Source organism: Rathayibacter sp. AY2B3, assembly GCF_002931755.1.
GTDB lineage: Bacteria > Actinomycetota > Actinomycetes > Actinomycetales > Microbacteriaceae > Rathayibacter.
In genome coordinates, this window is record NZ_PSUG01000002.1 from 111,388 (window position 1) to 164,228 (window position 52,841).

Here is a 52,841-nt window from a genome sequence, read left to right on the forward strand (position 1 = left end):
TGTCGGACACCGAGTACCCGCAGGCGGCGGTCGCGGCGCTCGAGAGCATCTCGGCGTCGACCGGCCTCATCTTCCCCACGGACCGCCTGCGCGAGAGCGGGCGGGACTTCCTCGGCAAGGTCGACGAGCAGGTCGGCGGCAACGACGAGCTGCGGAAGCTGGTCTCGGCCCTGGAGGCCCGTCACGACACCTACATGGAGGGGACGAGCCTCCGCTCGCCGCTCACCGACGAGGACGGCTTCGTGCCCAGCGCCGACGCGATCGCCGCCGAGCTCGAGAAGTTCCTCGCGATCCGCCGCCCGGGCGAGGAGCCCACCGCCCCCTGAGCGGCCGTAGGATCGGACGAGTGCGTGATCGTCGAGCCTGGTTCGTCTTCGGTGCCGGAGCGTTCGCCTACCTCGTCGCGGTCCTGGACCGCACGACGCTGGGCGTCGCGGGAGTGGACGCCGCGGAGCGGTTCGGAGTGGCGGCCGCCGTCCTCTCGTCGCTCGCCGTCGTCCAGCTGATCGTCTACGCCGGGATGCAGATCCCGGTCGGGATCCTCATCGACCGGTTCGGCCCGCGGACCCTGATCCTCTCGGGCACGGCCCTGATGATGGCGGGTCAGATCGTGGTCGCGATCGCACCGAGCATCGGCGTCGCGATCGTCGGGCGGATCCTGCTGGGAGCGGGGGACGCCGCGATCTTCACCTCCGTCATCCGCCTCACAGTCACCTGGTTCAGCGGACCGATCGTGCCGCAGCTCTCGCAGTGGATCGGCAACATCGGCCAGGTGGGCCAGATCCTCTCCGCACTCCCGTTCGCGGCGATCCTCCACACGTTCGGCTGGGAGCCCGCGTTCCTCAGCGCCGCCGCCCTCGGGGCCGTGTCCTTCCTCGGCGTGCTCCTCCTGGTCGCCGACGTCCCGCCGCGCACCGAGCCGATCACCGTGGTGCCGCCGACGCTCCGGGCGACGATCGCGCAGCTCGGAGTGAGCCTGCGCCGGCCCGGCACGCAGCTCGGATTCTGGTCGCACTTCGTCACGCAGTCCTCCGGGACGGTCTTCACCCTGCTCTGGGGCTACCCCTTCCTCGTCTACGCGATCGGACTGCCTCCGACCGTCGCCGCGCCGACCCTCACGATCGTCGTCATCGCGGGGATCGTCGTCGGGCCGGTGCTCGGCGTCCTGACCGCGCGCCACCCCATGCGCCGCAGCAACCTCGTGCTCGGGATCGTCTCGGCGATGGCGGCCGCCTGGACCGTCGTGCTGCTCTGGCCCGGCGTCCCGCCGTACTGGCTCGTCGTTCTGCTCCTGATCGTGGTCGGAGCGGGCGGCCCCGGCTCCATGATCGGATTCGACTTCGCCCGCACGTTCAACCCCTCGCGGAGCCTCGGCGCGGCCAACGGAGTCGTCAACGTGGGCGGGTTCCTGGCCAGCTTCACGATGATGTTCGCGATCGGCCTGATCCTCGACGCGCTGGCCGGTCCCGGCGCCTCCTCGGAGCAGACCTACTCGCTCGAGCACTTCCGCCTGGCGTGGTGCGTGCAGTACGTGGTGGTCGGCGCCGGAGTCGTCGGACTCGTCGTCGCGCGCCGCCGGACCCGCCGCCGCCTGGCCGAGGACGAGGGAATAACAGTGGCCCCCCTCTGGGTTGCACTGAGTGACCGGATGCGCCGCGGCCGCGCGGGGCGCTGACGGTCGTCCCCGTCGATCCGCCCTTCTGCAGACGCGATGTCCCAGCCGAGCGGCCCGGATCCCGTCGGATCGAGCCCCACTCGCACCGCACCGCACGGCTGCACTACTCAGACGTGCAATAATTGTCAATAGGACCCGTTCGGGTCGAGGAGCACCAGGCCCACGTCGGGCGTGCGACGTCCTCGACTTGACATGGGTCCTCGTAATGCCCACCGACGGACGACGCCCTCCCGCGCCGCCCGCCCCCGGGACGCAACGGATGGAGAGGTGCCGCCATGGCCACCAGAGCTACCAAGACCGCAACGCTCGACGCCGTCGACGACGACGTGACGACGACCACCAAGAAGCCCGCGACGCGCAAGCCCGCGGCGAAGGCCACGGCGGCCAAGACCACCGCGGCCAAGACGACCCGCTCGCGCGCCACGACCAAGGCCGCCGCTCCCGCCGACACCGAGGAGGAGCCGACCGACGCCGTCGAGCCCGACGAGGCCGCGGAGGACGAGGAGACCGAGGTCGTCGCCGAGGACACCGAGACCGACGCGAAGGACGACGCGGAGACGCCGGAGGCCCCGGCCGCCGCTGCCGTCGCCGCTCCGGCCGAGCCGCTCCCGAGCGGCGCGCTCGTGCTGTCCTTCGGCGGGGAGGACGACGAGGTCCCGGTCTACTCGACCGCGATCACCGGCGCCACCGCCGACCCGGTCAAGGACTACCTCAAGCAGATCGGCAAGGTCGCGCTCCTGAACGCGGCCGAGGAGGTCGAGCTCGCGATGCGCATCGAGGCCGGCCTGTTCGCCGAGGACAAGCTCGCCAACTCGACCGACCTCAGCCCGGAGCTCGTCCGCGAGCTGCGCTGGGTCGCGAAGGACGGCCAGCGTGCGAAGAGCCACCTGCTCGGAGCGAACCTCCGCCTCGTCGTCAGCCTCGCCAAGCGCTACACCGGTCGCGGGATGCAGTTCCTCGATCTCATCCAGGAGGGCAACCTGGGCCTCATCCGTGCGGTCGAGAAGTTCGACTACACCAAGGGCTTCAAGTTCTCGACCTACGCGACGTGGTGGATCCGCCAGGCGATCACCCGTGCGATGGCCGACCAGGCGCGCACCATCCGCATCCCGGTGCACATGGTCGAGGTCATCAACAAGCTGGCCCGCGTGCAGCGCCAGATGCTGCAGGACCTGGGCCGCGAGCCCACGCCCGAGGAGCTCTCGCGCGAGCTCGACATGACCCCCGAGAAGGTCATCGAGGTGCAGAAGTACGGGCGCGAGCCGATCTCGCTGCACACGCCCCTCGGCGAGGACGGCGACAGCGAGTTCGGCGACCTCATCGAGGACACCGAGGCGGTCGTCCCGGCCGACGCCGTGGGCTTCACCATGCTGCAGAAGCAGCTGGAGTCGCTGCTCGACTCGCTCTCGGAGCGCGAGGCCGGCGTGATCCGCATGCGCTTCGGCCTCGGCGACGGCATGCCGAAGACACTGGATCAGATCGGCGACACCTTCGGCGTGACGCGCGAGCGCATCCGTCAGATCGAGTCCAAGACGATGGCCAAGCTCCGCCACCCGTCCCGCTCGCAGTCGCTCCGCGACTACCTCGAGTAGGCCGGTGATCCGCTACGCGCCGGCGGTCCTCCTCGGGAGGGCCGCCCGGTTCGCCGCGCGGGTCCGGAAGCCCGGCGGGGGATCCGCCGTGCCCGGACTCGTGGTGAACCGCGTCGCGCCGGGGTTCCTGCCCGCGGTGCTCGACGGGTTCCGGGATGGCCTCGTGGTCGTCACGGGATCGGCGGGCAAGTCGACCACGACCAAGATGCTGGTCGCGGTCCTCCGCGCGCACGGGCTCCGGGTCTTCACCAATCCCTCGACGGCCAACATCGCGCAGGGGCTGACGTCCGCGCTGCTGGAACGGGCCGACCTCCGCGGACGGATCGACGCGGACATCGCCGTTCTCGAGATGGACGAGGGTCACGGCGCGCGCCTCGCGCCCCGGATGCACCCCCGCGTCGTCCTTCTGACGAACGTCGTGGTCGACCAGATCGACCGCTTCTTCGATCCGGCGATGGTCGCCCGGATGCTCGGCACCATCGCCTCCCGCGCGACCGGTCCCGTCGTGCTGAACGCCGACGACCGCCACGTCGCCGACCTCGCGACCACCCTTCCCGACGAGCGGATCCGCTGGTACGGCGTCTCCTCCTCCGTCCGCGAGTCCGCGTCCGGTGGCCTGGGCTACGCCGCGGAGGCGGAGGCCGGAGCCGACCGCGCCACCACCGTCGTCGAGAGCACGACGGGAGCGGCCGCGCGCATCGTCAGCGACGGCGACCCGCTCGAGGTCCGGCTCCCCGCACGGGGCGTCCACTACGCGGTCGACGCCGCGGCCGCCGTCTCCACGGCCCGCGCCGTACTCGCCGAGCGTTTCGACCCGGCTCTCGCCGCCTCCGCGCTCTCGAGCATCGACCCCGTCTTCGGGCGGGGCGAGATCGTCACGGTGCGCGGCCAGGAGGTCGAGTTCGTCCTGGTCCAGAACCCGGCGAGCTACCGTCTGAACATCGCGGAGATCCCCGAGGGGACCGATCAGATCATGCTGGCGATCGGCTCCGACGTCCGAGACCCCTCCTACTTCTGGCCCGTGGACACCTCCGTGCTCGGGCATGTCAGGGTCGTCTCGGGGTCGAAGGCGCACGAGGCGGCGCTGCACCTGCGCTACGACGGCGTGCGCGTCGATTCCGTCGACGAGGACCTGGGTCGCGCGCTCGACGCGTTCCTCGCTCTGCCGACCCCCGCCTCCGGCCGGAAGACCATCGTCTTCTCGGCCGATTCGATGCGCCGCACGCGTGCGCACCTGCAGCTCGTCACCAACCGCGAGGAGACCGCGTGACCACCCTCCGCATCGCCGTGCTCGCTCCCGATGTCCTGGACAGCAACGGCGACGCGGCGAACGCCCGGGTCCTCGCGGCTCGGGCGCGCTGGTCGGGCGTCGAGGCGGAGGTCGTGCCGCTGGCGACCGCCTCCGACGCCGAGGTCCGTCCGGACGTCCTGGTCGCCGGAACCGGAGCGGACGAGGACCTCCCGGGCGTCCTGGCGCTCCTCCACGAGATCGCGCCGACGCTGCGCGCCTGGGTCGATCGGGGCACCCAGGTGATCGCTGTCGGAGCCGGTTGGGAGATGCTGGCCGGCGCGATCAGCACGGCCGCGGGCGGTGCCCGGGGGATCGGACTGTTCCCCGGCGACTCGGTCACGGGCGAGCGCGCGACCGACGACCTCGTCGTCGAGACTCCGGGCGGCGTCCTCATCGGCTTCGAGAACCACGAGCGCCGGATGACCGGGGTCGCGCCCGAGCACGCGCTCGGCCGAGTGCTGCACGGCACCGGCGACGGTGCCGGCCTCGAGGGCTACGCAGTGGGGGGCCTTCTCGGCACGCACCTGCACGGCCCCGTCCTCGCGAAGAACCCCTCGCTCGCGGATGCGATCCTGCGGCGCGCCCTCGGCGACGCCTACTCCCCGTCGGACGAGCGGTTCCGCCTGGTCGATGAAACGGCACGAGCCGCTCGCGAAGTGATCGCGAAGCGGCTCGGTGTCGGTCGGTAGGGCGCTGACGCGCCGTCCGGGCTGATCGGGGACGCGCTAGGGGCGCTGCTCCTCGAAGAGCCGGGCGGACTCGTCGTGCCAGCTCTGGGCGATGCTGGAGAGCTTCTCCTGGTACTTCTTCCCGTGGTGTGCGCAGAACAGCAGTTCTCCGTTGTTCACGACCACTCGGATGTACGCCTGCGCACCGCAGCTGTCGCAGCGGTCGGCGGCGGAGAGCTGGTGGGCACCGGCGAGCTCGTCCACGCCGTTCTGGGTTGCTGTGGTCGACATGACTTGGCCTCCTGCACTCGGTCTTCGATCTCTGCTTAGTGGAACCCATCCAAGCACGCGATTGTTTCCGCACGGAGTCGATCGGTCGGCATTTCGCTCTGCGCGTAGGGGCCCCGCGCCGAGCGGCCATCGTGCTGTCGCCGGGTGCCGCGCCACCGCGGCCGGAGCGGTTCCCGAAAGTAGACTGGGCGGATGGCCTCCACCGACTACAACGCCCGTCACCTCTCCGTCCTCGAGGGTCTCGAGGCGGTCCGGAAGCGGCCCGGCATGTACATCGGGTCGACCGACTCGCGCGGCCTCATGCACTGCCTCTGGGAGGTCATCGACAACTCCGTCGACGAGGCGCTGGCCGGGCACGGGACCGAGATCAGCGTGCTCCTGCACGCCGACGGCAGCGTCGAGGTGCGCGACCGCGCCCGCGGGATCCCGGTGGACATCGAGCCGAAGACGGGGCTCTCCGGAGTCGAGGTCGTGTTCACGAAGCTGCACGCGGGCGGCAAGTTCGGCTCGGGGTCCTACGCGGCGTCCGGCGGTCTGCACGGCGTCGGCGCCTCCGTGGTCAATGCGCTCTCGGAGCGCCTGGACGTCGAGGTCGACCGCAACGGCCGCACCTACCGGATGTCGTTCCACCGGGGGGAGCCCGGTCGCTTCGCGGACGGGGGCGAGCCCACGCCCGACGCTCCGTTCACGCCGTTCGAGAACGGGTCGGAGCTGACCGTCGTCGGCAAGGTCGCCAAGGGCGTCACCGGCACGCGCGTGCGCTACTGGGCCGACCGGCAGATCTTCACGAAGGGCGCGTCGTTCCAGACGGACGACCTCGTGACGCGCGCCCGGCAGACCGCGTTCCTCGTCCCCGGCCTGACGATCGACATCGTCGACGACCGCGCGGACGAGCGCCGCGCCGAGATGTTCCGCTACGACGGCGGCATCTCGGAGTTCGTCGAGTTCCTCGCCCCCGACGCGCCCGTGACCGAGGTGCTGCGCCTCACCGGCTCGGGCACCTTCACCGAGACCGTGCCGGTGCTGACCCCCGGCGGCGCGATGGTGCCCACCGAGGTGGAGCGCACCTGCGAGGTCGACATCGCCCTGCGCTGGGGAACCGGCTACGAGACGGTGATGCGCAGCTTCGTGAACATCATCTCGACGCCCAAGGGCGGCACGCACCAGACCGGCTTCGAGCAGGGCCTGCTGAAGCTGCTCCGCTCGCAGGTGGAGGCGAACGCCCGCCGCCTCAAGGTCGGCTCGGACAAGCTCGAGAAGGACGACGTGCTCGCCGGGCTCAGCGCCGTGCTGACGGTGCGGCTCCCGGAGCCGCAGTTCGAGGGCCAGACGAAGGAGGTGCTGGGCACGCCCGCGGTGCGCGCGATCATCGCCTCCACCATCGCCTCGACGCTGGGCGCCGTGTTCTCCTCGACGCGCCGCGAGGACAAGGCGCAGACCTCGCAGCTCCTCGAGAAGGTCGTCGCCGAGATGAAGTCGCGGATCTCGGCCCGTGCGCACAAGGAGACGCAGCGCCGCAAGAACGCGCTGGAGTCCTCCTCGCTGCCGGCGAAGCTGGTCGACTGCCGCAGCAGCGACGTCGAGAACAGCGAGCTCTTCATCGTCGAGGGCGACTCCGCCCTCGGCACCGCCAAGCTCGCCCGCAACAGCGAGTACCAGGCCCTGCTGCCGATCCGCGGGAAGATCCTCAACACGCAGAAGGCGAGCATCGCCGACATGCTCTCGAACGCCGAGTGCGCCTCGATGATCCAGGTGATCGGAGCAGGCTCCGGCCGCTCCTTCGACCTCTCGGCCGCGCGCTACGGGAAGATCATCCTGATGAGCGACGCCGACGTCGACGGCGCCCACATCCGCACCCTGCTGCTCACCCTCTTCTTCCGCTACATGCGGCCGCTCGTCGAGGCGGGGCGCGTCTTCGCCGCCGTGCCTCCGCTGCACCGGCTCGTGGTGATGAACGCGGGGAAGAAGCCGAACGAGACGATCTACACCTACTCCGAGAAGGAGCTGCAGAGCGTGCTCGCGGCCCTCGGCAAGGCGGGCCGCCGCTACCAGGACCCGATCCAGCGCTACAAGGGGCTCGGCGAGATGGACGCGGACCAGCTGGCCACGACGACCATGGACCGCTCGCGCCGCACCCTCCGCCGGGTGCGGGTCGCCGACGCCGAGAACGCGGGCCGGGTGTTCGAGCTGCTGATGGGCAACGACGTGGCACCCCGCAAGGAGTTCATCGTCCGCGGGTCGGAGTCGCTGTCGCGCGACCGCATCGACGTCTGAGACGCGGGGCTCAGAACACCTCGGGCGCCGCTCCGATCGTCGCGATCGGCGCCGCGAGCGCCACTCCGGAGCCGTCGCGCTTCATCCCCGAGTCGGGCAGCGCGGCGACCGAGCCGTCGGCCTCGAGGGCGTGCGCGGGACCGGGGCCGACCCAGGCCACCCCGAGGGCCGTCTCGCCCTTCAGGAAGCGCTGCGCACGGACTCCGCCGGTGGCCCGGCCCTTGGCGGGGAACTCCGAGAACGGCGAGACCTTCGCACTGCCGGTGTCGGTCCCCGAGAGGGCCCAGCTGTCGACGGCGACCGTCGCCACGACGGCCTCGTCCCGGTCCTCGGCGGCGACGACGGCGAAGTGCACGACGTCGTCGGTCTCGGCGAGCTTCACCCCGGCCATCCCCGCGGCCGTCCTGCCCTGAGGGCGGACGGCGGACGCGGAGAAGCGCAGCAGCTGGGCCTCGCCGGTGACGAAGACCAGCTCGTCCTGCTCCGCCGACGCGGCCGCGCCCACGACCGCGTCCTCGGGCTTCAGGGCGATGAGCTCGATGTCCGGGCGGTTGGGCAGCTCGCCCGGCGCGACGCGCTTGACGACGCCCTGCTGGGTGCCGAGGGCGATCGGCCGCTCGTCGTCGAGAGCGACGAGCGCGAGCACCCGCTCGTCCTTCGCCAGGTGCGGGAGGTAGTCGCTCATCCGCACGCCCGCCCCCAGCTGCACCGAGGAGGAGGGGACGGCGGGAACGTCGACCGGCGAGAAGCGGAGGAGCCGGCCGGCGCTGGTGACCGCGCCGATCTCCGTCCGGCTGGTCGTGTCGAGCACACTGAGCACGGCGTCGTGCTTCGAGCGGCGCGTAGCGCGCTCGGGGTGGGGAGCGGCCTCGGGGTCGCGGTCGACCCGGACCATGCGGCCGGTGGTGCTCAGCAGGACCCGGCAGGGCACGTCCGCGATCTCGAGGACCGCGGAGGCCTTCCGCCCGGTGGTGGCGACGGAGGGGCGCGCCTCGGTGAGCAGGGTGCGCCGCGGGGTCCCGAGGCGCTGGGCGACCTCGTCGAGCTCGTCCGAGACCAGCTCGTCGATCCGGGAGCGGCTGGCGAGGAGGGCCTCGAGCTCGGCGATCTCGGCGAGGAGGGTGTCGCGCTCGGTCTCGAGCTCGATGCGCGAGAACTTCGTGAGACGGCGGAGCTGGAGCTCGAGGATGTAGTCGGCCTGCAGGGTGCTGAGGTCGAAGACCTCGATTAGCCGGGCCCGCGCCGCCGCGGTGTCGTCGCTCCCGCGGATCAGCTGGATGACCTCGTCGATGTCGAGGATCGCGATGAGCAGGCCCTCGACCAGGTGCAGGCGCTCCTGGCGCTTGCGCAGGCGGTAGCGGGTCCGCCGGGTGACGACCTGCACCCGGTGGCCGATGTAGACCTGCAGCAGCTCCTTCAGGCCGAGGGTGCGCGGGCCGCCGTCGACCAGCGCGACGTTGTTGATCGAGAACGCGTCCTCGAGGGGCGTGTAGCGGTAGAGCTGCTCGAGGACGGCCTCCGGGCTGAAGCCGGTCTTGATCCCGATGACGAGCCGGAGGCCGTTGTCGCGGTCGGTGAGGTCGGTGACGTCCGAGATGCCGCTGAGCTTCTTGTTCTGGACGCCGTCCTTGATCTTGTCGATGACCTTCTCGGCGCCGACGAGGTAGGGCAGCTCGGTGACGACCAGGCCGGACTTGCGCGCCGTGATGCTCTCGACCGAGACGCGGGCGCGGGTCTTGAAGCCGCCCCGCCCGGTCGCGTAGGCGTCGCGCACGCCGGCGAGGCCGACGATCGTGCCACCGCTCGGGAAGTCGGGGCCCGGGACGAACGACATCAGGTCGTCCAGGGACGCGTCGGGGTGGGCGATCAGGTGCCGGGCCGCCCCGACCACCTCGACGAGGTTGTGGGGCGCCATGTTCGTCGCCATGCCGACGGCGATGCCGCTGGCGCCGTTGACCAGCAGGTTCGGGAACGCGGAGGGGAGGACCTCGGGCTGGTCGTGCGAGTTGTCGTAGTTCGGGACGAAGTCGACGACGTCCTCGCCGAGGTGCTCGGTCATGGCCGTGGCGGCCGGGGCGAGGCGGGCCTCGGTGTAGCGGGACGCGGCCGGGCCGTCGTCGAGGGAGCCGAAGTTGCCGTGCCCGTCGACGAGGGCGACCCTCATCGTGAACGGCTGGGCGAGGCGCACGAGGGAGTCGTAGATCGAGGCGTCGCCGTGCGGGTGCAGCTTGCCCATCACCTCGCCGACCACGCGGGCCGACTTCACGTGGCCGTGATCGGGCCGCAGCCCCATCTCGCTCATCATGTAGAGGATCCGACGCTGCACCGGCTTGAGGCCGTCGCGGGCGTCGGGCAGGGCCCGCGAGTAGATGACGGAGTACGCGTACTCGAGGAAGGACCCCTCCATCTCGGCCGAGACGTCGACGTCCTCGATGCGCTCGGTGAGCGAGGATCCGGAGGAGGGGGCTGCAGCGTTCATGACTCGATTCGGTGGCGGGCGCGGGACGGCGGCGGGGGACTGCACCGCCCTGCGGCGCCCGGCGGGACGGGCGGAGCGGGGACGGCGCCTCGCGGACGGGACCGGCCCTCCCGTGCACGCGGACGCTCCGCTGCTCCGGCCCGGCGGGGACGGCGGCGCTGTGCGAAACTGGGCGCGATGACCCACATGCTACCGCCAGCCCCCGACGGGCGGCGGAGCCTCGCCGACGTCCTGCCGGGCGCTCTCGACGCGCTCCTCGGCCGCCCGGGCCTGTTCGGCTCGCCCCGCGTCGAGCGGATCGTGGTCGTCCTCGTCGACGGACTGGGAGCCGCGAACCTCCGCCAGCGCGCGGGACACTCGCGCACGCTCGCTCCGGCCCTCAACCGCGGCACCACGCTCGTCTCGGGCTTCCCGACGACCACCGCTGCGGCCCTCGCGAGCCTGACGACGGGCCTGCGCCCGGGCGGGCACGGGATGGTCGGCTACCGCGTGCTCGACCGCGCGTCCGACCGCCTGGTCAACCAGCTCTCCGGCTGGGACGAGGGCATGGTGCCCGAGACGTGGCAGCCCCACCCCACGCTCTTCGAGCAGGCCTCGGCCGCCGGTGTCCGGGCCGGAGTGATCGGCCCCGCGCGGTACGCCCGCTCCGGTCTCACTCGGGCGATCCTGCGCGGCGCCGAGTACCACTCCGCCGGCGGCGTCGCCGAGCGCTTCACGGCCGCGCGCGCCCTGCTCGACGAGGGCGGCCGCCAGCTCGTGTACCTCTACGTCCCCGAGCTCGACCAGGCGGCGCACGCGCGCGGCTGGGAGTCGCCGGAGTGGACGGCGGCGCTCGAGCTCCTCGACGGCGAGATCGGCGGAGCGGTCCGCGGGCTCTCCGCCCGGGAGAGCGTGCTGGTCACCGCCGACCACGGCATCGTGGACGTCCCGGCGTCCTCGCACGTGCTCGTCGAGCGGGGACCGCTGCTCGAGGGCGTCCGGCACCTCGGTGGAGAGCCCCGCTGCCTGCAGCTGCACCTCGAGCCGGGCGTGGACCCCGACCAGGTGGCGCGGCGCTGGATCGAGGCGGAAGGCGCGCGCGCCTGGATCGCGACGCGCGACGAGGTGGCCGCGAGCGGCTGGTTCGGCGAGGTCTCGCCGGCGGCGGCCGAGCGGATGGGCGACGTCTTCATCGCGGCACGGAGGACCATCGCGTACTACGCGGCGGACGACTCCTCCGGCCGCTCGATGATCGGGCAGCACGGGTCGCTCACGCCGGAGGAGACGCAGGTTCCGCTCCTGCGCTTCGGCGCGCTGGGCTGAGCCGCGGCCGAGGGTCCGTTTCCGACCGCACGATCCGCCTCGGCGGAGCCGCGCGCCCGCGGAGGGTCAGTCGTCGCTGCGCGCCCCGAAGACGATCTCGTCCCAGCTCGGCATCGACGCCCGTCCCCGGCGGAGGCTCCCGCGCACACCCGACGGCTGCTCGGGGACCGGGGGAGCGGTGCGCGGCGGCTCCGGCGCCTTCTCGACCGGAGGAGCGGCCTCGGCCTCGGGCTCCGGCTCCTCGCGGACGCGGAGGCTCGAGGCGTGGTCGCGCTCGCCCCGGCGTCGCCGCAGGGCGTCGAGCAGGTCGGCGGTGTCGTTGAGGTTGCGCTCGCGCTGCTCCGTCGTGCTGGTGACGGGGCGGGGGAGCGTGGAGATCGGCCGCGGGGAATCGGAGAGGGCCGGCTGCGGCTCCGTGTCGGAGGGGCGGACGGCGGCCGGACGGGCGTGCGGCATCGCGGCGGGGCGGCCGGCCGTGGGGTGGTCGGCCCGGGCGGAGCGGGTCGGCGCCTCCGCGGACTCCGGGTCGAAGCGCGTGGCGAGCTCGTCGACAGCGGCGGGGATGACGGCGCGCAGGCGCGGGATGAGGGTCGGCCGGATCTCGCCCTGCTGCGAGAGCGTGATCGCCTCGGAGGTCAGCGGCGACAGCAGTGCCTTCCGCGGGTCGAAGCGCCATCGGGCGTCGTGGTCGATCTCGTCCGAGCGGAAGAGGAGCTTGACGACCCAGCCCTCCTCCTCCTTCCAGCTCGACCACTGCTCGCCCTCGGCGCCGAGGGACGCGAGGCGGTCGCGGATGACGTCGCCGAACGGCGTGCCCTCCTCGAGGGGATCGGGGTCGGTGGTCGTGTAGACGCGCACGGCGAGAGCCGAGGCGACGATGTGCTCGCGCTCGGCCGTGACGGGTCCCTCGAAGCGCTGGACGTAGCCCAGGTCGGCGCCCGTGAGCTCGGCGACCTCCTCGGCGGAGAGCCCGGAGCGGATGTGCGCCTGGATCTCGCGGGGGGAGACGCGCTTCTCGCGCGGCGGGAGGGTGTGGACCCGGGGCCGCAGCTGGCTCTGCAGCGTCTCGTCGATGCGGACCGAGAAGCGCTCGCCGCCCTCGGACACGAGGACGAGCGATCCGCCCTCGACGCCGATCACCTTCAGTTCCATCATCGTGGGGACCCTCCTTCTGGACGCGGACCGGGCAAGGATGCCACGCGCCCGGGCGATCGGCCGGGAATACCCCGGGCGGGTCGAAAGTTGGTGCGGAAGGAGGCGGGGCGAGCGGGTGTCAAGAGCCGTTCGAGGTGGTTTGCGAATCGATGCGTCGTGATGCACACTGACCCCGCCGATTTGTTGAACAGCAGAAATAAGAAGTGGATGGGAATGGCTACGGACTACGACGCCCCCCGCAAGACCGATGACGACTCCGAGTCGATCGAGGCCCTGAAGGAGCGAGTCCCCGACAAGATGTCCGGAGTCGTCGACGTCGATGACGCCGACAACCCGGGCGGATTCGAACTGCCCGGTGCCGATCTGTCCGACCTCGATCTGGACGTCGTGGTCCTTCCGCCCCAGGCGGACGAGTTCACGTGCGTGAGCTGCTTCCTCGTGAAGCACCGCTCGCAGATCGACCACGAGGAGAAGCTCGGACCGATCTGCCTGGAGTGCGCCGCTTAAGCGCCTCCCGGCCCCGAAGGACGACCGCTCCGTCGCCGTGATCCCCGGATCGCGGCGACGATGTCGTCCGGGCGGCGGGTCGAGACCAGCCAGTACGGCGTCGGGTCGGCCGGATCCTCGATCGGGACCCGCACCACGTCCTTCACCCAGCCGCGGATGACCAGGTAGGCCCGCGCGTCCAGGCGCGTCCCCCGCTCGGCGAACGCCTGGTCCCCCGTGTAGGAGGACGGCTCGCCCACGAGGTCGAGCGGGATGTGAGCGCGGCCGGCGCGCAGCTCCCCCTCCGCCACCTCGATCACGGGGGAGAGGGCGAGCAGCGACAGCACGCAGCCCGCGTACAGCACGACCGCGACGATCACCCCCACCGCGAAGTCGATGGGCGCGAACACCAGGATGCTGGCGGGGATCACGAGGGCGGTGGCGACGAAGAGCCAGGGCGCGGGCCACAGCCTCTCTCGGTAGGACGGCATGACCCTATTGGATCAGACGTTTGGTCTACCCTCGTCACGTGCCTGCAACCGTCGACGTCCCGATCACCGCGGACCGGCTCCCCTCCTACGCCCGTCCGGGCGACGCGGGAGCCGATCTCCACTCGACGGAGGACGTGGTGCTCGCTCCTGGCGAGCGCGCCTCCGTCGGCACCGGAGTGGCCGTCGCCCTCCCGGACGGCCACGCCGGCTTCGTCGTCCCCCGCAGCGGGCTCGCCTTCGCGCACGGCATCACCGTCGTCAACGCCCCCGGCACGATCGACGCGGGCTACCGCGGCGAGATCCGGGTGGCGCTGCTGAACACCGACAGCCGCGAGACGTACCGCGTCTCGGCGGGGGACCGGATCGCGCAGCTCGTGATCGTCCCCGTCGTCCAGGCGAGGTTCACGGCCGTCGACGAGCTTCCCGAGTCGGTCCGCGGTACGGGCGGCTTCGGATCCACCGGGTACGCCGCCGGCGCCCAGGAGACCAGAATCCACGAGGAGAGCGCATGAGCGACATCCAGCCCACGGCCGGCGAGGCCGCCGAGCCGGTCCAGCAGGACTACGAGAAGTCGGCGCCGGAGGACCGCGCGGAGGCCGGGCCCCTGGACGAGCGCGAGGCCAACCCGGTCCGCCCCTACATCGACCTCGGCGGAGTGAAGGTGCTTCCCCGCGAGGGCATGCACATCCGCCTCGAGGTCGAGGAGGGGACCAAGCGCGTCATCGCCGTCGGCCTCGACTACGCCGGATCGACGCTGCAGGTGCAGCCCTTCTCCGCGCCGCGCTCCTCGGGGCTCTGGCACGAGATCCGCGGACAGATCGCCGAGCAGATCGGCCGTCAGGGCGGATCGACGACGGAGCGCGACGGCGTCTTCGGTCCGGAGCTCGTCGCCGAGCTCCCGATCGCCGGCGGCCAGACCCGCGTCGCCCGGTTCGTCGGCGTCGACGGTCCGCGCTGGTTCCTCCGCGGCGTGATCGCCGGAGCCGGAGCCGTCGACGAGGAGGCCGCGGCCTCGGTCGAGGAGCTCTTCCGCAGCATCGTCGTGGTCCGCGGCAGCGGCCCGATGCCTCCGCGCGACCTGATCCCGCTGAAGGTGCCGACCGGCAGCCAGACCCAGCAGAGCGCGAGCTGACCGGCATGGAGCCGGTGCGGCCCGAGGACCCGGCCCGCCCGGAGGAGCCGGTCCGGCCCGAGGTGGGCGACGCGATCGCGCAGGCCGCCCGCCGCTCGGGCCTCGGCGCGGTCGCCGACGGCGAGCCGTTCGACGGGAAGGCGCTGGTGCGCACGATGGGCGGCGTCCGCGGGATCCTCGAGGCCGTCGTGCCCGGCATCGCCTTCGTCCTGCTCTACACGGTCACCTCGGAGCTGGTGCTCTCACTGGTCGCGTCCGTCGGGCTCGCCGTGGCGTTCACCGTGGCGCGGGTGCTCGGCCGGACACCCGTGATCCAGGCCGTCGGCGGACTGCTCGCCGTGGTGGTCTCGGCCGCGTTGGCGCTGTTCACCGGGCGGGGTGTCGACAACTTCGCCCTGGGGCTGCTCACCAACCTCGTCTACGGGCTCGTCTTCCTGATCTCCGTCCTCGTGCGCTGGCCCCTGATCGGCGTCGCCGCCGGCTTCCTGATGGGGGACGGCACCTCCTGGCGGTCCGATCGGCGCAAGCGCCGCCTCTTCGGGGCCCTGACCCTCGCGTGGGCGGGGCTCTTCCTCCTGCGCCTGGCCGTGCAGTACCCGCTGTTCCTCGCCGAGGACACCACGGCGCTGGGCATCTGGAAGCTGGCGCTGGGCCTGCCCTTGTACGCGCCGCTGCTGGTGCTCACCGTGCTCGCCGTCCGGGCCGAGTACCGCGGGGCCGGCGAGCGCGCCGATGCGGGCGATGCTCCGGATCGGGCATAGAATTGTCTCGACGTCGAGATAAATAGCGCTCGCCTCCCCGCACCGTCGCGGCGAGGTCGACCGGGCGCCTCGGCGTCGAGGAGTTAGGTCCTCCTTGGTGGCAGGCCGCTGTGCGCGGTCGTCAAGATGAGGACGGAGAGCGGCTCCGCCCGTCGGCGGACGCTGCAGTCAGCGAAGGAGAGGGCGACGTGTCCGCGGTAGACAGCTTTGGATCGAAAGACACCTTGAAGGTCGGCTCGACCGACTACGAGGTGTTCCGCATCGACCGGGTCCCCGGTCACGAGAAGCTCCCGTTCAGCCTCAAGGTGCTGCTCGAGAACCTCCTCCGCACGGAGGACGGCGCGAACATCACCGCCGACCACATCCGCGCCCTCGGCGAGTGGGTCCCGGAGTCGGAGCCCGACACCGAGATCCAGTTCACGCCGGCCCGCGTGGTCATGCAGGACTTCACCGGCGTGCCCTGCATCGTCGACCTCGCCACCATGCGCGAGGCCGTCGCGGCCCTGGGCGGCGACGCGAACCGGATCAACCCGCTCGCGCCCGCCGAGATGGTCATCGACCACTCCGTCATCGCCGACCTCTTCGGCACCGAGGACGCGCTCGAGCGCAACGTCGAGCTCGAGTACGAGCGCAACGGCGAGCGGTACCAGTTCCTCCGCTGGGGCCAGACCGCCTTCGACGACTTCAAGGTCGTCCCGCCCGGAACCGGCATCGTGCACCAGGTCAACATCGAGTACCTGGCCCGCGTCACCATGACCCGCGAGGTGGGCGGCGCGCTGCGCGCCTACCCCGACACCTGCGTCGGCACCGACTCGCACACGACGATGGTCAACGGCCTCGGCGTGCTCGGCTGGGGCGTCGGCGGCATCGAGGCCGAGGCCGCGATGCTCGGCCAGCCCGTCTCGATGCTCATCCCGAAGGTCGTCGGCTTCAAGCTCACCGGCTCGATCCCGACCGGCGTGACCGCGACGGACGTCGTGCTCACCATCACGCAGATGCTGCGCAAGCACGGCGTGGTCGGCAAGTTCGTCGAGTTCTACGGGGCCGGCGTCGCCGCGGTGCCGCTCGCGAACCGCGCCACCATCGGCAACATGAGCCCCGAGTTCGGCTCCACCGCCGCGATGTTCCCCATCGACGACGTGACTCTCGACTACCTGCGCCTCACCGGCCGCAGCGACGAGCAGATCGCCCTCGTCGAGCAGTACTCCAAGCTGCAGAAGCTCTGGCACGACCCCGCGGTCGAGCCGGTCTTCAGCGAGTACCTCGAGCTCGACCTCGGCACGGTCGTCCCCTCGATCGCCGGCCCGAAGCGCCCGCAGGACCGGATCGAGCTCTCGTCCGCCAAGACGCAGTTCGAGTCGGACCTGACCAACTACGCGGACGTCTCGCACGACATCGTCGACCTGACCATCGCGGAGTCGTTCCCCGCCTCCGACCCCGGAGAGCTGCAGCCGCAGGACGAGCACAGCAGCCACGAGCACACCCACCGCTCGCACGCGCCGTCGACCGCCTCCAAGCCGACCACGGTCGAGCTCGGCGAGGGCGGGACCTTCACCATCGACCACGGCGCCGTCGCGATCGCGGCGATCACCTCGTGCACCAACACGTCGAACCCCTCCGTCATGCTCGCTGCCGGCCTGCTGGCCCGCAACGCGGCGCAGAAGGGCCTGAAGGCCAAGCCGTGGGTCAAGACCACGCTGGCGCCCGGGTCGAAGGTCGTCACCGACTACTACGAGAAGGCCGGCCTGACCGAGTCGCTCGAGGCGCTGGGCTTCTACACCGTCGGCTACGGCTGCACGACCTGCATCGGCAACTCCGGCCCGCTGCTCGAGGAGATTTCGGCCGCGGTGCAGGACAACGACCTCGCCGTGACCGCCGTGCTCTCGGGCAACCGCAACTTCGAGGGCCGCATCAACCCGGACGTGAAGATGAACTACCTGGCGAGCCCCCCGCTCGTCATCGCCTACGCGCTCGCCGGCTCGATGAACTTCGACTTCGAGGTCGACGCGCTCGGCACCGACTCCGACGGCAACGACGTGTTCCTCAAGGACATCTGGCCCGACGCGGCCGAGGTGCAGGCGACGATCGACTCGTCGATCGACAAGTCGATGTTCGACACGCAGTACGCGGGCGTGTTCGACGGCGACGAGCGCTGGCGCGCGCTGCAGACCCCCGAGGGCTCGATCTTCGAGTGGGACGAGTCGTCGACCTACGTGCGGAAGCCCCCGTACTTCGACGGCATGACGATGGAGACGACCCCGGTCACCGACATCGCCGGTGCGCGCGTGCTCGCCAAGCTCGGCGACTCCGTCACGACCGACCACATCAGCCCCGCCGGCTCGATCAAGGCCGACAGCCCCGCCGGCCGCTACCTCGACGAGCACGGCATCGACCGCAAGGACTACAACTCCTACGGCTCGCGCCGCGGCAACCACGAGGTGATGATCCGCGGCACGTTCGCGAACATCCGCCTGCGCAACCAGCTGCTCGACGGCGTGGAGGGCGGCTACACCCGCGACTTCACGCAGCCGGACGCCCCGCAGTCCTTCATCTACGACGCGTCGCAGAACTACCAGGCCGAGGGCACCCCGCTCGTCATCCTGGGCGGCAAGGAGTACGGCTCCGGCTCGTCGCGCGACTGGGCGGCCAAGGGCACGAGCCTGCTGGGCGTCAAGGCGGTCATCGTCGAGAGCTTCGAGCGGATCCACCGCTCGAACCTCATCGGCATGGGCGTCGTCCCGCTGCAGTTCCCCGCGGGCGAGAGCTGGGAGTCGCTGGGCCTGGACGGCACCGAGTCGATCAGCATCTCGGGCATCGAGGAGCTGAACGAGGGCGTGACCCCCAAGACGGTGCACGTCGTCGCGGAGCCGACCGAGCACTCGGCCGAGGGCAGGCAGACCGTCGAGTTCGACGCGGTCGTCCGCATCGACACCCCCGGTGAGGCGGACTACTACCGCAACGGCGGCATCCTGCAGTACGTGCTGCGCTCGCTCGTCTAGATCGGCCGCAGAACGTGTGCGCCTTCCCTCCGGGGAGGCGCACACGCGTTCCCGGGGGCCCCGTGCGTAGACTCGGAAGACGTCCTCACCTCGCTCACGACCCCGGAAGGCGGCGCGCATGGCTGTTCTCGAGACCATCGGCGGTCCTCGCGATCTCGATCGCCTGACCGCGGCCGAGCTCGAGACCCTGGCGCAGGAGATCCGCGACTTCCTCGTGCGCGAGGTCTCGAAGACCGGCGGCCACCTGGGCCCGAACCTCGGCGTCGTCGAGACGACCATCGCGATCCACCGGGTCTTCGACTCGCCGCACGACGCGATCGTGTTCGACACCGGCCACCAGTCCTACGTCCACAAGCTGCTCACCGGCCGCCAGGACTTCTCGAAGCTCCGGCAGCGCGGCGGCCTCGCCGGCTATCCGCAGCGGCGGGAGTCGCCGCACGACATCGTCGAGAGCTCGCACGCCTCCAGCTCGCTGTCCTGGGCGGACGGCATCTCCCGCGCCTTCACGATGACCGGCCAGACCGACCGCCACGTCGTCGCGGTCGTGGGCGACGGCGCACTCACCGGCGGCATGACCTGGGAGGCGCTGAACAACATCAGCGACGACAACTCCCGCGGCCTGGTCATCGTGGTCAACGACAACGGGCGCTCCTACGCCCCGACCATCGGCGGCATGGCCCGCTTCCTCAACGGCGTCCGCACGCGGCCGACCTACCGCACGATGCACCGCGGCTCCCGGGCCGTCTCCGAGCGGCTGGGCGGCCCCGCCGCCGCCGTCTACCGCGGGGTCCGCGGCGGTCTCCACGGCTTCCTCAGCCGCTTCATCAACAACGAGGCGCTCTACTCCAATCTCGACATCAAGTACCTGGGTCCGATCGACGGGCACGATCTCACCGCGATGGAGGAGGCACTCCAGCAGGCGAAGGACTACGGCACGCCGGTCATCGTCCACGCGATCACCCAGAAGGGCAAGGGCTTCGGCCCGGCCGTGCACGACCTCGCCGACCAGTTCCACGCCGTCGGGCAGATCGACCCCGAGACCGGCGAGCCGCTGAGCGCGGCCGGTGCCCGCTCGTGGACGTCGGTGTTCGCCGAGGAGATCGTCACCCTGGCCGACGAGGACCCGACCATCGTCGGCATCACGGCCGCGATGCTCCGGCCCGTCGGTCTCGACCGCCTCGCCGAGAAGTACCCGGAGCGCGTCTTCGACGTCGGCATCGCGGAGCAGCACGCCGTGACCTCGGCCGCCGGTCTCGCCTTCGGCGGGCTGCATCCGGTCGTCGCGCTGTACGCCACCTTCGTGAACCGCGCCTTCGACCAGGTGCTCATGGACGTCGCGCTGCACCGCGCGGGCGTCACCTTCGTGCTGGACCGCGCCGGAGTCACCGGGCCCGACGGTCCGAGCCACCACGGCATGTGGGATCTGGCGATCCTCCAGGTCGTCCCGAACATCCGCCTCGCCGCTCCGCGGGACTCCGTGCGCCTGCGCGAGGAGCTGCGCGAGGCCGTCGGCGTCACCGACGCGCCGACCGTGGTGCGCTTCTCGAAGGGGAGCGTCGGCGACGAGATCGACGCCGTCGAGCGCCTCGGCGACGGGGTCGACGTGCTCGCCCGCGCCGAGCGCAAGGACGTGCTCCTCGTCACGGTCGGGCCGATGGCCGCGATGGGCCTCGAGGTCGCCCAGCGGCTCGCGGCGCAGGGCATCGGCGCCACCGTCGTCGACCCCCGCTGGGTCGTGCCCGTGCCCACCAGCATCATCGAGCTCGCCCGCGAGCACCGCATCGTCGTCTCGATCGAGGACGGGGTGCGCGTGGGCGGGATCGGCACGCGCATCCGCCAGGACCTGCGCGAGGCCGGCGTGGACACCGCGGTGACCGAGCTCGGGCTGCCCGATCAGTTCCTCGACCACGCCAAGCGCGAGGAGATCCTCGAGGACGTCGGGCTCACTCCCCAGCACATCGCCCGCGACGTGGTCGCGCAGGTGCTGGGCAGCAAGATCCCGGTCGCCCGTCCGCTCCAGGACGAGGTCGAGGCCCGGGACGACGCCCGCAGCGACTGATCGGCCGCGGTCGGTGCGCGGGCGGCGGGTGGACCGGGCCCGGTCGCCGGGCGCGCGCGCTGAGGGCGGACGCTGAGGCGGCCGGTCGCGAGCGGTCTGCAGTCCCGGGTGTCCTCTGAAGGCGCGTGTGCGGTCTGCAGGGGTTTGTGCCGCCCGCAGGGGATTGGTCCCGTCCGCAAGGGACCGTGCCGTCTGCAGGGGACCGTGCCGTCTGCAGGGGACCGTCTCGTCTGCTCGAGTCTGTGCCGTCTGCAGGGGTCTGTGCCGTTTGCAGGCGGCCGTCTCGTGTGCAGGTGCGATCTGCAGGCGTTCCGGGCCGCAACGGCGCTTCTGCCGCGCGAACCGATCGCTACAGGGTCGATCCCCTGCATACCGAACGTTCGCCTGCAGATCGCACGGCGGCCTGCACACGGCACGTTCGCCTGCAGATCGCACGTGTCCCTGCAGACGGAACGGACCCCTGCAGATCGAGGGGGCGGCACGAGCGGGCGGGCGGCGACAGGGGCGGATGCGGAGAGGGGGACGCGGACTGCGAGTCGGCGTCCCCCCTCCGCGTCAGTCGACGCCGCGGATCGCGGGGTGGTGGAACGTGTCCCCGAACGCCCGCTCGCTCGCACCGACGCGGTCGAGGTAGGGCGTGAGCCCGCCCATCTGGAACGGATAGCCCGCGCCGAGGATCAGGCAGAGGTCGATGTCCTCGGCGGCGTGCACGACGTCGTCGTCCAGCATCCGCTTGACCTCGTCCGCGAGACCCGTCTCGACGCGCAGCCGCAGCTGCTCGGCCGTCATCGGGTCCGTGCCGCCGGCGACGATGGCGACCGCGCGCTTGTCGACGCCCTTCACCCGCCCCTTCGCGTCGCGCTCGAAGACGTGGCCGAGCTCGGCGAGGCGGTGCAGGTTGGGGCTGTCGAAGAAGCGGTCCGGGAACGCGGCGTGGTGGGTGTCGAGCACGTGCGCGCCGACCTTGAGGCCCACCAGCTCGAGCAGCTCTAACGGGGTCATCGGCAGGCCGAACGGAGCCAGCGACTGCTCGACGACCTCGAAGGGAGTGCCCGTGTCGACCGCGTGCATCGCCTCGCCCAGGACCTTCGCCAGCACGCGGTTCACCACGAAGCCCGGGGTGTCGCGCGTGATGACGGCGTTCTTCCTGAGCTTCGCGGCGGTGACCATCGCGGTCGAGAGCGTCTCGTCGTCGGTGTGCGGCGTCCGGACCACCTCGATCAGCGGCATGACGGCGACCGGGTTGAAGAAGTGGAACCCCACGAGGCGCTCCGGGTGCTGCAGCCGCTCGCCGATGCGCTCGACCGAGAGCGACGAGGTGTTGGTCGCGAGGACCGCTGTGGGCGAGACGTAGCGCTCGATGTCGGCGAACACCTCCTGCTTCACCGACAGCTCCTCGAAGACGGCCTCGATCACCCAGTCGGCGTCGGCGAAGTCGGAGCGGTCGGTCGTGCCGGTGATCAGCGCGCGGAGGCGGTTCGCGTCGTCGGGGGAGACGCGTCCCTTCGCCAGCAGCGCGTCGATCTCGGCGCGGATGCCCGCGACGCCCTTGTCGACCCGCTCCTGGTCGAGGTCGGTGATGACCACCGGCACCTGGAGTCGGCGGAGGAAGAGCAGCGCGAACTGCGAGGCCATGAGGCCCGCGCCGACGACCCCGACCTTGGTGACGGGCTTGGCCAGCACCTTGTCGGGTGCTCCCGCGGGGCGCTTGGCCCGCTTCTGCACCAGATCGAACGCGTAGATGCTCGCGCGGAACTGATCGCCCGAGATCAGATCGGCCAGCGCCTCGTCCTCGGCGGCGAAGCCCTCGTCGCGGGTGGTGTTCTTCGCGGCCTTGAGCAGATCCAGCGCTCTGTACGGCGACGCCGCGACCGTGCCGATCCGCGACTCCAGCTGCTTGCGCGCGATCGAGATCGCGACGTCCCACTTGACCAGCCGCTCCAGCTTGCCGGGCGCGTTCGGCCGCTCCACCTTCACGGAGCCGCCGATCACGCCGTCGGCCCAGCGGAGGGAGTCCTCGAGGAAGGCGGCGGGCGGGAAGATCGCGTCGGCGATGCCGAGGTCGAACACCTCCTGGCCCTTGAGGGTGCGGTTGTTCTTCAGCGGGTTCTCGACGACGACCGTGAGGGCGTTCTCGATGCCGATCAGGTTCGGCAGCAGCCACGCGCCGCCCCAGCCGGGGATGATGCCGAGGAAGACCTCGGGGAGCCCGAGCGCGGGGATGGAGGAGTCGACGGTGCGGTAGTCGGCGTTCAGGCCGATCTCGGTGCCGCCGCCCAGGGCGAGGCCGTTGATGAAGGCGAACGACGGCACTCCCAGCTCGGCCAGCATCCCCAGCGTGCGGTGGCCCAGGCGCGCCAGCTGACGGCCGAGCTCACGGCTGGGGATGGCCCCGACCTTGCTGAGGTCCGCTCCCGCGGCCAGGATGAACGGCTTGCCGGTGATGCCGACCGCCTGGATCTCGCCGCGCGAGGCGCGTTCCTTCTGCGCCAGGAGGACGTCCGCCAGCTCGAAGAGCGACGCCGGCCCGAAGGTGTTGGGGCGGGTGTGGTCGCGGTCGTTGTCGAGCGTGATCAGGGCGAGCGTGCGGCCGCTGGGCAGCGGCACGTCGCGGACGTAGGAGTGGGTGACGACCTCGCCCTCGGCGAGGTCCACGAGGTTCTCGAATCCGTCGAGCATGGGTCAGCGTCCCTTCCGTCGTCCGCGCTTGCCGTCGTAGTGGGGGTTCTCCCAGATCACCGTGCCGCCCTGGCCGAGGCCGACGCAGAGGGCCGTCACTCCGTAGCGCACCTCGGGGTGCGACTCGAACTGCCGAGCCAGCTGGATCATCAGCCGGACCCCGGAGGAGGCGAGCGGGTGCCCGATCGCGATCGCTCCGCCGTACTCGTTGACGCGCGGGTCGTCGTCGTCGAGGCCGAAGTGGTCGAGGAAGGAGAGCACCTGCACGGCGAACGCCTCGTTGAGCTCGAAGAGCCCGATGTCCTCGATGCCCAGGCCCGCCTTGCGCAGGGCCTTCTCGGTGGAGGGGACCGGGCCGAGCCCCATGATCTCGGGCTCGACGCCGGCGTACGCGAAGCTCACCATCCGCATCTTCGCGGACAGGCCCAGCTCCCGCGCGGCCTCGGCGCTGGCCAGGAGCGACACCGTCGCTCCGTCGTTGAGACCGGAGGAGTTGCCCGCGGTCACCCGGCCGTGGGGGCGGAACGGGGTGCGCAGGCCCGCGAGGCCCTCGAGGGTCGTCTCGGGGCGCGGCGCCTCATCGGCGGTCGCGAGCCCCCAGCCCGCGGCGCTGCGCGTGGCGACGGGGACGAGGTCCGGCTGGATGTCCCCGGCGGCGTACGCGGCGGCGAGCTTCTGCTGGCTCCGCAGGGCGTAGTGGTCGGCGCGCTCCTTCGTCAGGTGCGGGAACCGGTCGTGGATCCGCTCGGCCGTGCGGCCCATGTTGAGCGCGTCCTCGCCGACGAGGCGCTCGGAGAGGAAGCGCGGATTCGGATCGGCGCCGAAGCCCATCGGGTGCCGGCCCATGTGCTCCACGCCGCCGGCGAGCACAACGTCGTAGGCGCCGAACGCGATGCCGCCCGCGGTCGCGGTGACCGAGGTCATCGCTCCGGCGCACATGCGGTCGACGGCGAAACCGGGCACCGACTTCGGCAGCCCGGCGAGCAGCGCCGCCGTGCGGCCGAGGGTCAGGCCCTGGTCGCCCTGCTGGGTGGTGGCGGCGATCGCCACCTCGTCCACCCGCTCCTTCGGCAGCGCGCCGTTGCGCTCCAGCAGACCGATCATCGCCTTGACGACGAGGTCGTCGGCTCGGGTCTGCCAGTACATGCCCTTCTCGCCGGCACGCCCGAACGGAGTACGGACTCCGTCGACGAACACGACTTCGGATCTCTCGGCCACAATGCCTCCCAGGAACTCACGGTCGCCGTCGATCGTAGGAACCGGCACCGCGCGGCCGGAATCCTTTGCCGCTTCCTACGAAGGGGTTTCGGTGCCCTCGGCCGCCGCTTGGGCCGCTTCGACAAACGCGGTGGCGATCGAGCCCGATGTGGCCTCGACCTGCCAGGCGCGGGCGCCGGCGCGGGTGAGCTCGGCGGCGACCGAGTCACCGGTCAGCGGCTCGGGTGGGTTCCAGGCCACCCGGCGCAGCAGCTCCGGCGTGAGCAGGTTCTCGACCGGGAGCGAGAGCAGCTCGGCGATCTCGGTGACCACGGCGCGTCCCGCCTTCAGGCGAGCGTCGGCGGCCGGGTTGCGATCGCCCCACGCGCGTGGCGGAGGGAGCGTGTCGGCGGCCGGGCGGGTCGGGCTCGGCAGGTCCTCGGTCGTCGTCCCGCGCTCGATCGCGGCCCACCAGCGCTCGACCTCGCCGCGGCTGGCGCGGCCGGTGAAGTCGCGGCGGCCCGAGAGCTGGCCGATGCTGGTCGGGATGTTGCGGGCGACCGCGATGATCGAGGAGTCGGGGATGAGCCGGCCGGGTGCGATGTCGCGCTCGCGGGCGAACGCGTCGCGGGCCAGCCAGAGCTCGCGCGCCACGGCGAGGGGGCGCGGGCCGCGGAGCGAGTGCATGCCGGAGAGGCGGCGCCACGGGTCCGGGGGGACCGCCTTGGGAGCGCGCGCGAGCGTCGCCTCGAACTCCTCGCGGGCGATGCGCGTCTTCCGCGCGGCGATGAGCATCTCCTCCATGCGGTCGCGGAGGTCGACGAGGAGCTCCACGTCCTTCGCGGCGTAGACGAGCCAGCTCTGCGGGAGGGGGCGGGTCGACCAGTCCGCGGCCGAGTGCTCCTTGGCCAGGTGGATGCCGAGGAGGTCCTCGACGACGGCGCCGAGCCCCACCTTGGGCAGTCCGAGGAGCCGGGCGGCGAGCTCGGTGTCGAAGATCCGCACCGGGTCCAGGCCCACCTCGCGCAGGCAGGCGAGATCCTGACTGGCGGCGTGGAGGATCCACTCCTCCTGGCCGATGACCGCCTGCAGGGCGTCCATCCGGCCGATGGCGGGGGGATCGAAGAGGAACGCGCCTGCGCCGCGCCGGTAGACCTGGATCAGGTAGGCGCGCTGCGAGTAGGTGAAGCCGGAGGCGCGCTCGGCGTCGACGGCGACGGGACCCTCGCCGGCGGCGAGGGCGTCGACCGCGGCGAGGAACTCGTCGGGCGTGGAGAGGACACGGTAATCAGTCACGGTTGTTCCGTCGGAAGGCGAGCGGGGTCACACCGTCGCTCGATACGGGCGGGAGACCCGCGAGCATGCACAACAGCTCCCCCCACCCTTCCACGTGAGCGGCGAGCTCCGCATCATCGGGACTCCAGGAGGCGCGGATCTCGATCTGCGCACCGTCCCCCTGAGCGGCCAGCTCGCCGAAGCCGGTGGAGAGCACCTTGGTGGCCGTGCCGGACGCGGCCGAGTAGGAGGCGCCCCGCGCCCCGAGGGCGTCGATGAGCCAGGACCAGGCGACCTCGGCGAGGAACGGATCGGTGCCGATCTCGACCTCGAGCGGAGCCTGCGCGAAGCAGACGACACGGAAGGGGCCGCCCCACTGCTCGGGCTCCTCGGGGTCGTAGAGCAGGATGAAGCGCCCCGTGCCCAGCTCGGAGTCGCGTCCGTGCGCGTGCGGCGCGACGTCGCCCGACAGGGCGAGGGCCCAGGGCGCGAGACCCGACGGCGAGGCGATCTCGGACACGGTGAGCTCGTCGCGCGTGGCAGCGGCGCGGATCGACTCCGTCGCGACCCGGAACTCCTCGGGGAGCTGGGACGACGCTGGGAATTCGGGCACGATCGCAGACTAGGGTTCCGACGCGCCCGGGACGCGGAGGCACGCCGGGTGGGCGGCTCTCAGCGCGTGCGGCTCCACCGGGTGTATACGGCCCCGGAATCGTCGGCGGCCAGCAGCGTGAGGGCGTAGGCGTCGTCGACGACAGCGGTGCCCGTCGCGACCGGGAGGCCCGGGAGGACGACCCGCGGGGAGGTGGTGAGGCACAGCTCGTCCACCCGGCCCGAGGCGAGGAACTGGCCCGAGAGCGAGGCGCCGCCCTCGCAGACGACGCGACGCAGGCCGAGCCCGGCGAGAGCGTCCAGGAGCTCGTCGACGCCGATCCGCTCCGAGGAGGACGGGATCCGGACGACCTCGACGCCGGCGGGGAGCCCCTCCACCGCGCCGCGCGACTCCGGCACCAGCAGCAGGACCCGGGAGCCCTCCTGCAGCTCCAGGCGGTGCCCGGCGAGATCGCCCGAGGCGGAGACGACGGCGAGCGGGACCCGCCGGGGCACGCGGTAGCCCTCGGCGCGGACGCTGGCGGCTCCGACGAGGACGACGTCGGCCTGCTCGCGGATCACTCCGAGGATCGTGCGGTCGACGCGGTTGGTGAGCGTCTCGCTGGTGCCGTCGGAGCCGGTGCTGGAGCCGGTGACGCTCGCGATCATGTTCAGGCGCACGCGCACCGCCCCGTCGGGGCGCCAGGCGTCCGCGACCGCCGCTCGCGCACCGTCCTCACCGATCACGATCGGCGGACCGGGGGGGACGAGCGGCCGGAGGATCATGCGGCCAGGTGCGCGCGGACCTGCCGCTTGGTGCGGCCGAGCAGCGCGGTCATGCCGCGCAGGCGCAGCGGCGAGACCGCCTCCGAGAGGCCGATGGTCTGCGGGAAGTCGTCGGGGACGGCGAGCACCTGCTCGGGGGTGAGCCCGGCCAGGCCCTGCGCCAGGATCGACGCGAAGCCGCGCGTCGTGGGCGCCTCGCGGGGAGCCGTGGCGTGCAGGTGCACGATCCCGCCCTCCACGTCGACGACGATGAAGACGGGCGCCTGGCACTCCTCCACGCGCTCGAAGAGGTCCGGGTGGTCGCGGTAGCGCTCGGGCAGGTCGGGGAGCTCGTTCGAGAACTCGAGCAGGAGCTGCAGGCGCTCCGGCTTCTCGAGGGCGAGGAACTCCTCGCGGATGTCGCGCAGAGCGTCGGGGAGCGTGGTGTCGGTCATCGGTTCCAGTGTCTCATCGGGAGTCGGTCGGAGGGCCCTCACGACGAAGGCCGAGAGCCCCGATCCGGGCCCTCTCGGGGCCTGTCGGCGCTCTCGGCCTTCGTCGTGACGGTCAGCGGGCGGCGGGGGCCTCGCCGGCCTCGGCACCCTGCACGATCGGGACGCGGACGGCGCTGCCCCACTCGGTCCAGGAGCCGTCGTAGTTGCGGACGCCCTCGAAGCCGAGGAGGTGGGTCAGCACGAACCAGGTGTGGGCGGAGCGCTCGCCGATCCGGCAGTAGGCGATGACGGAGTCGCCGTCCTTCAGCCCCGCGCCCTCGCGGTAGACGCCGTTCAGCTCGTCGAGGGGGCGGAAGGTGCCGTCCTCGGCGGCGGCCTTGCCCCAGGGCACGTTCTGCGCGCTCGGGATGTGACCGGCGCGCAGGGCGCCCTCCTCCGGGTAGGCCGGCGCGGTCGTGCGCTGCCCGGTGAACTCCTCCGGGGAGCGGACGTCGATCAGCGGGTTGCCGAAGTGCGCGAGGACGTCGTCCTTGAAGGCGCGGATCTCGGCGTCGCTGCGCTCGACGACCGGGTACGCGGCAGGCTCCGGGGAGGAGGCGTCGGTGGTCGTCGGGCGGCCCTCGGCGAGCCACTTGTCGCGGCCGCCGTCGAGCAGACGGACGTCCTCGTGGCCGAAGAGGGTGAAGACCCAGAGCGCGTAGGCGGCCCACCAGTTGTTCTTGTCTCCGTAGATCACGACGGTGGTGTCGCGGGCGATGCCCTTGCCGCCGACCAGCGCGGCGAACGCGGCGCCGTCGATGTAGTCGCGCTGCACCGGGTCGTTGAGGTCGGTGTGCCAGTCGATCTTGACGGAGCCGGGGATGTGGCCGGTCTCGTAGAGCAGGACGTCCTCGTCGGACTCGACGACGACGAGACCGGGAGTGCCGAGGCGCTGCTCGAGCCAGTCGGCGCTGACGAGCCGTTCGGGGTGCGCGTAGGAGGCGAACTTCGGCGACGGATCGGTTTCGACGGACAAGGAGGACCTCCAGGATGGTGCGCGGAGCGCGGGCGTGATTCCACGGCGGGCTACGCTGGAGCCCGCCCTTCAGCGACAGTACGCGTCCGCGGACGACGCCGCACGGAGGGCGCCGTAAGAGTTCGACACAGAACCGCGGCGGGTCCGTTCCCGGTGCGGCCGCCGCCACTGAGCGCACAGGCCCCCGCCGTGTGCAGGATGCGAGACGCGAGTGAGCCCCGACGACGTCCGATCGACGAGCAGCCTGACCGCCCGCTCGCCCCAGATCAGCGGGCACGAGATCGCGTCGACGCTGGTGCCCCCGCGCCAGTTCGAGGGCGCCACCTTCGAGAGCTACCGTCCCGACCCGGAGTACCCCTCGCAGGCCGACGCGGTGGAGGCTCTCCGCGCGTTCGCCGCCGGCGGCGGGTCGAAGGGCGGCGGAGGCGGCTTCCTGGGCTTCGGCCGGAAGAAGGCCCCGGCGGTCAAGCCGGGCGTGTACCTCGACGGCGGCTTCGGCGTCGGCAAGACCCACCTGCTCGCGGCGATCTGGCACGCGGTGCCGGGCCGCACCTACTTCGGGACGTTCATCGAGTACACCGCGCTCGTCGGCGCCCTCGGCTACGCGGCGACCGTCTCGCTCCTCAAGGGCTCGGCGCTCCTGTGCATCGACGAGTTCGAGCTGGACGACCCGGGCGACACGATGCTGATGACCAGGCTCCTCGGCGAGCTCGTCGCCTCCGGGACCCGCATCGCCGCGACCTCGAACACCCCGCCCAACGCGCTGGGCGAGGGGCGCTTCGCCGCAGCGGACTTCCTCCGCGAGATCCAGTCGATGGCCGCCCACTTCGAGACGATGCGGATCGACGGCACCGACTACCGGCGCCGCGACATCGAGGGCCACGCCGTGGTGCGCAGCGACGAGGAGATCGACGCCCTCGTCGGGGCCGCCCCCGCCGGCTCCGTCGTCACCGACGACCCGTTCGCGGACGCCGTGCACCACCTGGGCACCGTGCACCCCTCCCGGTACATCAAGGTGATCGACGGCGTCGACACCATCGTGCTCCGGGGCGTCACCGCTCTGACCGACCAGACCGACGCCCTGCGCCTCGTGGCCTTCATCGACCGGGTCTACGACGCGCAGATCCCGGTCCTCGCCTCCGGGACGCCCCTGGACGAGGTCTTCGGTGGCGACATGCTGAGCGGCGGCTACCGCAAGAAGTACCTGCGCTCGATGTCGCGGCTGATCGCGCTCACGTCGATGGCGCCCCGCTCCTAGGAGCCGATCCTGCGAGGAGCCGATCCTCCGAGGAGCCGATCCGCTCTCCTCCCGGCGTTCCCGGGGTCGTCGTCGTGCCGTTCGCCAGCGTGCCGTAACGCGCTTTTTACACAGGGGCCTCGGCCGTAACCTCCCCGAAACGCGGTGCCTCACGGAACGAAACCTCGCGCCACCAGACTGTCGGCTACCCGAGGTGACCCGACACCCGCGTGTCTCCAGGCCGTGCTCCGACGCAGCGTCCTCGCTCCGGGCTTTTCTCTGCACACTCACGAGAGGTTCAACAATGGATCAAGGCAATACCGCGTTCCTGCTCATCGCAGCCGCGCTGGTCCTGCTCATGACCCCCGGGCTCGCCTTCTTCTATGGCGGCCTGGTGCGTGCGAAGAGCGTCATCAGCATGATGATGCTCAGCTTCGGAGCCATGGGCCTCATCGGGGTCCTCTGGGTCCTGTACGGCTACGCGATCGCGTTCGGCAACGGCCCGTCCGGCCCCGCCGGCACCGACACCTTCGTCGGCATCGACGGCGTCCTCGGCATCGACACCGCTCAGATCGGCCTGCAGGGCATCTACAACGACGCGCTCGGCGAGCAGACGTCGGCCTACCCGACGCTGGCCTTCGCCGCGTTCCAGGCGACGTTCGCGATCATCACCGTCGCGCTCATCTCCGGCGCCATCGCGGACCGCGCGAAGTTCGGCGCCTGGATGGTCTTCGCCGGCGTCTGGGCCACCGTCGTCTACTTCCCGGTCGCCTCGTGGGTCTTCAACTTCACCCTCGGCGACGACGCCACCGTCGTCGACGGCGGCTGGATCGCCTACAACGTCGGAGCGATCGACTTCGCCGGAGGCACCGCGGTGCACATCAACGCCGGTGCGGCGGCCCTCGCCCTCGCCCTGGTGCTCGGCAAGCGCGTCAACTTCACGAAGGGCGCGCACCAGCCGCACAACCCGCCGTTCGTGCTCCTGGGCGCCGGACTGCTCTGGTTCGGCTGGTTCGGCTTCAACGCCGGCTCCGAGCTCGCCGCCGACGGCATCGCGGCCGTCGCCTTCCTCAACACCATCGCCGCTCCGGCCGCCGCGATCCTCGGCTGGCTCGTCGTCGAGAAGATCAAGGACGGCAAGCCCACCTCCATCGGCGCCGCCTCGGGCGCGGTCGCGGGCCTCGTCGCGATCACCCCGGCCTGCGCCAGCCTGTCGCCGTTCTGGGCGATCGTCCTGGGTGTCATCACCGGTGCCGTCTGCGCCCTGGCGATCGACCTCAAGTACCGCCTCGGCTACGACGACTCGCTCGACGTGGTCGGCGTGCACCTCGTCGGCGGCCTCATCGGAACGCTCTACATCGGCTTCTTCGGCACCGGCGTGGGCCTGTTCCTCACCGGCGACGCGAGCCAGCTCGGCAAGCAGGCCCTCGCGGCCTTCACCGTCCTCGCCTACTCCTTCGTCATGACGCTCCTCATCGGCTGGATCATCCAGAAGACCATGGGCTTCCGCGTGAAGAACGAGGACGAGATCGCCGGCATCGACACGGCCATCCACGGCGAGGCGGGCTACGTCCTGGCGGACTGACCTCGCGCTCCTCGCAGCATCCGACGGGGTGCCGACTCTCCGGAGCCGGCACCCCGTCGGCGCGTCCGCGAGGCACGGGCACTCGGGGCGGCGGGGACCTGATCCGGGCTAGGGTTCCGGGGTGCCCTCCTCGCGCTCGGTCGTGTCCCTGCTCCTCCGACTCCTCGGCCGCGCGGTCGCCCCGCGGCCGGACGCCGGGCCCCGCCCGCAGCGCCCGTACCTGAGCACGACGGCGCCGACGCCGGGCGCGAGCGGAGTGGGCCGCACCGTCGAGGTCGACCCGTCGCGGCTCCGCGGCGTCCGCCTGGGCTATGCGCCCACGCCCGACGGCGACCCGGACCCGGGCGAGGTCGTCTGGACCTGGGTGCCCTACGAGGAGGACGACGGCCGCGGCAAGGACCGCCCGGTGCTCGTGCTCGCGGTCGAGAAGTCGGGGACGGTGCTCGCCGTGCGGCTGAGCTCGAAGGAGCACTCCGACTACCTGGCCGTCGGCACCGGCGGCTGGGACCCGGACGGACGTCCCAGCTGGGTCGACCCGGAGCGCGTGTTCCGCGTGCATCCCGCGGGGATGCGCCGGGAGGGCGCCGCCCTGGAGCGCCCCCGGTACGACGCCGTCGCCCGGGTGCTCTCGGCGCGGTACGGCTGGCACTGAGCGCTCGACGCCGCCGAGCCGCCGCGAGAGATCGCCGCTGAGCGCCTCAAAGGGGATCCCGGCCCGACGGACGAGGGCCGTGCTCCTCGGAGGAGGCGTCAGGCCGGGTCGATCGGCACGAAGCCCGCGTACTTCGCAGCGCGGCCGTCCCCGGAGGACGTGCCCGTGAGCCTGCGCTGCACCCACGGCGCGACGTGCTGCCGGTAGTACTGGACCGTTCCGCCGCGCCGGAGTGCGGTCTCGGGGGCGTCCGGCAGCGCGGCGGGCGGCGTGAGCCCGAGCGCCCGGAGGACCCGGTCGGCCACCCGCCGGTGCCCCCGCGGGCCGAGGTGCAGGCGGTCCTCCGACCACAGCGCCGGATCGGCGAAGGCCGGGTCGTGCCAGTTGTCGGCCACCACCACGTCGGTCCGGTGGCTCGTCCGACGCAGGACGGCGTCGGTCAGCGCGTCCCCGCGGCGGCGGATGAGCGACCCGAGCGGGAGCCGGGGGGACGGGTCCGCGCCGGCCAGGGCGATCAGCACGACGCCCTGCTCGTCGCAGCGCTCGAGGACGCGGAGGTAGGCGTCGGCGATCCGCTCGATGTCGGCCCGCGGGCGCAGCATGTCGTTGCCGCCTCCGTTGAAGGAGAGGTGGGTCGGGCCCAGGGCGAGCGCGGGCTCGAGCTGCTCGGCGAGGATCGGCGCGATGAGCCGGCCCCGGATCGCGAGATTGGCGTACTCGATCCGCTCACCCGTGGCCGCCGCCCATCCCGCGGCCGTGAGGTCGGCCCAGCCTCGCGGGGTGCCGTCCGGCCGCTCGTCGCCGACCCCCTCGGTGAAGGAATCGCCGATCGCGACGTAGCGGACGGCCGTCATCGGCGGGTTCCGGAGGTGCGCATCGTGGCACTGTACCGCTCCGCGGCAGGGCTCAGGCGCGGCGCCTCAGGGGGGTGACCGGTGCCGAGCGGGCGCTGCTGAGGCGGGCCGGCGTCGTGGCGCCCGGCGCTGCGGCGAGCAACTCCTCCTCGGGCCGGGTGCCCGGACGGGGGTCGCGCTCGGGACGCGGGGCGGCCCGGAACCAGGCGCCCAGCGCGGAGGACCGGCGGTGCCTCCGGTGATCGCGGTCCAGCTCCGCGGTGCCGCGGTAGCCGGAGCACCGGGCGATGCGGTCGAGGCCGCCGAGCCCCACGGGGGTGCTCGCCATCAGGACGGCGGCCAGCTCGAGTCGGCGGAGGGCGAGGTGCTCGTCGAGGCCGAGCCCGTAGCAGCGGCGGAACCGCAGCCGTAGCAGCAGGGCGGGCATCCGCAGCTCGGCGGCGAGGCGGGGGACGGTGAAGCGCCGATCGAGGTAGCGCTCGTTGACGAGGGCGGCCGCCGCGATGGCGAAGACGTCGAGCGGCCGGCGGGACGCGGCGGGGCGGGGGGCGGGGGTTCGGGTGTCCAGGGTAGGCATGCAGAGGAGACGCGCGAGGTCCCTGTTCGTGACGCGGAGGCGCGGAATGCGCTCGGGTGGCGCGGTGATCGGTGTCGGAGAGGCTCGACCGTCGGGGGCTGTGCCATCGTCGGGTGGGAGCGGACTCCCCGCCGATCCGGAACAGACACCCCAGGAGACGACCGCATGGCGCACGCCGCGCTGATCATCCACAGCGCACGGAAGGTCGACGCGGCCGGGTCGGTGGAGGACCACTGGCTCCTCGCGCGGGACGGCGCGATCACGGCGACCGGCACCGGCTCCGGTTGGCGCCGGTCCGCGGAGGGGGCGGAGCTGCACGACGCGCGGGGCCTCACCGCTGTCCCGGGCTTCATCGACCTCCACGTGCACGGCGGCGGCGGTCACGGCTTCGACGGGGGAGTGGAGGCGATCCGCGCAGGCCTCGCGCTGCACCGCTGCCGCGGCACCACGCGCTCGCTGGTCAGCCTGGTCTCGGCGCCGCTGGAGCAGCTGGAGGCCTCGCTGGACGCCGTCTCGGCCCTCGCGGCCGTCGACCCGCTCGTGCTCGGCGCGCACCTCGAGGGCCCGTTCCTCGCGCCCTTGCGCAGCGGTGCGCACGACCCCGCGGCTCTCGCGCACCCCTCCTCCGGCGCGGTCGACCGGCTGCTGGACGCCGCCCGCGGACGGCTCGCGCAGATCACGCTCGCGCCCGAGCTGCCGGGAGCCCTCGCAGCAGTGGAGCGGCTCGTCGGCGCCGGCACGGTGGTCGCGGTGGGCCACACCGAGGCGGACGCCGACCAGGCGCGGGCCGCGTTCGACCGCGGAGCCCGGCTGGTCACGCACGCGTTCAACGCCATGCCCGGGATCGGCCACCGCTCCCCGGGCCCGATCCCGGTGGCCCTCGGCGACGAGCGGGTCGCGCTCGAGCTGATCCTCGACGGCAGGCACGTGGACGTCGAGGTGGCGCGGCTCGCGTTCGCGGCGGCTCCCGGGCGGATCGCACTCGTCACCGACGCGATGGCGGCGGCAGGGGCGGGCGACGGTGCGCACCGCCTCGGCCCGCTCGACGTCGAGGTGCTCGGCGGAGTCGCCCGACTCGCGGGCACCGCCGTCCTCGCCGGATCCACGCTCACGCAGGACGAGGCGCTGCGGCACGCCGTCGGACCCGGCCGTCTCGGGCTGGAGGCGTCCGTCGCCGCCCTCACCGCCGTTCCCGCCCGCGTGCTCGGCCGTGGCGACCTCGGCCTGCTGGCTCCCGGGTACCGCGCCGACGTCGTCCTGCTCGACGCGTCACTCCGCGTGCGGCGGGTCTGGGCAGACGGGGCGCCCGTCCCCTGACTCCGCGGTCGGTGCGTCGCGACCCCGGGTCAGGGCGTCGGTGTGACGGTCCAGGTGCCCTCGGTCTGGACGGCCATCACGCCGGGGAGATCGGCGTCGAACACCTCGGAGAAGGCACCGGTGTCGCCGAACAGCTGCGGCTGGTCGGAGGTGGTGAACACCCGGCCCGAGAACGAGTCGTCGGGTCCGGCCGGGGTGTACTCGACCGTCACGCGCGGGACGTCGTCCGAGAAGAAGAGGACGGCCGGGCCGGTGCCGGACTGCGCCCCGCTCACCGTCGCGAGGTCGTTCCAGCTCTGGAGGCCGAGCGTCCACGGCCCCTCCGCCCGGACGATCACCTGCTGATCGACGGGGTCGTCGCGGAAGAAGCCGGTCAGGAACGAGCCGGTCATCGGGGCGGCGGCCTCGCCGAAGGGCGACATCCGGCCCGCGGCGGTGACGATCGCCGTGCCGGTGCAGGCCGAGCAGTCCAGGCTCAGGACGACCGCGAACTCGCCCTGCCGCTGGAACGACACGTCGGCCGGCCCCGTGCCCGAGACGGTAGCGGGGACTCCTTCGCCGACCGGCCCCGCGTCGACCACGGTGCCGACCGGCTCGGCGGTCGGCGGAGCGGAGGAGGTCGGGCTCGGAGTGATCAGGTCGGTGATGGCGGGTCTCGGCGTCCGCGAGGCGGGTGCGGACGCCGTGGCGCCCGTGTCGGCCCCGCCGCCGGCGGTGCACCCGCCCAGCAGCAGGAGCCCCGCCGCTGCCGTCGTCACCAGTGCCGCTGTCGTCCCCCGTGCCCTCATGCCTCCAGCCTGCCAGGGCCGGACCCGATCATCGCCCCCGAGGGAGTCAGAGGAGGAGGGCGCCGAGGCCCGCGGCGGCGAGGACGACGATCCACGGGGGCACGGTCCAGCGCGTCAGCGCCACGAAGGCGCCGATCGCGAGCGCCAGAGCACCGGTCGAGCCGATGCCCTCGGTCAGCACCGGGTCGTAGAGGGCCGCTCCGAGCAGTCCCACCACGCCGGCGTTCACGCCGGCCAGCGCCCGCTGCGCGACCGGCAGGTGCCGCAGCCGCTGCCAGAACGGGAGCACGCCGATCACGAGCAGCGCGCCCGGCAGGAAGATCGCGACCAGCGCGATCGACGCCCCCGCGACGCCGTCCGGCGTCCCCGCGCCCACCGCGCCGAGGAACGCGGAGAAGGTGAAGAGCGGGCCGGGGACCGCCTGCGCCGCTCCGTAGCCGGCCAGGAACTCGCTCTGCCCGACCGCGCCGGCGCCGACCGTCTGCGCCTCCAGCAGAGGAAGCACGACGTGCCCGCCCCCGAACACCAGAGCGCCCGCGCGGTAGAAGACGGAGGCGAGACCTGCCGCTCCCTCGCCGGTGAGCGCGGCGACCAGGGGGAGGCCGGCCAGGAGGAGTCCCCAGAGGGCGAGAGCCGAGACCGCGAGCGCCGTCGGGATCCGGACCGCGAAGCCCGGGCCGTCGTCCGGAGCCGCCTCCTCGCGGCGCAGCCACAGGACGCCGGCCAGGCCCGCCGCCGCGATCACCGCCACCTGCAGCGAGGGCTCCGGGGCGAGGAGCACGGCGACGGCCGCCGCGCCGGCGATCGTCGCGCGGCGGCGGTCCGGTGCGAGTGTGCGCGCCATCCCGAGCACGGCCTGCGCGACGACCGCGGCCGCCGCTGCCTGGAGGCCCAGGAGCCAGCCGGCGGCGGCGACGTCGCCCGCGCCGACGACGACACCGGCGACGAGGACCAGGGCGATCGCCGAGGGGAGCGTGAATCCGCACCACGCGGCGACGAGTCCTGCGAGTCCCGCGCGCTGCAGGCCGACCGCCATCCCGACCTGGCTGGACGCGGGTCCGGGGAGGAACTGGCACAGCGCCACGAGGTCGGCGTACGCGCGATCGGTCAGCCAGCCGCGGCGCACCACGAACTCCTCACGGAAGTAGCCGAGGTGCGCGATCGGCCCGCCGAACGACGTCAGCCCGAGGCGGAGGAACACGAGGAGCACGGGGAGGGCGCCGCCCCGCTGCGGCCGACCCGTCTGCGACACGGGGGCATCCTGCCAGACAGCGGTGTCCGGCAGGAGTCGTGTCACCGGAGAAGGGACGATAAGCGACCGGACAATCGACTCCTCGCGCATTCTCTTTTCGATGGATGAAGCGGTGGGTATAAATACTGAACCGCTTCTCGATCCCCCTGTTAGCCTGGTCCGGCTTCCCTTTCCTTCTCGAGGAGAAGGCGATCCGCATCGGTATCGCGAGCACTGCCGCTCGTTCACTGAACGCCTTCTCCTCCTCTTTCGATCGGTGTACCAGTAACGGTGACGATCGGAAAGGCTCTCTCTTCCGTGACTCCTCAGGACACTGCAGTCGGCGACTCCGCCGACTCCTCCCGCACCGGCTCCCGATCGGGCGCGAAGGCCCTCTCCGCTCTCTCGCGCCGCACGATCCTCGCCGGATCCGTCGCGGGCGCGGGCGCGATCGCCTTCGCGACGCCGGCCCTCGCGGCCGGCGACCTCACCGCGGTGCCCCGACTGCCCGGCGAGGTCTCGCGCCTGTCCACCGCCACGTCGAAGACGGGCGGGAAGCGCTACGAGATCATCGACGTCGTCGTCGCGGGGGACCGGGCGCGCCTGTTCGTGCCGCACGCGACACCTCCGTCGCAGACCAGGGGCGCATCGATGCTCTGGTACTACCACGCCCGCAACGGCACCCACACGGCGCTCTCGAGCGCCTTCGCCTACTCCGCCGACCTCGCCGTGGACCGCGGCATCGTCAGCATCTGCCCGACCTACGGCGGCAGCATCTGGTCGAGCCCGCGGGCGATCGAGATCCAGGCCGCTGTCGTCGCCTGGGCCTCGTCGGTGTGGCGGATCGACGCGAGCCTCCTGCGCTCCGACTCCGGGGGCGGGCCGCTCCTGACCTGGGCCTACGGGAAGCGGATGGTGCCGAACATCCGGGGCGCGTACCTCTGCAGCAGCTCCTACGACATGGAGGAGCGCGCGGCGAGCGAGCCGGACAAGATCGGCCCCGAGTACGCGGACGCCGCGGCGATCGCCGCCACCAATCCCGCGCGACTGCCCGCGTCGGTGTGGCGCGGCGCCCGGCTGAGGATCACCGGATCGCCCGACGACGTCATGGTGCCGCTCGCCCTGCACGGCGCCGCCCTGCACGCCGCGGCGCTGCCCCTGGCGAAGGAGGCGACGCTGCGCACCCACCCGGGGGAGGGCACCGACGGCCACAAGGTCCCGAGCTTCACCAACAAGGAGATGATCGACACCTTCCAGCGCTGGATCGCCGAGGGCCCCGTGCCGCAGACGGAGCCCGCGCCCGAGACTCCCCCCGTGTCCACGCTGCCCGGCGCGGGCACCTACGAGAACGGCTCCGCGCAGATCGCCACCACGGGCACCTGGACGACCCTGAAGGCCACGGCGGACAGCGGCGGGAGCATCGCCTACTCGACCAGCTCCGGCGCCTCCGCGACCCTCGCCTTCACCGGCACGAGCATCGCCTGGATCAGCCGCCTCACGTCGTCCTCCGGGATCAACGACGTCGAGCTCGACGGGGTGAAGGTCGCGTCCGTCGACCGCTACAGCGCGTCCACCCGCTCGAAGCAGACGGTGTGGAGCAGCGGACAGCTCGCCGCCGGGCCGCACACGCTGACCATCCGCCGCGGGAGCGGCCGCAATCCGGCCTCGACCGGGACAAACCTGCTGCTCGACTCCTTCGTGGTCCAAGACGCGACGCCTCCGCCTGCGACGACCCTTCCCGGTGCGGGCACGTACGAGAACGGCTCCGCCCCGATCGTCACGACCGGCACCTGGTCGACGCTCACGGCGAGCACGGACAGCGGCGGCAGCATCGCCTACTCGACCACCGCGGGCGCCTCCGCCACCCTCGCCTTCACGGGCACCAGCGTGAGCTGGATCAGCCGCCTGACCGGCTCGTCCGGCATCAACGACGTCGAGCTCGACGGCGTGAAGGTCGCGTCGGTCGACCGCTACAGCGCCGCGACGCGGTCGAAGCAGACGGTCTGGAGCAGCGGGCAGCTCGCGGCCGGGCCGCACACGGTGACGATCCGCCGCGGGAGCGGGCGCAACCCCGCCGCGAGCGGCACCAACCTGATCCTCGACGCGTTCGTCGTCGGGGACGCCGCCCCGGTCCCCACGGTCAGCGTGCCCACGCCGATCGCGGAGTGGTCCTTCGCCGAGAGCGCCGCCCCCTTCGCCTCGGCCGTCGCGGGCGCTCCGGCGTTGCGGCAGGGCGCCGGCTCCTCCGCCCGCGCCGTCGCCACGCCCTTCGGCACCGGAGTCGCCCTCAACGGGACGACGGACCACCTCCTCGTCCCCAAGGGCGAGGTCGGCCCGCTCAACCTGGGCGCTTCGACCGGCCAGGTGACGATCGCGGCGTGGGTGCTCAACTCCGACCCGGACGGCGCCTGCATCGCGGGCGTCTGGGAGGAGTCGACGGTCGGGCCGCTGCGCTCCTACGCACTGTTCAACAACCTCCCCGAGTACGGCGGCTGGGAGCGGGTGTGCATGCACGTCTCGAAGCTCGGCGGGCCGACGCCCGGCTACCCCTACTCGCGCGACTACTCGGTGGAGCCCCGCCGGATCACGCGCGGGACGTGGCAGCTGCACGTCGGGACGTACGACGGCGCAGTCGCGGTCTCGTACCTCGACGGCGCCGCCACCGCGTACCCGGTCTACACCGACAAGCTCGGCGCGACCTACGCGAAGAACCCCTACGTCTATCCCGACGGCCTCAACGCGGCTCCGGGCGACTTCGTGGTCGGAGCGGTCGGCCGGGACGGCACGATGATCAACCGCTTCGCCGGCTCCCTCGCTCGACTGCGGGTGTGGGACCGGGCGCTGACCGCGGAGCAGGTGAAGCAGCTCTATTCCGCCGAGAAGGGCGCCCTCGGCTGATGTCCCGAATGCCGTGACACGAGTCCGAGAAGCGGATGTTCCGCTTATCGGATCACGCCGTGTGGTCGATGAAGCATGTCCCTCTTCCGGGGAGGGTGCGCCGGGTGGCCATAGCCGGTCCACTGACCGGATCACGATCGTCCCGTCGTTCTCCGCCGCCTTTTCGAGGAGGGCGGGAGTCCGGTGCCTCTCTCTCTCCGGAGAGGCACCGGATCCGGTCCGGAATCACGTGGACGTGCATTCCCGGAGGGACGATCGGCGGAGGAGCTGAATCCGGCGACCGAGCCGCCCGGTCGTGGGCCTCAGAGTGCGGCTCCGCGCCAGATGCGCACCGGCGCGACCACCTCCCACCCGAGGGCGAGGTAGAGGGAGCGGCCGTCCGTGCTCGCGACGAGGAGACCGCTCCGGGCGCCCTCGACGCGGGCCCAGGCGGTGAGGGAATCGACGACCTGCCGCCCGAGCCCGCGCCGGCGGAACCGCGCATCGGTCTCGATCCGGTCCAGCACCGCCACCGTCCCGTTCACGGCGGCGCTGCCGCGGGCGGCGACGACTCCCTCGACCAGCAGCCGGACGGTCGCCACTTCGTCGGCGGCCTCGAGCACGGCTCCCTCGACGGTGCGACCCGGGCCGAGGAGCGCCGCCATCAGGCTCTCGTCGCCCGCGACGAGCTCCAGCCCGGCGGCGGGCGCGAGGCGGGCGTCGTCGCCCACTCCCACGATCGTCAGCCACTCCGCGGGGCCCGCTGTCCGCTCGGCGCCCTGCTGCAGCGCGGAGGGCGACGGATCGACCAGGATCCGCTCCCGCGTGCGGGACTCCGCTCCGACGTCGACCAGCCAGGCCCCGTCCTCGCGGACGCGCTGCACGCCGCGTGCACGGCACCAGCCCCCGATCCAGTCGTCCACCCGCTCCGTCGTCGTGATCACGCCCCGAGAGTAGCCGCGACCGGACGGGCGCGGGCACGGAAGCAGGCTCTCCGGGCGGTGGTCGTCCGCCGACGCCACGACCGCCCAGGCCAGGACCGCCCACGCCAGGACCGCCCCCTCCGCACGGCGATCCGCCGGGCGCTCCCGTTGTCAACCTCAGTGCCACGGCGCCGTCCCCGGCCCTACCGTCGGCGCGAGACATCCGCTGCACCGCCGGGACCCTGACGGCCGTGCCGAGAGTGAGGGGCCGATCCGATGCCCAGGCAGAAGGGCGACCCGCGGAGCACCACCCGAGTGCTGCGCGAGCTGGTCGCCGCGTTCGAGGACCCGGGAGCCGTGCACCCGGCGCTGGCCCGGCAGGTGCGGAGCGCCGCCCGCGAGCTGCTCGGCCTGGAGGAGCGGGAACCGCTGCGCCTGCGCGTGCGGATGCCGACCCTGATGGTCCCCCGCTCGGTCGTGGACGAGGTGCCCGATCCGCCCCCGGTGCCGCCCGCCGCGCTCTGACCCGACTGCGCTCGTACACTCGGACGATGCGACACGGCATCGTCATCCTCCCGCAGGACCCGTGGGCCGAGGCCCGCCGGAAGTGGCAGTCGGCCGAGGGCCTGGGCTTCGACCACGCGTGGACGTACGACCACCTCTCCTGGCGCTCCCTCGCCGACGAGCCGTGGCACGCGACCGTCCCCACCCTCACCGCTGCTGCGATGGTGACCGAGACGCTCCGGCTGGGCACGTTCGTGGCCTCCCCGAACTTCCGCCACCCGGTGCCGTTCGCCAAGGAGATCGCGACGCTGGACGAGATCTCGGGCGGTCGGACGGTCCTCGGGGTCGGCTCGGGCGGCACGGGCTTCGATGCGCGCGTGCTCGGACAGCCCGAGTACTCGCCCCGGCAGCGGCACGAGCGCTTCTCCGAGTTCGTCTCGGCCCTCGACGCGCTGCTGCGCTTCGAGGAGCCCGGCTCGGGCGGCGTGGACCTCGAGGGGGAGTGGTTCACCGCCCGCTCGGCGCGCATGGTGGGCGAGCCCGTGCAGCGCCCTCGCGTCCCGCTCGTCCTCGCCGCGAACGGGCCGAAGGGCCTCGCGCTCGTCGCCGAGCGCGGGCAGGGCTGGGTCACCACCGGCCCGGAGGGAGTGTCGAGCGAGGAGTGGTGGCGGGCGATCGCGTCTCTCTCCCGGCGGCTCGACGCAGCGCTCGAGACGGCCGGGCGCGACCCGCGCACCGTCGAGCGCCACCTGTCCCTCGACTCCGGGAGCGACTACTCCCTCGAGAGCGTCGCCCGGTTCGAGGACATGGCCGGCCGGGCGGAGGAGCTCGGCTTCACGGACGTCATCGCGCACTGGCCGCGCCGGGACGGGATCTACGCGGGCGACGACGAGGTCCTCTACGAGGTCGCCTCGCGCTTCTGAGCGGCCTCGGGCGCCTCGGAGCGGTGCTCAGACCGCGCGGGCGCTCCCGCGGTCGACGAGCCGGGCGGGCAGGAGGCGGATCGACGGCTCCTCGCCGCGGGACGGCTGCTCGATCCGCTCGACGAGGGTGTCCACCAGGTGTGCGCCGAGTTCGGCGGGGCCGGTCTCGACATAGCTGTAGGGGAGTGAGAAGTCGCGGGCGAACTCCGCCGAGTAGAGGCTCACGACCGAGAGCTGCTCGGGCACGACGACGGCCCGTCGGCCGAGGATCGCCGGGAGCATCGCGATCGTGCGGTCGCTGTGGACGACCAGCGCCGTGAGACCGGGGTGGTGATCGAGGAACGCCGCGACCATCGGCTCGACGGCGTCGGCGGCGGTGGCGGCCGGGCGCAGCACCAGCTCGATGCCGAGCCGGCCGGCGGTCTCGAGAGCCGACTCGCGGAACCGGAGCCCGTAGGTGCCTCCGCGGTCGAAGACGCGCTCAGGAGGAGTGATGAGACCGATGCTCCGATGCCCGAGGGCGCCCAGGTGCTCGATCAGCAGGCGGGCCGCGTCGCCGAAGTCGAGGTCGAAGACGTCCACCCCGGAGGCGTCCGCGGGCACGCCGAGGGCGGCACCGGGCCGCCGCGAGGCGCGCAGGACGGGCAGCCGGTCGTCGTCGTCCGCGACGCTCAGGAGGATCAGTCCGTCGACCTGGCCGGAGCGCGTGAGCCGGCGGACCGCAGCCGCCCCGTCGGCCTCGGTGGCCAGCAGCACGTCGTAGCCGAGCTCGCGGGCGCGGGCCGTGATGGGGAGCACGTACTCGACCATCGCGGGTGCGAACTCGTCCGGGTCGAAGTGGACGAGCAGGCCCAGCGCCATGGTGCGGCGCGTGGCGAGCGCTCGTGCTCCGGCGTTGACCGTGAAGTCGAGCTCGGCGATCGCGTCCTCGATCCGCTTGCGCGTCTCGGGGGAGATGCTGCGCTTGCCGGAGAGGACGTACGACACCGTGCTGCGCGAGACCCCGGCCGCTTTCGCGACGTCTCCGATCGTGGCCATCTCCACCCCCGCTCGAACCGTGTCGAGAGTGGCAGTGCGGCGCGGCGCACGCAACTCGGGCGCCGCGTCCGCTGCCCGAGGACCGGACGCTCCGGCTCCGGCGCTCTGCTCGTCCACGGCGCGCTCGTCCCCGTCGCGGCCCGTCCGGTCCCGACGGCACGCCGACGCGGCCGGGCGCACGAGGAGCCCGGCCGCGTCAGCGCGTTCTGGACGGATCAGCCGCAGCGCGCCGCACCGTAGGCCGGTGCCGTGGATCCGCTCGCCGCAGCGCCGTCGACAGTCCCCGCGATCCGCACGTCGAGAGCGCCGGCTCCGACGCTCGCAGCGCGGGTGCTGAAGGCGGCCGAGACCGTCTTGCCGGGAGCGACCCCGGTGAAGGTCTTCGTGCCCCAGGCCGAACCGATCGTGATGTCAGCGGCGACCGCGCTGGTGTTGGTCGCCGTCCCCGTGATCGTGACCTTCCCCGCCGTGCAGCGCGAGGCCGCCGTGCCGGTCACCGTCAAGCCCGCGGTCCGTCCGACGAAGGGCGTGACCGAGATCCTGTCGATGTTGGGCGCGTACTGCGAGGTGAGCAGGACGCCGGGGAAGGTGTCGGAGAGGTAGGTCGTCCCGTCGAAGCCCGGGAGCTCCTTCGAGGTGATCGCGATGGTGTTCGAGCCCTTCCTGAGCGTGACCGGCACGCTCAGGTCCCACAGCTGGTTCTGGTGGAACGTGTGCGGGAAGAGCACGCGCTGCGTCACTCCGTTGACCGTGATGTCCGCGTGGCGGGCGAGCGGGTCGGGGTTGTAGTGCGTCGCGGGGGACTGCTCCTCGTTGGAGTAGCGCAACGTGAGCGCGTACGTCCCGTCCTGCTCGGCCTTCACGTCGCCGAAGGTCAGGGTCGAATCGCCGTCGCGTCCGCCGCCGATGTTCCCGACGGCCTTGCCGCCCGACGCGAAGGACAGGTCGCGGACAGTGGCGGGGCCGGTGATCGTGGCCGCCTCCGCTTCGTAGCTCGTCGTCGCGGGCGGGTTCGCGCTCGCTCCGATGACGATCCGATCGACGAGGAGCGTGCCGCTCGTGCCGACGACCTCGATCTTGTTCACGCCGCCCGAGAGGAAGACCTGACGGGTCGAGCTCGCGCCCACCGGCCCGACCTTCACGTCGTTGACGTAGAGGTCGCCGGTGCCGCCGCCCAGGGTGTCCACCGTCACGGAGGACGGCGCGTCCTTCGCGGAGTAGCCCCAGACAGTGGTGGAGGCGCCGCTGGTGAGCATCGCCGTGCCCGATCCGGAGACCCCGGTGCGGGAGTAGTCGGCCGTCGCTCCGTTCTCGAGCGTGCCGGTCTCGGCCTCGTGGATCGAGGTCGCGGCGGCCGCGCTGGGGAGGGAGAGCTCGATCTTGTCGACGATCGCGTCGCCCACGGTCGACTTCGTGCCGGCGAGGTTCTTCGCGGCGAGCGAGATCGTGTGGGTGCCGGCGGTCAGCTTCACCTTCGTGTCCGCGTGGTCCCAGACCACGAACTTGTAGGCCAGCGGAAGGAGGATCTCCTGCTCCGCAGCGCCGTCGACGCTCAGGAACGCGTTGATCGGGCCCTGCTGGGCGTTGGCGGCGTAGGTGTTGAGGGAGTTGGCGAAGACGCTGAGGTCGTACTCGCCGTCCTTCGGGACGGTGACCGCGAAGTCGAGCTTCAGGTCGCCGCCGGTGCGGATCCCGCCCACGTTGCGTCCACCCGAGGTGTAGAAGCCGCCGACGTTGGTCGGCGAGCCCTCGGGTCCGTTGAGGTTCCGCGATCCGGTGTAGCGAGCGTCCTCGGCCTCGTACTTCTGGCGGAAGTCGACGGGCGAGGCGGACGGCGACGACGCGTTGGCGCCCGGGGTCAGGACGACCTCGTAGGCGGAGTCGATGTCGAGCGCGGGGAGGGATCCGCCGAAGTCCAGCGAGAGGGCGCCGTCCACGACGGACGCGTCGAACTCCTTCACCGTCTGCGGGGCTCCCGAGTCGCCGACCTGGCCGGTCCAGCGGATCTCGCTGACCTCCACGTGGACCTTCGAGCCGAAGGTGGCGGCCGGGACGCTCTCGAACGCGACCTTCTGCGAGCCGCCGACGCCTCCGAAGAGGGCTCTCGCCTGCTTGGCGGCGGTGTCGAGGGTCGCGACGCCCTGGAGGGTGTAGCTCTGGCCGGGCTTGGGCGGCGTGACCGCGACAGTGTCGCCGGTCATCGAGGCGTAGGCGTTGAGGAGCCACCACTGGCCGTTGGCGCGGTTGGCCTGCACCGCGGAGTCGGAGAGGTTGCCGTCGATGTTCCAGTAGGCGATGTCGCCGTCGACCTTCTTGTCCTCGAGCGCGCTGATCCACTGGACCATCTGGCCGGGCACGGAGGTGTGGTAGTTGAAGGCGTACTCGTTGAGGTTCACCGGCAGGTGCTTCCCGGCGTAGGACGTGCCCGCGTACAGCTCGTCCTCCCAGGCCCGGAAGCGGTCGACGTTGGTGCGGATCTCACCCGGGGCGCTCAGCTCGTGCCAGGTCATCACGTCGGGGACGGTGTCCTGCTCGAGCGTGTGGGTCATGAACCCGCGGACCTGGTCGTAGAGGACGCTGGTGTTCGGTCCGGCGATGCGGGCGTCGGGCATCCTGTCGCGGATCAGCGCGTAGGTGCTGTCCCAGGCCGCGAAGAACGCGGTCGGGTCCTCCAGCCAGCTCTTCCCGTCGTAGCTCCACTTCCCGTTGCCGAACATGTTGCCCTCGGGCTCGTTGAACGGCACGAACACGATGTTGTCCTGGTACTCCTCGGGGAGCGCGAGCACCTGGTCGACCTGCGTGGCGATCTTCGCCTGGTAGTCGGCCAGCTTCTCCTGGGGAGTGCTGCCCGGCCACTCGTAGGGGAAGCCGCGGTAGATGTCCGTCATGTAGATGTAGGTGTCGCCGTCCGAGGTGTCGGCGACGGCTTTCGCGACGCTGAGCGCGTCGGCGCCCGGGTGCTGCGGCCCGTCCTGCGCCTTGGTCGAGACCGTGCGCAGGTCGATCCCCTCGAGGAGGTTGTCGGAGGGGAGGCCCTCGCCGTAGACCCCGTAGAGGGTGCCGGACGCGCCGCCCATGAACTCTCCGGTGCTCGTGCCGAGGTCGATGGTCATCTCGTCGAGTGCGCGCACCGTGACGGTCGCCGTGACCGCGGTGCCGAGGCCGGTGACGGTGCCCTTCACGGTGAAGGTTCCGCGCTTCGCGTAGGCGGCAGCGGGGACGCTCTCCCAGGTGACCGGGGCGTCGCGGTTCACGCCGTCGGAGTAGGTGGCGGGGACCCCCGGCAGGGCCGGCGCGACGCCGATGCCGGTAGTGACCGCGACGCTCGTCGAGAGAACGCCGGTGACGGCCGGCGCGGCGTCGCCCGCCAGCCCCCGGACCTGAGCGGCGGTCAGGGCGCGGTTGTAGACGCGGAAGTCGTCGATCGCTCCGTCGAAGTAGGGGTGCACGTTCCAGAGCGCCCGGCCGATGTTGCCGCTCTTGGAGGCGGAGGCGGAGTAGAGCTGCTTCGCGAGATCGACGGAGGCGGGAGCCGTCGCGACCTGCAGACCGTTGAGGTAGAGGGTCACGGTCGTGCCGTCCATCGTCGCGGTGACGTTGACCCACTGGTCCTTCTGCAGCGGCGAGGAGCTGGAGACCCCGGTCTCGCCGCCGTCCTTCAGCTGCTTGATGATCGCGCGGGCGCTGCCGCCGTCGAACGACGGAGCGAAGGCCGACGCGGCGTCGGGGCTGATGCCCAGGCACCACAGCCACTGGAAGCCCCCGGTGCCGGACCACTTCGTCCAGGCGGAGACGGTGGTCTGCGTCACGCCCTGGAAGAGCCCGTTCGGCACGGTCAGGTAGGGCGCGGAGGTCGAGTCCGCCGCGCCCCCGGGAAGGTCGATCGCCGTCGTACCGGCCTTCCGACCCGCGACGTACGTCGCTCTCGCGCTGTTGACGACGGTGCCGTCGAGCTTCTTCGACGAGAGGTCGGCGACCGTGGATCCGGACACCTGCCCCTGCTCGAAGTCGTACTGGAGGATGAGCGCGTCGGCGGGGACGGTGGTGTCGGCCGCGGAGGCGGACTCGGCGCTCGGGAGAGCGACGGCGAGGGCGGCGAGTGTCGCGGCACTCAGCGCGAGGGCGAGGGAGCGGGTGCCGCGCCTCGGGGAGGACATCGTTGTCACGCTGGTCACTTTCTGTGGGGACAGCCGGCCGGACGACGGCGGGCGTCGGTCCGGGGTCGGAGCAACAGTGCTTCGAACCGGTTCGACAAAACTAGGTTCCGGGCCTGCGACACGCAAGAGGACCTGAGAAGTTCCTCGTCCGGCTCGCAGGTGACGGTGGTCGCTCGGGCTCTCGACGGGACTCGTCCGTCCGCCGGACCAGGACGAGCGCTCGACGGATCTGCTCCTCCGCCTGGGCCTGTGCCGCGTGCGGGAGGATGAGGGCATGACGCTCCCTCGGCCGACGCTCCTCTCCCCGCCGCTCCAGGACCGGCTGGCCCGGTGGTTCGACGAGGAGGCGCCGCCGGCCCCCTCGCTGAGCTGGGCCCTGTTCGACCGCACCGGGCTGCTCGTCCACCACGGCCGCGGCGAGCACCGCCTCGACGGGGCCGCTCCCGGGCCCGGGACCGTGCACCGCATCGCCTCCATGTCCAAGAGCTTCGAGGCGGCGGCGGTGCTGATCCTGCGCGACCGCGGGCTGCTCCGCCTCGACGACCGCATCGCCGATCACGTTCCCGAGTTCACCGATCCGGTCGACTCCGCGGGCCGGACGCTGCCCGTGACGATCCGGATGCTCCTCAGCAACTGCTCGGGGCTCCCGGAGGACAACGGCTGGGCCGACGACGTCATGGCTCTGACGCGGGAGGAGTTCCTCGAGGTCGTCGGCCGCGGGCTGACCTTCACGGAGCGGCCGGGCGAGGTCTACCAGTACTCCAACATCGGCTTCTGGCTGCTCGGCGTGCTCGTCGAGAACGCGACCGGCGAGGACTTCCCCTCCTTCGCGACGCGGACGATCCTCGAGCCGCTCGGTCTCCACGACACGCGCTACGACAGCGGCCACTACCCCGACGGCACCGACCTGGCGGCCGGCTTCAGCACCTTCGACGACGGAGCGACCTGGGTGCCCCGCCCCGTCACCGGCACCGGAGCGGGCGCCTGCGCGGCGAGCATGTTCAGCACGGTCGGCGACATCGCCCGCTGGAGCGGCTGGCTCTCCTCCGCGTTCGAGGGCGAGGACGGCGCGGACGACGATCCGGTGCTGAGCCGCGCCTCCCGCCGCGAGATGCAGCGCGGCTGGACGCCGGTCCCCGCGCTGATCCCTCGCGCCGTCGAGAGCACGCTCGACGGCTCCGCCTACGGGTTCGGCCTGGTCGTCGAGCACGACGTCCGCTTCGGCGGGATCGCCCACCACTCCGGCGGCCTGCCGGGCTGGTCGTCGAACATGCGCTGGCATCTGGAGTCGGGCCTGGGGGCCGTGGTCTTCGCGACCGCGAACGGGGCGAAGCTCGCCGCCGCCGCGACGGGACTGCTCCGCGCCGCCCTCGAGGACACCGCTCCGCCGGCGCGGACCATCGCCCTCCTCCCGTCGACCCTCGCCGCGGCCGCCGCCGTCGAGGCCGCGATCGTCGCGGGAGACCTCGCCCGGGCGGGGGAGCCGGGCAGCGGCGCCCTGTTCAGCCCCAACCTGCTGAGCGATGTGCCGGCCGACGTGCGCGCTCGCCGCCTCGGCACGGCGATCGCGGAGATCGGCGGGCTCGCCGAGGACCCGACCGCGCGGCCGCTGGCAGAGCGATTGCTCTGGAGCGCCTCCGCAGCGCAGGCGGCCTTCCTCCTGCCGGGCCGCGACGGGGAGCTCGAGTGCCGGTTCGAGACCACGCCGACCGTCCCGGCCCTGATCCAGCGCCTCGAGATCGTCGTGCGCGAGACGCCGACGGCAGCCCTCCCGGTCGTGCGCTTCTACCGCCCTCAGGTCGGCTAGCGGTCGGAGACGAGGCGCGGGCGTGCCGGACCTCCACCCTCCCGGCACGCGGAACGGCGGGCGGCCCTCGAGGGACCGCCCGCCGTCACGCTCCCGCGGTCAGCGGATCGTCGTGCTCGCCGTGTCCGCATTGCTGCGGATCGACGGGTCGGGCGTCTTCGTCGAGAACGCCGCTCCCAGCGCGGTCGCCGTGCCCGGGACGGTCGCCCTCACCGTGATCTTCTCCGACACGGTCCGCCCGTCCGCCAGGCCGACCCGCTGGAACACCACGACGTTCCCGACCCTGGTGTACGAGCCGGTCGCCGAGACGAACTGCACGCCCGCGGGCAGGACGACCTGCGAGAAGACCGACGCCGCGGGGGCCGGACCGGCGTTCGTCGTGATGAGGGTGTAGGTGAGCGTCCTCCCCTTCACCGCCGAGACGGGCCCGGAGAGGTCGACGCGCAGATCGGCCTTCGTCGCGACCTGCTTAGGCGAGACCGTCAGCGTGCTCGTCGCCCGTGCCGTGCCCGCCGAGTTCACGGCCCGGATGCTGAAGGTGGTGGTGCCGGCCGTGGTCGGCGTCCCGGAGAGGCGCCCGGTCGCGTCGAGGGTGAGCCCGGCGGGCAGTGCGCCGGAGACCAGGGAGACCGACGGGGCGGGCGTGCCGCTCACCGCGTAGCGGAAGTCGTAGGCCGAGCCGACGACGCCCGCCGCGACCGTCCCGGAGAGGGTCGGCGCGACCGTCGGCGACGAGACGGTGACGGTGCTGGTGGTCTCCGCGGAGGCGGTGCCGGTGCGGGCCGCCAGCGTGAACGCGAAGGTGCCCGCCTCGGACGGAGTCCCCGACAGGCGTCCGGCCGGAGTGAGGGTGAGGCCGGGCGGGAGCGCACCGGAGGAGACGTCCACTGACGGCGCGGGGAAGCCCGCGACGGTGTAGGCGAAGTCGTAAGGGGTGCCGACGACGCCCGCCCCGGGGGTGCCCGAGATCGCGGGTGCCGCGTCCGCGGGGGAGACGACGACGGTGCTGGTGGTCTCCGCGCTCCCGGCGGTGCTCGAGGCCCGCAGCGTGAAGGTGGAGCGGCCGGCGGTGGTCGGCGTCCCGGTCAGGCCGCCGCGCTCATCGAGGCTCAGGCCCGCGGGGAGCCGGCCGGAGACGAGCGAGACCGTCGGGGCGGGGGTGCCCGTCACGCTGTAGTCGAAGTCGTACAGGGTGCCGACCGTCGCGGCGGGCGGGTCGCCCGCCAGCGTCGGCGCGACCGTCGTCTCCGCGACGGCGAAGGTGTGCGTGGCGCCGACGGTGGCCCCGAAGGGGTTCCGTGCGGAGACGGCGAAGGTGGACGTCCCCGCGGTCGTCGGCGTGCCGGAGAGGAGTCCGGACGCGCTGAGGGTCAGGCCGTCGGGGAGGGAGCCGGAGGCGACCGCGAACGAGGCGGGGCGGTCGGCCGCGAAGGTGTACGAGACGGCCGCTCCGAGCGACCCGGACGCGGGAGGAGTATCCGCCGTCAGGACGGGACGCGGGCCCCGGGCCAGGACGTGATCGGGTCCGGCCGCGAGAGCGGTCGTGCCGGCGAGACCCGCGGGGAACTGCAGCTGCCCGGCCGAGCTCCGGCCCCAGCCGACGACCGTGCCGTCGCCCTTCAGCGCGAGGCTGTAGTCCGACGCGGCGGCGATCGCCACGACTCCGGACAGACCTTCCGGCACCGTGGTCTGGCCGTAGTCGACGACGACCGAGTCGGAGCTCGCACCCCAGGCGACGACGGTGCCGTCCTCCTTCAGCGCGAGGCTGTGGGTCTCTCCCGCCGCGACGGCGACCACGCCCTCGAGGCCCGCGGGGACGTCGGTCTGCCCGTAGAGGTCCCAGCCCCAGGCGACCACCCTGCCGCCGGACACGGCGAGGCTGTGGCGCTGGCCCGCGGCGATGGCCGTGACGTCTCCGAGCCCGGTCGGGACCAGGCCCTCGCCCAGCCCGTTGCTGCCCCAGGAGGTGACGGTGCCGTCGCTGCCGAGCGCGAGGCTGTTGTCGCGGGAGGACGAGATCGCGACGATCCCGGTCAGCGCGGCGCTCCTCGAGACCTGTCCGTCGCCGTCGTAGCCCCAGGAGACGACGGTCCCGTCGCTCTTCAGAGCATGGCTGCTGTAGTCGCCGGCGGAGACCGCGACGACCCCCGTGAGACCCTCGGGGACGCTGGTCTGCCCGGACGAACCGCGGCCCCAGGCGACGACCCTGCCGTCGCCGTTCGCGGCGAGGCTGTGGGTCCGACCCGCGGCGAGGGAGAGGGCGCCCTCGACTCCGGCCGGGACCGTGGTCTTCCCGTCGGCGCTGCTTCCCCAGGCCGCCACCCCGAGGACCGGGGCCGACGGAGCGGCGACCGCCGCGAGGGGGACAGCGGCGCCGACGAGGAGCGCGACGGTGGCGGTCAGCCCGAGCAGGCCCCGCCGGAGCCGTCGTGCCGCCCCTGGATCCCGCGGCTGCGACGTGCCGTCCTCGACGGCGGGAGGACGAGGGACGGTGCTGGAGCGCATGTGCTGCCTTCGGTCGGGACGGCCCTCATCGGCCGCCCTCGAACCGTGGCACGGCCGTCCCGCCGCTGACAATGTCCTCTAGCGGCCCTGTCCGGAAGAGGGCGCCGCGGAGCACCGCCTTCGGCACGCCCTCCCGGTGGAGCGGCTGACGACCGCTCAGCGCGGTCGGAACGGAGACCCCGCCCCTCCCGCGTACGGGGCGTCCGCCTGATCGAAGTCCCAGCCGCCGGCGGGTGAGGGGCGGACGACGACCGGCGCCCTGGTGGGGGTGGGCGTCGCCGTGGGAGTGGGAGTCCTCGTCGGCGTCGCCGTCGGAGTGGGAGTCCTCGTCGGCGTCGCGGTGGGCGCGGGAGCGGGCGCCGAGCCCTGCCCGGTGTGCCAGCGGAAGATCGCGTCGATGCCGTCCTGGTTCACCCACGACGGCGCGTTGTGGCCGAGCCCGTGCGTCCGCACAGTCGCCTCCCTCGCCGTCGGTGTCGCTCGCGAGACGAGGGCGAGTCCGTGCAGAGCGGGCGGAACGCTCGGGTCCGGGTGCGCCGTGTCGGAGACCACGGCGCGGATGTTCGCGCCCGCCCAGGCGGAGGCGGGCAGCCGCTTCGGGTTGTGGGAGTCGATCTGAGCGGTGCTGCCGTCGAAGGCGCCGCCGATCGAGAAGCGGCCTCGCGCGGTGCGGCTGTAGGTGTCGCGCAGGTCGTAGACGCCGTTGACCAGGTACAAGCCGTTGATCCCCGGGAAGACCCGGGCGCCGTAGTTCTCGCAGGCGAGCGCCCCGCCCGCTGACATCGCCCAGAGGTAGCTCGCGGCGATCGGGAACTGGCCGGAGAGGTAGGCGTAGCCGTTCCGCTGGTGCTTCTGCGCGGTGTCGTTGGTCCAGACCGTGCCGCCGAGCGTCTGGCAGATCGCGATGGCGCCCCGCTCGACGGCGAGCTCGGCCGGGTACTGGAAGACGCTGGACAGCGACGTGTGGTCGGCCTGCGCTGAGTGGATGAACCAGATGACCGGGACGGGCGCCGCCTGCCGCGGCTTCACCGTCTGCGGGACGAAGACGCGTGCGAGGTCTCCGCCGATCGAGATCGTGAGGACGTCGTAGAGGACGCCGCGGTTCTTCGTCGTCACATTGATCGTCCGGGACTTCTCCCCGGCGTGCCGGAGGGGGCGGGTGCCGCCGCGGCGCGCGTGCGCGAGATCAGGGCGCGGGTGCCGGAAGGGGTCACCATCGGGGTCTCGGGGGACG

General features: G+C 72.5%; 41 protein-coding genes (1 of these 41 running past the window's edge). 21 read left to right on the plus strand and 20 right to left on the minus strand.

Annotated elements, in window-relative coordinates; genetic code table 11:
• From C5C24_RS01805 to C5C24_RS01825, 5 genes are all read left to right on the plus strand, one after another.
• Positions 1 to 326, plus strand: partial view of a proteasome assembly chaperone family protein gene (locus C5C24_RS01805; protein ID WP_104275689.1) — the end only. It extends 598 nt beyond the left edge of the window; 326 of the gene's 924 nt are visible here — the last part of the coding sequence; its start codon lies off the left edge, out of view; the stop codon is at positions 324 to 326.
• Between the two features lie 20 nt (positions 327 to 346).
• Positions 347 to 1,675 carry a nitrate/nitrite transporter gene (locus C5C24_RS01810; protein ID WP_104275688.1) on the plus strand — a complete coding sequence of 443 codons (1,329 nt, stop codon included), beginning with the start codon at positions 347 to 349 and terminating at the stop codon, positions 1,673 to 1,675.
• A gap of 275 nt (positions 1,676 to 1,950) precedes the next feature.
• Complete coding sequence (locus tag C5C24_RS01815) at positions 1,951 to 3,267, plus strand: RNA polymerase sigma factor (protein WP_104275687.1); 1,317 nt, start codon at positions 1,951 to 1,953, stop codon at positions 3,265 to 3,267.
• Between the two features lie 4 nt (positions 3,268 to 3,271).
• Positions 3,272 to 4,537, plus strand: a complete 1,266-nt coding sequence (locus tag C5C24_RS01820) for a Mur ligase family protein (RefSeq protein WP_104275686.1) — start codon at positions 3,272 to 3,274, stop codon at positions 4,535 to 4,537.
• Positions 4,534 to 5,247, plus strand: a complete 714-nt coding sequence (locus C5C24_RS01825) for a type 1 glutamine amidotransferase (protein ID WP_146082494.1) — start codon at positions 4,534 to 4,536, stop codon at positions 5,245 to 5,247. Before C5C24_RS01820 ends, C5C24_RS01825 begins: the two co-directional genes overlap by 4 nt.
• A gap of 36 nt (positions 5,248 to 5,283) precedes the next feature.
• On the opposite strand, the gene C5C24_RS01830 is transcribed toward C5C24_RS01825, so the two are convergent.
• Positions 5,284 to 5,517, minus strand: a complete 234-nt coding sequence (locus C5C24_RS01830) for a hypothetical protein (RefSeq protein WP_068212876.1) — start codon at positions 5,515 to 5,517, stop codon at positions 5,284 to 5,286.
• Between the two features lie 192 nt (positions 5,518 to 5,709).
• Between C5C24_RS01830 and C5C24_RS01835 the strand changes: the two genes are divergently transcribed.
• Complete coding sequence (locus C5C24_RS01835; protein ID WP_104304151.1) at positions 5,710 to 7,791, plus strand: type IIA DNA topoisomerase subunit B; 2,082 nt, start codon at positions 5,710 to 5,712, stop codon at positions 7,789 to 7,791.
• Between the two features lie 10 nt (positions 7,792 to 7,801).
• On the opposite strand, the gene C5C24_RS01840 is transcribed toward C5C24_RS01835, so the two are convergent.
• Positions 7,802 to 10,270 (minus strand): DNA topoisomerase (ATP-hydrolyzing) subunit A, encoded by a 2,469-nt coding sequence (locus tag C5C24_RS01840; RefSeq protein ID WP_104275683.1) that lies wholly within the window; start codon positions 10,268 to 10,270, stop codon positions 7,802 to 7,804.
• Between the two features lie 177 nt (positions 10,271 to 10,447).
• Here C5C24_RS01840 and C5C24_RS01845 point away from each other — a divergent pair, with 177 nt between their 5' ends.
• Entirely contained in the window at positions 10,448 to 11,572 is a 1,125-nt protein-coding gene (locus C5C24_RS01845; protein WP_258065006.1) for an alkaline phosphatase family protein, read from the plus strand.
• 66 nt (positions 11,573 to 11,638) lie between these two features.
• On the opposite strand, the gene sepH is transcribed toward C5C24_RS01845, so the two are convergent.
• Positions 11,639 to 12,727 carry a septation protein SepH gene (gene sepH, locus C5C24_RS01850; protein ID WP_104280570.1) on the minus strand — a complete coding sequence of 363 codons (1,089 nt, stop codon included), beginning with the start codon at positions 12,725 to 12,727 and terminating at the stop codon, positions 11,639 to 11,641.
• A gap of 213 nt (positions 12,728 to 12,940) precedes the next feature.
• On the opposite strand from sepH, the gene C5C24_RS01855 reads away from it, so the two are divergent.
• Positions 12,941 to 13,234 carry a DUF4193 domain-containing protein gene (locus tag C5C24_RS01855; protein ID WP_055792269.1) on the plus strand — a complete coding sequence of 98 codons (294 nt, stop codon included), beginning with the start codon at positions 12,941 to 12,943 and terminating at the stop codon, positions 13,232 to 13,234.
• Here C5C24_RS01855 and C5C24_RS01860 read toward each other — a convergent pair.
• Positions 13,231 to 13,704, minus strand: coding sequence for a DUF3093 domain-containing protein (locus C5C24_RS01860; RefSeq protein WP_104275681.1), 474 nt, complete (start codon positions 13,702 to 13,704; stop codon positions 13,231 to 13,233). The two genes, C5C24_RS01855 and C5C24_RS01860, sit on opposite strands and share 4 nt — an antisense overlap.
• Before the next feature lie 38 nt (positions 13,705 to 13,742).
• On the opposite strand from C5C24_RS01860, the gene dut reads away from it, so the two are divergent.
• The 5 genes from dut (at position 13,743) to dxs (ending at position 20,655) form a co-directional block, all read left to right on the plus strand.
• On the plus strand, positions 13,743 to 14,216 hold the full coding sequence (gene dut, locus C5C24_RS01865; RefSeq protein WP_104275680.1) for a dUTP diphosphatase: 474 nt from the start codon (positions 13,743 to 13,745) through the stop codon (positions 14,214 to 14,216).
• Positions 14,213 to 14,836: a DUF3710 domain-containing protein gene (locus C5C24_RS01870; RefSeq protein ID WP_104275679.1), complete on the plus strand. Its 624-nt coding sequence runs from the start codon at positions 14,213 to 14,215 to the stop codon at positions 14,834 to 14,836. Before dut ends, C5C24_RS01870 begins: the two co-directional genes overlap by 4 nt.
• A 5-nt stretch (positions 14,837 to 14,841) precedes the next feature.
• Positions 14,842 to 15,597, plus strand: coding sequence for a DUF3159 domain-containing protein (locus tag C5C24_RS01875; RefSeq protein WP_104304153.1), 756 nt, complete (start codon positions 14,842 to 14,844; stop codon positions 15,595 to 15,597).
• Positions 15,598 to 15,785: 188 nt separating this feature from the next.
• Positions 15,786 to 18,596, plus strand: coding sequence for an aconitate hydratase AcnA (gene acnA, locus C5C24_RS01880; protein WP_104275677.1), 2,811 nt, complete (start codon positions 15,786 to 15,788; stop codon positions 18,594 to 18,596).
• Positions 18,597 to 18,714: 118 nt separating this feature from the next.
• A complete protein-coding gene (dxs, locus tag C5C24_RS01885; RefSeq protein WP_104304154.1) occupies positions 18,715 to 20,655 on the plus strand; it encodes a 1-deoxy-D-xylulose-5-phosphate synthase in 1,941 nt (646 codons plus the stop codon).
• A 555-nt stretch (positions 20,656 to 21,210) separates the two neighbouring features.
• Here the strand turns inward: dxs and C5C24_RS01890 are convergent.
• The 7 genes from C5C24_RS01890 to C5C24_RS01920 form a co-directional block, all read right to left on the minus strand.
• On the minus strand, positions 21,211 to 23,334 hold the full coding sequence (locus tag C5C24_RS01890; protein WP_104304155.1) for a 3-hydroxyacyl-CoA dehydrogenase NAD-binding domain-containing protein: 2,124 nt from the start codon (positions 23,332 to 23,334) through the stop codon (positions 21,211 to 21,213).
• 3 nt (positions 23,335 to 23,337) lie between these two features.
• Positions 23,338 to 24,552, minus strand: a complete 1,215-nt coding sequence (locus C5C24_RS01895) for a thiolase family protein (RefSeq protein ID WP_104275674.1) — start codon at positions 24,550 to 24,552, stop codon at positions 23,338 to 23,340.
• A gap of 75 nt (positions 24,553 to 24,627) precedes the next feature.
• Positions 24,628 to 25,827: a ribonuclease D gene (locus C5C24_RS01900; protein ID WP_104304156.1), complete on the minus strand. Its 1,200-nt coding sequence runs from the start codon at positions 25,825 to 25,827 to the stop codon at positions 24,628 to 24,630.
• Complete coding sequence (locus C5C24_RS01905) at positions 25,820 to 26,419, minus strand: DUF3000 domain-containing protein (protein ID WP_104280576.1); 600 nt, start codon at positions 26,417 to 26,419, stop codon at positions 25,820 to 25,822. Before C5C24_RS01905 ends, C5C24_RS01900 begins: the two co-directional genes overlap by 8 nt.
• Positions 26,420 to 26,478: 59 nt before the next feature.
• Positions 26,479 to 27,183 (minus strand): dihydrofolate reductase family protein, encoded by a 705-nt coding sequence (locus tag C5C24_RS01910; RefSeq protein ID WP_104275671.1) that lies wholly within the window; start codon positions 27,181 to 27,183, stop codon positions 26,479 to 26,481.
• The gene (locus C5C24_RS01915) at positions 27,180 to 27,617 is read right to left on the minus strand and encodes a SufE family protein (RefSeq protein ID WP_104222086.1); all 438 of its coding nucleotides are present in this window, start codon (positions 27,615 to 27,617) and stop codon (positions 27,180 to 27,182) included. Before C5C24_RS01915 ends, C5C24_RS01910 begins: the two co-directional genes overlap by 4 nt.
• A 112-nt stretch (positions 27,618 to 27,729) precedes the next feature.
• Positions 27,730 to 28,632, minus strand: coding sequence for a sulfurtransferase (locus tag C5C24_RS01920; protein WP_104304157.1), 903 nt, complete (start codon positions 28,630 to 28,632; stop codon positions 27,730 to 27,732).
• A 211-nt stretch (positions 28,633 to 28,843) separates the two neighbouring features.
• On the opposite strand from C5C24_RS01920, the gene zapE reads away from it, so the two are divergent.
• The 3 genes from zapE (at position 28,844) to C5C24_RS01935 (ending at position 32,106) form a co-directional block, all read left to right on the plus strand.
• Positions 28,844 to 29,890, plus strand: a complete 1,047-nt coding sequence (gene zapE, locus C5C24_RS01925) for a cell division protein ZapE (RefSeq protein WP_104304158.1) — start codon at positions 28,844 to 28,846, stop codon at positions 29,888 to 29,890.
• A 283-nt stretch (positions 29,891 to 30,173) separates the two neighbouring features.
• The gene (locus tag C5C24_RS01930; protein WP_104275668.1) at positions 30,174 to 31,454 is read left to right on the plus strand and encodes an ammonium transporter; all 1,281 of its coding nucleotides are present in this window, start codon (positions 30,174 to 30,176) and stop codon (positions 31,452 to 31,454) included.
• Between the two features lie 121 nt (positions 31,455 to 31,575).
• Complete coding sequence (locus C5C24_RS01935) at positions 31,576 to 32,106, plus strand: type II toxin-antitoxin system PemK/MazF family toxin (protein ID WP_219812807.1); 531 nt, start codon at positions 31,576 to 31,578, stop codon at positions 32,104 to 32,106.
• Positions 32,107 to 32,204: 98 nt separating this feature from the next.
• On the opposite strand, the gene C5C24_RS01940 is transcribed toward C5C24_RS01935, so the two are convergent.
• Both C5C24_RS01940 and C5C24_RS01945 read right to left on the minus strand, forming a co-directional pair.
• Positions 32,205 to 32,960 (minus strand): SGNH/GDSL hydrolase family protein, encoded by a 756-nt coding sequence (locus C5C24_RS01940; RefSeq protein WP_104304159.1) that lies wholly within the window; start codon positions 32,958 to 32,960, stop codon positions 32,205 to 32,207.
• A gap of 52 nt (positions 32,961 to 33,012) precedes the next feature.
• Positions 33,013 to 33,537, minus strand: a complete 525-nt coding sequence (locus C5C24_RS01945; RefSeq protein WP_104304160.1) for a hypothetical protein — start codon at positions 33,535 to 33,537, stop codon at positions 33,013 to 33,015.
• A 165-nt stretch (positions 33,538 to 33,702) separates the two neighbouring features.
• Between C5C24_RS01945 and C5C24_RS01950 the strand changes: the two genes are divergently transcribed.
• On the plus strand, positions 33,703 to 34,854 hold the full coding sequence (locus C5C24_RS01950) for an N-acetylglucosamine-6-phosphate deacetylase (RefSeq protein ID WP_104304161.1): 1,152 nt from the start codon (positions 33,703 to 33,705) through the stop codon (positions 34,852 to 34,854).
• A 29-nt stretch (positions 34,855 to 34,883) separates the two neighbouring features.
• On the opposite strand, the gene C5C24_RS01955 is transcribed toward C5C24_RS01950, so the two are convergent.
• Both C5C24_RS01955 and chrA read right to left on the minus strand, forming a co-directional pair.
• Complete coding sequence (locus tag C5C24_RS01955; protein WP_146082495.1) at positions 34,884 to 35,642, minus strand: hypothetical protein; 759 nt, start codon at positions 35,640 to 35,642, stop codon at positions 34,884 to 34,886.
• Positions 35,643 to 35,688: 46 nt separating this feature from the next.
• A complete protein-coding gene (gene chrA / locus C5C24_RS01960; protein ID WP_258065007.1) occupies positions 35,689 to 36,894 on the minus strand; it encodes a chromate efflux transporter in 1,206 nt (401 codons plus the stop codon).
• 297 nt (positions 36,895 to 37,191) lie between these two features.
• Between chrA and C5C24_RS01965 the strand changes: the two genes are divergently transcribed.
• Positions 37,192 to 39,771 carry a LamG-like jellyroll fold domain-containing protein gene (locus C5C24_RS01965; protein ID WP_104304164.1) on the plus strand — a complete coding sequence of 860 codons (2,580 nt, stop codon included), beginning with the start codon at positions 37,192 to 37,194 and terminating at the stop codon, positions 39,769 to 39,771.
• A 302-nt stretch (positions 39,772 to 40,073) separates the two neighbouring features.
• On the opposite strand, the gene C5C24_RS18155 is transcribed toward C5C24_RS01965, so the two are convergent.
• The gene (locus tag C5C24_RS18155) at positions 40,074 to 40,694 is read right to left on the minus strand and encodes a GNAT family N-acetyltransferase (protein WP_219812808.1); all 621 of its coding nucleotides are present in this window, start codon (positions 40,692 to 40,694) and stop codon (positions 40,074 to 40,076) included.
• 255 nt (positions 40,695 to 40,949) lie between these two features.
• Here C5C24_RS18155 and C5C24_RS01975 point away from each other — a divergent pair, with 255 nt between their 5' ends.
• Both C5C24_RS01975 and C5C24_RS01980 read left to right on the plus strand, forming a co-directional pair.
• Entirely contained in the window at positions 40,950 to 41,198 is a 249-nt protein-coding gene (locus tag C5C24_RS01975) for a hypothetical protein (protein ID WP_146082496.1), read from the plus strand.
• 26 nt (positions 41,199 to 41,224) lie between these two features.
• Positions 41,225 to 42,100, plus strand: coding sequence for an LLM class flavin-dependent oxidoreductase (locus C5C24_RS01980; RefSeq protein ID WP_104304165.1), 876 nt, complete (start codon positions 41,225 to 41,227; stop codon positions 42,098 to 42,100).
• A 27-nt stretch (positions 42,101 to 42,127) separates the two neighbouring features.
• On the opposite strand, the gene C5C24_RS01985 is transcribed toward C5C24_RS01980, so the two are convergent.
• Complete coding sequence (locus C5C24_RS01985; protein ID WP_104304173.1) at positions 42,128 to 43,138, minus strand: LacI family DNA-binding transcriptional regulator; 1,011 nt, start codon at positions 43,136 to 43,138, stop codon at positions 42,128 to 42,130.
• A 215-nt stretch (positions 43,139 to 43,353) separates the two neighbouring features.
• Positions 43,354 to 47,295, minus strand: coding sequence for a LamG-like jellyroll fold domain-containing protein (locus C5C24_RS01990; RefSeq protein ID WP_104280585.1), 3,942 nt, complete (start codon positions 47,293 to 47,295; stop codon positions 43,354 to 43,356).
• A 274-nt stretch (positions 47,296 to 47,569) separates the two neighbouring features.
• On the opposite strand from C5C24_RS01990, the gene C5C24_RS01995 reads away from it, so the two are divergent.
• Positions 47,570 to 49,102: a serine hydrolase gene (locus C5C24_RS01995; RefSeq protein ID WP_104304166.1), complete on the plus strand. Its 1,533-nt coding sequence runs from the start codon at positions 47,570 to 47,572 to the stop codon at positions 49,100 to 49,102.
• Between the two features lie 99 nt (positions 49,103 to 49,201).
• On the opposite strand, the gene C5C24_RS02000 is transcribed toward C5C24_RS01995, so the two are convergent.
• Both C5C24_RS02000 and C5C24_RS17775 read right to left on the minus strand, forming a co-directional pair.
• A complete protein-coding gene (locus C5C24_RS02000) occupies positions 49,202 to 51,607 on the minus strand; it encodes a putative Ig domain-containing protein (protein WP_104304167.1) in 2,406 nt (801 codons plus the stop codon).
• Between the two features lie 156 nt (positions 51,608 to 51,763).
• Positions 51,764 to 52,841, minus strand: a 1,078-nt coding sequence (locus C5C24_RS17775) for a hypothetical protein (protein WP_219812809.1), incomplete at its 5' end; no start/stop codon positions are given.

Bases quoted from the DNA above. Each gene is read 5' to 3' on its own strand.
- sepH (WP_104280570.1), bottom strand. From the start codon at position 12,727: ATGATGGAACTGAAGGTGATCGGCGTCGAGGGCGGATCGCTCGTCCTC.
- C5C24_RS01945 (WP_104304160.1), bottom strand. From the start codon at position 33,537: ATGCCTACCCTGGACACCCGAACCCCCGCCCCCCGCCCCGCCGCGTCC.
- C5C24_RS01835 (WP_104304151.1), top strand. From the start codon at position 5,710: ATGGCCTCCACCGACTACAACGCCCGTCACCTCTCCGTCCTCGAGGGT.
- C5C24_RS01840 (WP_104275683.1), bottom strand. From the start codon at position 10,270: ATGAACGCTGCAGCCCCCTCCTCCGGATCCTCGCTCACCGAGCGCATC.
- C5C24_RS01950 (WP_104304161.1), top strand. From the start codon at position 33,703: ATGGCGCACGCCGCGCTGATCATCCACAGCGCACGGAAGGTCGACGCG.
- C5C24_RS01955 (WP_146082495.1), bottom strand. From the start codon at position 35,642: ATGAGGGCACGGGGGACGACAGCGGCACTGGTGACGACGGCAGCGGCG.
- C5C24_RS01890 (WP_104304155.1), bottom strand. From the start codon at position 23,334: ATGCTCGACGGATTCGAGAACCTCGTGGACCTCGCCGAGGGCGAGGTC.
- C5C24_RS02000 (WP_104304167.1), bottom strand. From the start codon at position 51,607: ATGCGCTCCAGCACCGTCCCTCGTCCTCCCGCCGTCGAGGACGGCACG.
- C5C24_RS01980 (WP_104304165.1), top strand. From the start codon at position 41,225: ATGCGACACGGCATCGTCATCCTCCCGCAGGACCCGTGGGCCGAGGCC.
- C5C24_RS01990 (WP_104280585.1), bottom strand. From the start codon at position 47,295: ATGTCCTCCCCGAGGCGCGGCACCCGCTCCCTCGCCCTCGCGCTGAGT.
- C5C24_RS01875 (WP_104304153.1), top strand. From the start codon at position 14,842: ATGGAGCCGGTGCGGCCCGAGGACCCGGCCCGCCCGGAGGAGCCGGTC.
- dxs (WP_104304154.1), top strand. From the start codon at position 18,715: ATGGCTGTTCTCGAGACCATCGGCGGTCCTCGCGATCTCGATCGCCTG.
- C5C24_RS01860 (WP_104275681.1), bottom strand. From the start codon at position 13,704: ATGCCGTCCTACCGAGAGAGGCTGTGGCCCGCGCCCTGGCTCTTCGTC.
- C5C24_RS01815 (WP_104275687.1), top strand. From the start codon at position 1,951: ATGGCCACCAGAGCTACCAAGACCGCAACGCTCGACGCCGTCGACGAC.
- C5C24_RS01975 (WP_146082496.1), top strand. From the start codon at position 40,950: ATGCCCAGGCAGAAGGGCGACCCGCGGAGCACCACCCGAGTGCTGCGC.
- C5C24_RS01910 (WP_104275671.1), bottom strand. From the start codon at position 27,183: ATGATCCTCCGGCCGCTCGTCCCCCCCGGTCCGCCGATCGTGATCGGT.
- C5C24_RS01845 (WP_258065006.1), top strand. From the start codon at position 10,448: ATGACCCACATGCTACCGCCAGCCCCCGACGGGCGGCGGAGCCTCGCC.
- C5C24_RS01870 (WP_104275679.1), top strand. From the start codon at position 14,213: ATGAGCGACATCCAGCCCACGGCCGGCGAGGCCGCCGAGCCGGTCCAG.
- C5C24_RS01830 (WP_068212876.1), bottom strand. From the start codon at position 5,517: ATGTCGACCACAGCAACCCAGAACGGCGTGGACGAGCTCGCCGGTGCC.
- C5C24_RS01915 (WP_104222086.1), bottom strand. From the start codon at position 27,617: ATGACCGACACCACGCTCCCCGACGCTCTGCGCGACATCCGCGAGGAG.
- C5C24_RS01985 (WP_104304173.1), bottom strand. From the start codon at position 43,138: ATGGCCACGATCGGAGACGTCGCGAAAGCGGCCGGGGTCTCGCGCAGC.
- C5C24_RS01930 (WP_104275668.1), top strand. From the start codon at position 30,174: ATGGATCAAGGCAATACCGCGTTCCTGCTCATCGCAGCCGCGCTGGTC.
- C5C24_RS01940 (WP_104304159.1), bottom strand. From the start codon at position 32,960: ATGACGGCCGTCCGCTACGTCGCGATCGGCGATTCCTTCACCGAGGGG.
- C5C24_RS01855 (WP_055792269.1), top strand. From the start codon at position 12,941: ATGGCTACGGACTACGACGCCCCCCGCAAGACCGATGACGACTCCGAG.
- C5C24_RS01995 (WP_104304166.1), top strand. From the start codon at position 47,570: ATGACGCTCCCTCGGCCGACGCTCCTCTCCCCGCCGCTCCAGGACCGG.